Raw genomic sequence first — 57671 nt, 5'->3', positions numbered from 1 at the left:
TGCTACTTTTTCTACTGCAGGAGCAACGTTAGAGAATGTTACATCTTTAACGATTTCTTCACCTGTAGCATTGATTGTGATTGTTACTTTTGCAGTTGCAGTTTTTGCATCTTTATCAAAATCAACATTTGCTGCATCATTTGTAGTAACATCGCCATCTGCTACGTTTGAAAGAACTGTAGATTTAACAGTGTAATCAGAACCTGCTTTAAGCGTAACTTCTCCACCATTACCTGTTACTGCTTTCACAACAATATCTTTGCCGTAACCAGCTGGAATTGTATAGCCAGTAGTATTATCACCAGTTACATAGATAGGTTTGATATCTTCTACTTTATAAGAAGCAAATGAGCTATCTTTGACAACTGAAAATTGTTTTGAATAAGAGCTTGCTTCTACAGCAGTGTTGTCAGCTGTTTTTACAAGTTTGAATGTAACATTAGCAGCTGTTTTTGTTGCACCAGCTTTGTAAGTTACAGTGATTTTGTTTGTAGCAGCATCTTTGATTTCACCAGATACAGTGAATGGTGCATCAGCATCTGTGAATGGTTGGATTGTGTAACCAGCTGTACCAAGTTTCGCAAGAAGTTCATCAGTAGAGATTACTTGACCGAATTGGTCTTCAACTACGATGTCTTTTGCAGTAATGTCAACTTTAGCATCAGTTAATTCACGGATAGATGTGCTAACTTTGCTATCTAAACCAGTGATTACTTTTGGTGCAGTTGCAGCTTTAGGGATAACTGTTTGAGTAGCAACTTTACCAGTTGAAGAAGTAACAACAACTGTTACTGGTGAGTTTTCTACTACGCTACCAGCAGCTACTTTCGCAAAAAGTTCGCCGTCTTTTTCGAATAATGTACCACCTGTAATCGTAATACCTTTAGACCCGTTTAACGCAACAGTTTCTTTAATAGCATTACCTTGTTTATCTAATACAGATAATGGGAATAAAATATCCGCTCCAGCAGTAACAACTTTTGTTGGTGCTCCTAATGTAACTGAATCAGCACGTACACCTTCAGCAACTTTTACTGCAGCTTGTGCATTTTTACCTGTTGCTTTAGCGATCACAATTACGTTTGTATCACCTGAAGCTACAATGCTAGCAACAGGAAGAACGATTACTTCTTTACCGTCGATTGTTTGTTTTTCAAACGCACCAAATGTTGCAACAGCTTGGTTTGTGTTAGTCACAAGAACTTCAGCGTTAGCACCATTTAAACGATTTAAATCAGTAATTTCTTTACCATATTGGTCTTTCACAGTAACTGGAAGATAGAATTTATCTTTTGCTAAATTAGTATCTTCAGTTAACGTTTTGCCATCTTTGTTGTAAAGAGTACCAATCGTTGCTTCAGAAACAACAGTTTTAGCTGAAACTGTTACTGTTTTTGTAGTAGTAGTTGCAGTTGAACCGTGAATAACTGTAAGGACAACTTTGTCGCCTTCTTTAAGTCCAGCAGCTTTTGTCATTGTGATTGAACCGTCTGCATTTGCTACTGCTGAATCAGCACCTGCTGCAGAAAGAGTTAACGAGGAAGAATTTAATTTAGTGATATCTTCACCGTATTGGTTTGTAACATGGTAACCAATTGTTGCAGTTGAAGTACCAGTTGATGGCGCTACTTCACCAAGAATTTCAATACCAGCTACTTTTTCGTCTTCTGTTTTCACAGAACCAGTTACTGCTTGTTCTGAAAGACCAGTTACGCTAACTGTAAATTCACCTTTAGTGATTTTGCTTGTTAATTCAATTGTTGCAACTGTTTTATCTTCGTTCCAAGTAATAGCAGAGAAGTTAGATTTAAAGCCATCTTTTTTAAGTTCAAATTTAGCTTTTTCAGTGTCAACAGCTTTATTGAATGTTACTGCTAAAGTTTTTGCATTAACTGCATCAACAGATTTTACATTTAACTCGGCTACTTCATATGTAACCACAGCTGAGTAAGATTTACCATCGATAACGAAGTCTACTTTTGTCTCTTCATTTTCTGGAAGAGCAGTTTCTAATGTTACCGTATGTTTTGAATCATCAGATAAAGTTACTTCTAAAGTTTTTGCATCTACAACTTTTACTGCTTTCACAGATAAAGTTTCTTCAGCAAGATTTGTAATTGTACGGTTTAAGAATGATGCAAATTGACCGCGTGTTAAAGAATTTTTAGGATTGAACGCTTTCACGTTTGTAAGTCCTGCATACTCTAACGCGATGATTGCTTCACGATTTTCTTCAGCTGTAGCATTCTCTAAGTCTGTGATTGTAGATTTGAAATCTGATTCTTTGTAATCTGCCACTAAATCTACGTTGTAAACAGTTTTAATGGCACGTACTAAAACAACTGCCATTTGTTCACGAGACATGTTATTTGTATGCATTAATTTGTTGTTAGAGCCTTTGAAAACGCCTGCATCTTTCACAAGTGCTGCATATTGTAATAATTCTTTGTCTGGTGCTGTTGTTGGTAAGTCAGTGAAACGAGCTTCTGTTGCGTAATCTGTAGGAATTTCGTAGTTTTCAGAAACTAACCATTTCCCTAAGAATTTCGTTACATTGCCACGAGTAACAACTGCGTTAGGTTTGAACGTACCGTCTGGGTAACCCCCTACGATTTTAGCGTCTGCTAATGCTAAAATGGCATCCTTATGGTCATTGTCTTCAATATCAGAAAAGCTTGCTGCGCTTGCTACTGGTACGATTGCTGATGCTACTAGGGCCGCTGATGCTGCGCCGACAACCCATTTACTATATTTTTGTTTCATGTGCAAATACCTCCTAGATAAATTAGCCACTTCTGTGACTACGACTCTATTATAAGTCCAGTAGAATACACATTTCAAAGTGCAATATATGGAATGAAAGATGTGGTAAAACTAGATTTTTAAAGGGTTTATACCCTCATTTTGGATTTAAAATATGTGCATCTGCACAATACACACTCGTTATTTTTCCAATAAACAATACCTATTTCACATAAATAACAATGAAATATCCTCCTATATGACCAATAAAGTTTTTCCATGTTCTTTGTAAAAAAAATTCACTGGACAATCATTAGTGAACAAATAGTGAATTTACGTTACAATAAGATAGGTAATTTATTCATGAATTACCTTTAGATATTAGCTTAGTATTCCTGAAATTAGCAATCTAGCTAGTAGAAATCATGTACTATTAGCCATTTTTAGAGTTCAATCAGTGATTTTGATGATGCAATTGGTAATTATCGAGATTCTATCAGCGATTGTTGGGGTGCTATCAGCGATTTTGTCGGGCTATCAGCGATTGTCGGGATTCTATCAGCGATTACGACGGCTCTCAGCATACTTAACTATCAACAATAACAACAACTTGTTTTTTAATTTAATAGGAATGGGGATTTGAAGGAATGGTTTTTAGTAGCCTTATTTTTTTATATGTCTTTTTGCCATTAGTGCTCATTGTGTACTTCATCTCTCCGAAGATGCTACGTAACACGATTTTACTGTTGGCCAGCTTGTTCTTTTATGCATGGGGCGAACCGAAATATGTACTGTTAATGATGCTTTCGATTTTGCTCAACTACGTACTCGGGATCGTCATAGAAAATACGGTGTCACAGTCCAAACGAAAAACACTCCTTTGGTTAGTCATCGTGAGTAATTTAGCAATCTTAGGCTATTACAAATATGCTGGCTTTTTTGTTGACATCCTTAACAATTACTTGGAGCAGCCTATTGAATGGCAAGCCGTACCGCTGCCAATCGGTATTTCATTTTACACGTTCCAAGCACTAAGCTATGTTATCGATGTCTATCGTAAGGATGTAAAAGCACAACGCAACATTTTAGACTTATCACTTTTTATTACATTGTTTCCACAGCTTGTAGCTGGACCTATCGTTCGCTATCAAACGGTAGCCGAGCAGATTAAAAAACGTCTTTCCACGGCAGAAGATTGGCTGATTGGTACTCGACGTTTCGTGCAAGGTTTAGCGAAAAAGGTGCTGATTGCCAATCCAATGGGCGAAGTAGCCGATCATGTCTTTAGTTTATCGGGCGGTGACTTAACAACCGGAACTGCATGGATAGGGATTTTAGCGTACTCCCTACAAATTTATTTCGACTTCTCGGGCTATAGTGACATGGCCATTGGTTTAGCACGTATTTTTGGCTTTAAGTTTGAAGAAAACTTCAACTATCCATACATTGCGCAATCCGTAACAGACTTTTGGCGTCGCTGGCATATTTCACTCAGCAGCTGGTTTAGAGATTACGTCTACTTCCCACTCGGGGGTAGTCGCGTTAGTCATGAATGGAAACTCTATCGAAACTTGCTTATCGTCTGGACGTTAACAGGCTTTTGGCACGGAGCAAGTTGGACCTTTATGGCTTGGGGCTTTTATTACGGCATACTAATCTGCCTGGAAAAATGGGTGCTGTTAAAATGGTTGGAACGTATTCCACGCTTATTACGCCATATTTACATACTCATTATCGTCATGATTGGCTGGGTATTCTTTAGAGCGAATGACTTTACATATGCTTTCACATTTATCAAAACGATGTTTGGGCTATCAGATGTACCGCTTTATAATTATGAAACCATTTTACTGGCAAAAGATTATGCTATTTACTTGATTGTAGCCATTATTTTTGCGGTACCAATTTATCGACTTTATCAACATTGGAGTGAGCAAAAGGCTGCTACTTCCCTTGCTTTCGACTGGGGATTACGCCTTACGCAAACAATTTACTATGGCGCGCTGTTACTATTTATCACGATGTTTTTAGTGAACGCAACCCATAATCCATTCATTTACTTTAGATTCTAGGTGGGACATCATGCGAAAAATTCAAACGTACCTTTTACCAATTACCTTTTTTTGCATCATTTTCGGTGGCTTCGTCGTGCATGTGTTAACGGTGGATCGCCCGCAATCAGAAATGGAGAACCGTCCGTTAGAATCAGCAAATATTTCTCCGAGCCCCCAGGAGATCTTTTCTGGGCAATGGTCAAAACAGGTAGAATCCTATATTTCCGATCAATTCCCCGCACGTGATACATGGATGCGCGACTACGTCTTCTTCCAACGTGCCATGGGCAAAACATATTTAAACGATAAGTATGCTGTTGATGATGAAAGTGGTTGGATTATTTCTAAGCCAGCCGCAGCAAAATCTGAAGACGAGCTTGCCTCCTTTGCTACAGATTTACAGAAACTAAGTGAAGGGCTAGCTGAAAAAAACATACCTTTCACGTTTTATTCACTACCAGCTAAAGCGACCTACTCACGCGAGCCAAGTCCGAGCTATATGCCCGATGATGCAGGTATCGCCAACAATACAAAATTACATGGGCTTGTCACAGCTGCCGGTGTAGACAATGTGCGTCTCTATGATGAAATGAAGGAAGACTTTTCTGCAGAACGAAGCTTCTTTAAAACGGATCATCACTGGACAATGCGCGGTGCCTACTCAGGTTATGAGGCACTGTTGAAAACAATAAGCGCACGACTTGGTGAAACCATTAAGCCAATTCCATTCGATGAAGCTAATACATTTTGCTTACCTAATCAGTTCGCCGGCTCATGGAATAAAATCCTATACATGACTGTGGATAACAATGAACAAATTTGCTATAACGAGCCTGCTTCATTTGCGACACAGTTCACAATTTACGACGGGACAATCGAAGAGGGCGTCACTGCTCCATATGAGGCAGTGTATGGACGTGCCAAGCAAATGAACCCTGATGCGTTAGTGAATTATGCTGACGCCTATAGCCGAGACTTTGCCGAACTCACGATTGTAAACGACACCTATGATAGTGGCAAACATCTTGTAGTCATCAAGGATTCTTACTTTAACACCATCCAATTTCATGTAGCCAGTCACTTTAAAACAGTAACCATTTTAGACTTACGTTATCTAGAGAAAAATGTAATTTCTTATTTACAAAGCATGCAACCAGACTATGTCGTGCTTGCCTACAATGATCGAAACCTAAAATTAATGCCGGAGTGATCGATACTGTGAATGAAAGTCACATTTCTATCAGCGATTGTAATGGTTTTATCAGCGATAACTGCCCTTCTAGTGGCGATTCCGACTGTTTTACCGGCGTTAACTGCCCTTCTTGCGGCGATTCCGACTGTTTTACCGGCGTTAACTGCTCTTCTTGCGGCGATTCCGACTGTTTTACCGGCGTTAACTGCTCTTCTTGCGGCGATTTTCATCTACACACAAAAAAGCAGTGATTTCTATCCACTGAGAAATCACTGCTTTTTCATTTTTATGAGACACGCTTTCTGATTTTCCCGACGATCCATTGACTGAATGGTAACAATGAAATCAACTTCGTCAGCACGATGCAAACGACTAACGTCCACAGCATTAACAATGGCACGCGGACAAGTGTGCTATCAAAATGCGCTACAAACCATCCTGTCGATAAGCGCAAAACTTCCCAATGCATGAGATAAATCATAAATGCATATTGACTGATGATGCGAGCGACTTTCGTGTGCGGCACCGACTGCCCCCAAGCAATCACAAACAGCACCACACTCATCACTAATGGCACTAAATCGAGTCGTCTCGAATGCACTTCCGTATATCCGAGTAGCAAACGCATGTACAAAAATACAGCAGCTAACAGTACCAACACAATCGTCGCAACGCGATACTTCTTTGCCATCTCTGCAATTTGCGAATAATACATCCCTATTGCATAGGCCACTGCAAAATAGCCAAGCCAACCTGTAAACAATAAACGAAGCACCATGGCATTGTCTGTAAAAATAGGATACGGCAACAAAATAACCGTATGATGAATGAGCGTAATCAGCACACATACTGGTAAAAACCATGTGAACGACCACTTAAAACGCTTCATCAGCGCAAATACTACATATAGCTGCATAATCACAACGACAAACCAGCCAACAAACTCCCCATAAACCACATTGTTCACATACTTTTCCCACAACAAGCCCTTGAGATAAATCGACTCCACAAGGGACGCATCTATAAATGCCCACACTAAAAAAGGCACAAAAATATAGTGAATTCTACTCGACCAAAAATTAGTCGGTATTTGCTCACGATAACGATTCGCCAATATTAAAATCGACAATACAATAAATGTTGGCGTAGCATAGCACAGCGCAATACGTAAAAACAAATAAATCGTCTGATCCGGCTCTACACCGACCTCCATAATAACCCATGAAGACGTGTGCAATAGTAAAATGGATAAACACGCCACCACACGTAGGTAATCCCACTCTTTAATCACGACAACATTCTCCTAGTACTTTTTTCTCTCTAGTAAGCATGTCATATAATGTCGAAGAATGCAATGGCGATACTTGTAATCTACTTTTCTATGCTATAATGAAGGAGATTTTTAATAGACAGATATGATAATAAAAATAGAGGAAATAAATTAAAAGAAATGTGAGGTGGATGAGATGGAGAAAGCATTAACGCAAATTTTAGGACAACTACAACAAATTAATCAACACATCAACAATATTGAATCACGCCTTGATTCAATTGGAAACCGACTTGAAATACTTGAATCAGAACAGCAACAAATCAAACAAGCTGTTTTAGAGACAAATGAAAAAGTGAATCGACTAGAAGCCATTCAAGAAAGCCAACATCGCATTATCGAATTACTGTCAGCTCGTTCCATTCAACATGAAGCAGAATTGAAAAGAATACAATAAGAAAACGCCCTCTTCTAAGAAGGCGTTTATTAATTTTGTAAAGTTTATATTACGATGTTAGTATTTACACAAAAACAGCTTGAAGACGCTTCAATTTCTCGCTTGCCTCTTCTTCCGACTCCCCAACAACGCCAAAATAGAACTTGCATTTTGGCTCTGTACCTGATGGGCGAATAGCAATCCAAGATCCGTCATCTAGTACAAATTTCAATACGTTTTCCTTTGGTAATACAATAGGCTTAGTAGTTCCATCAGCTAAAGTTGAAAGACCTGTTAAATAATCCTCAAAACCTCTCAAAGCTACTCCACCTATCGATTGAGGTACATCTTGTCGAAGATTATTTAAAATCTTCTTCATTTCTTCTTGACCGTTCTTTCCTTCAAACACTTGAGATACAAGTGCTTCTTTAAAAAAGCCATACTCACGATACAAATTATGCAGGCCATCTAATAAAGTCTGCTCATTCTTCGCATAGAAGGCAGCCATCTCTGCTACCTTTAACGCAACTTGTACTGCATCTTTGTCACGCACAAATGTTTCGATTAAATAACCGTAGCTTTCTTCATAACCAAATAGATATGAATAAGCCCCTGTTTTTTCATACTCTGCAATTTTTTCTGCGATATATTTAAAGCCTGTTAACGTATTCACAGTTGCTACACCAAACTGTTTGGCAATCATTGCTCCTAATTCGGAGGTTACAATTGTTTTCAACACAACTCCATTATCAGGAAGCGTACCATTCAACTGTTTTGTTGACAATAAATAATGAAGCAATAATGCACCAAGCTGATTCCCCGTTAATAGTTCATAATCTTCCCCGTTTTTCACTGCCACGCCTAAACGGTCTGCATCTGGATCTGTTGCCAGCAAAAGGTCCGCTCCTACTTCCTTCCCCAGCTCCATTGCTAACGCAAAGGCAGCGGGCTCCTCTGGGTTAGGGTAAGAAACAGTTGGAAAATCACCATCCTGTATAGCTTGTTGCTCCACAATATGTACCTGTTGAAAACCAAACGCCTGCAAGCCTTCAAGAACAGGCACTAAGCCTGCACCATGCAATGGCGTATAAACAAGCTTCATATCTAGAGCAATATTTTCATTGTCCTTTAATGTTAAAAGATGATCTAAATATGTGGTATCCATATTACTTCCAAGCCATGTCAAGAACCCTTGCTGTTCTAGTTGCTCAAGTTCAGATACCTTAATAGAAAATATATCCTCGATATTTTCCATATGTGCCACGATGTCATTCGCAAATTGAGGTGTTAGTTGTGCACCGTCCTCGCCATACACCTTAAAGCCATTATACTGTTTAGGGTTATGACTTGCCGTTATGACAACACCTGCATAGGCATGTAATTGGCGCACTGTAAATGATAACTGCGGTGTTGGTCGTGCTTCATTATAGACATATGAATAAATGCCATGTGCTCCCAGCACACGAGCCGTCTCACAAGCAAATTCATAAGAAAAGTGACGTGTATCATAAGCAATGACAACACCTCTTTTTTTAGCGGCTTCGCCATTCGATTCGATATAACGAGCAAGTCCTTCTGCAACACGACGAATGGTATAAAGGTTCATACGGTTTGTTCCAGCACCTAAAACACCACGCATTCCACCAGTGCCAAAAGATACGTATTGATAAAAGCGATCTTCTATTAAACTATTATCTTCAGCAATAGATGCAAGGTCCTCTGCTAAATAATTTGGAAGATTCGTCTCTATCCATCGATTATATAATTCACGAATATTTACCATTACTTTAACACCTTCTCTTCTTTCAACAACTCTAGCATTTTGCGTTTATACGCTTCAACTCCAGGCTGATCAAATGGATTAACCTCAAGCAAACACGCACTCATCGCACAAGCTTTCATAAAGAAATAAATCAAGTAACCTAGGTGGTACGCATCAAGCTTCGGTAATTCAAGCTGAATAACAGGCACCTTTCCCTCTGCATGCGCAAGTGCTGTTCCCTGTTTGGAGATGGCATTAATCTCATTAAATGTACGATTCGATAAATAATTCAGACCGTCTTCATTACGAGTATCAAATGGCACCGCTAAATCGCCTTCAATTTCATGAAAGTGTAGCAATGTTTCAAACATCACGCGACTACCCTCTTGAATAAACTGTCCAATGGCATGTAAATCTGTCGAGAAATTGACCGTTGAAGGATACAGCCCTTTTTGTTCTTTCCCTTCACTCTCACCAAATAGCTGCTTCCACCATTCATGGAACTTATTTAAACCTGGCTCAAAGGAAGCAAGCAACTCAATCGTAAAGCCTTTCTCATAAAGCATATGTCGCATGACCGCATATTTGTATGCATCGTTATGTGTTAAATCCGATTCCGCTAGCTCTTTAGCTGCATGTCGCGCACCATCCATTAAAGCACGAATATCAACTCCCGCTACTGCAACCGGTAATAAACCTACAGGGGTCAACACGGAATAACGTCCACCAATATTATTCGGAATCACGAATTGGCGATAGCCAGCTTTATCGGCAATCCCCTTCAATATCCCTTTTTCAGCATCAGTAGTCACAATAATGCGCTCAATGGCCTTATCACCATAACGTTCTTCCATATATAAACGCATTACACGAAACGCCAGTGCAGGCTCCATCGTGCCACCTGACTTTGAGATCACATTAACATATACTTGCTTTGTATCTAAATACTCAAGTAGTTCTTTAATATATGCACCGCTCATATTAAGGCCAACATAAACAACCTCAATGCCATCCTTGGCCAGACCAAAATACGGCATTAACGCCTCTTGAATTGCTCGTGCACCTAAAAATGATCCACCAACTCCAACAACGACAAGTACGTCCGCACAAGCGCGTACCTCACTCGCTACTCGTTCAATAGAAGTAAGCAGTGCTTCTTGCTTTTGTAACGGTGAATCCATCCACCCTGTTAATGGATATTGTGGTAAAGCGTAATGAATCCTTTTTACGCGATCTTTATACCGTAATATATCACTATCGTCTAGTGAACAATTCAGCAATGTTGTTTTAACAATTTCTGTTAGCACTATAGAATCCTCACTTCTTTAGGTAGAATTTGATATGTATATTATGCCATATTACAGAAAGAAAACCAACTCGAGCCTTGTCGAGTTGGTTATTTAATGCCATTATTTCTTATGCCAATTCCATGCGCTTTTTACAATATCCGTGATACCAAATTGAGCCTTCCATCCTAATTCACAATAGATTTTATCAGCATTGGCAACTAACTTAGCAGGATCACCTGCTCTTCGTTCTACATATTGCACAATGGCTTTTTTTCCTGTAATACGCTCACATGTTTCAATAACTTCTTTTACAGAGTAGCCGTTCCCATTTCCTAAATTATAAGTTGCCGTTTCAATAGTACCATTTAGCAAACCTTCAAGAGCCAGTAAATGGGCATTTGCTAAATCTGTAACATGGATATAATCACGAATACAAGTACCGTCAGGTGTATCATAGTCAGTACCAAATACTGAAATGGATTCTCTTTGCCCTAAAAAATGCTGAAGAATAATTGGAATTAAATGTGTTTCTGGAGAATGACTTTCACCAATTTCAGCTGTTTCATACGCACCAGCAGCGTTAAAGTATCGTAATACTACATATCTCATCTGATAGCTTTCCGCAAAATCTGCAAGCATTTGCTCCACCATTAATTTAGAGCGCCCATATGGATTAATAGGATTAGTAGGCGTTTTTTCATCAATGAAATCAACAGTTGGCATCCCATACGTTGCAGCAGTAGAAGAAAAGATAAACTTATCAATTTTGTTTTCCTTCATTACTTTTAATAAATTCAAAGTAGCAGTTACATTATTTTCATAGTACTTCATAGGATCAATCACAGACTCACCTACTAAGCTAAATGCAGCAAAATGCAATACCGCTTCAATATTGTATGTATCAAAAATCTGTTGAACGGAAGAAGAATCGCCTAAATCACCTTGTACGAAAGTAGCTCTTGCATCTACAGCCCATTGGTGACCCGTGCTTAGATTATCGAGCACTACTACCTCATGAGTCTTCACTAACTCTTTAACAAAATGACTACCAATATAACCAGCACCACCAACAACTAATATCATAAAGTTTCACCACTTAACTGTTTTGCTTTTTTTAAGATGATTTCTTTTACACCTTCACTTAAATCTTCACGTTCTAAGGCAAAATCAATCGTTGTTTCGATAAACCCTAATTGTTCACCTACATCATAGCGGCGACCCTCAAACTCATAGGCAAATACTCGTTGAATACCATTTAAAGATTCAATAGCATCCGTTAATTGTATTTCGCCACCCTTGCCTTTTTTCTTCTCGTCTAAGAAACGAAAGATTTCAGGTGTTAATACATAACGTCCAATAATTGCATAATTTGATGGTGCATCCTCTAATTTAGGCTTTTCAACAAATTGTGTAACCTGCATTAATCGAGTATTACTGTTTACTGGATCAATAACACCATAACGATGCACATCCTCATCTGGCACTTCTAGCACGCCAATGACACTTGACAATGTTTTCTCATATTGATTCATTAATTGTTTTAAACAAGGCTCTTCGCTTTTCACAATATCATCACCAAGCAATACTGCAAACGGCTCATCACCAATAAATTTACGCGCACACCAAATCGCATGCCCTAGTCCAAGTGGTTCTTTTTGACGAATATAATGGATTTCTACATTCGCAGATTCTTGCACCTTTTCGAGCATATCAAGCTTCCCTTTTTCAATTAAGTTCGTCTCAAGCTCAACAGCATTATCAAAATGGTCCTCGATTGCACGTTTTCCCTTGCCCGTCACAATAATAATATCCTCAATACCAGAGTCAATCGCTTCTTCTACAATATATTGGATAGTTGGTTTATCTACTATTGGTAGCATTTCTTTAGGCATTGCTTTTGTAGCGGGAAGAAAACGTGTACCAAGCCCTGCAGCTGGAATAATGGCTTTTCGGATTTTTTTCATGTTGTTTCACTCCCTTATAAAATGAAAGTCTACTTATTAAATTTAAGTAGACTTAGAATTATTAGATATTTGCTAAAATAAGATCGATCACACGTCTTTGCTCTTCCACGGTCATTTTAGTATCCGAAGGCAAACAAATACCTTTTTCAAATAATTGCTCACTCACAATTTCATTTTCACCGTGAGAATAGAATTGACATCCCTCAAACAATGGTTGTAAATGGAGTGGTTTCCATACAGGACGTGCTTCAATATTTGCCTCATTCAGCTTATCAATTAAATCATATGGTGAAATGGCTATTTTCTCTGGATTTAAAGTCAATGTAGATAACCAACGATTTGAAAATGTACCTTCAAGCTCTGGCATCATTGTTAAGCCGTCGAATTCTGAGAAAGCCTTTGCGTAATGTTCAAAGATTGCACGTTTTTGTGCCACACGTTCATCCAATACCTCCAGTTGTCCGCGACCAATACCAGCAACAACATTACTCATACGGTAATTGTAACCAACAACACTATGTTGGTAATGCTTTGCTGCATCACGAGCTTGAGTAGCAAGAAATCTCGCACGATTCAAAGCTTCAACATTATTTGATACTAGCATACCGCCACCAGAAGTAGTAATAATTTTATTACCGTTAAATGAGAAAATACTAAATTGACCAAATGTCCCACTTTTCTTCCCTTTATAGGATGAACCAAGTGATTCAGCAGCATCTTCCACTACAGGAACTCCATAAGAATCACAAATCGCTAAAAGTTCATCCATCTTTGCACTTTGACCATATAAATTAACAATAATGACGGCTTTAGGCAATTTTCCTTCAGCTTGTGCATCTTCAAACGCTCTTGCTAAAGCTTGCGGAGACATATTCCAAGTATCCCATTCAGAGTCGATAAAGACTGGCTTTGCTCCTCGATACAAAATTGGATTCGCACTTGCAATAAACGTTAATGTCGAACAAAAAACAGTATCATCACGTTCAACACCAACTAAGTTTAATGCCAAGTCAATTGCTGCTGTTCCCGAACTAACTGCTGCCGCTCCATTTACCTCCACATATTTAGCAAGTTCTTGTTCAAATCCATCCACATTTGCACCAAGTGGGGCAATCCAGTTAGTATCAAAAGCCTCTTGAACATATTTTTGCTCATGTCCACTCATATGAGGGGATGATAATAAAATTCGTTGTGTCATGCTACATGCCTTCTCTCAAAGATTTTCATTCATGAAATTTAATTGGTATCGCTGGTGTACCAACTGCTGTACAATTAGCTGGTAAATCTTTTACTACCACAGCGCCAGCACCAACAGTTGTCCAGCATTCAATTTTCACCAAAGGGATTACAGAACTACTTGCTCCCAAATGCACACCCTCGGCTATTTTTACACCACCAGTAATAACACTTGCTGGTGAAATATGCACAAACTTTTCTACTAGACAATCATGTTCTATCACAGCATTCGTATTAATAATACTATGCATACCTACACAAACATCTGCATTTATAATTGCACCAGGCATTACTACAGTCCCATTCTCTATTACAGCACTTGGACTTACTAAAGCAGATGGATGAAGGCATGTAATATATCTATCTTTTGAAATATTTAATCTTGAAACCACTTCTTTGCGAACCTTATTATTACCAATTGCAATAATAACTTTTACTTTCTTATCTTTCAAAAGTTCATTTAAATACATAATAGGTCCCTTGATAATTTTATTCTCTGTAAATACATCAATATATTTATCATCTAAGATACCTACAATATGGTCACCATTAGCTAAGATAATATCTTTAATTACTTTAGCATGACCGCTATCCCCAATAAGTACAATTTTCATAACGAATCACTACCCTTGAATTTTGTCATGGTTGCTTGACCTTCTTGGCTAATACCTTCTGAGACAAATACTTTTTTCACTGTCAGTAATAGTATTTTAAAATCTAACCTTATTGATTGATTTTCCACATACCATACATCATATTCAAACTTTTGCTCCCATGATATTGCGTTACGTCCATTCACCTGCGCCCAACCTGTTATTCCTGGGCGTACTTCATGCCTCTGTGCTTGTCTTTCATTATAAAGTGGCAAATATTCTACTAAAAGTGGACGTGGACCAACAAAGCTCATATCCCCCTTAAGTACATTCCATAATTGTGGTAATTCATCTAAGCTTAACTTTCGTAATAGTTTACCGAATGACGTTAAGCGGATTTCATCTGATAAAAGTTCTCCATTTCCGCCTCTTTCATCGGTCATTGTACGAAATTTATAAACATAAAAAACTGTTCCATTTAAACCTGGTCTAGGTTGTTTAAAGATCGCAGGAGAACCTAGTCTTACTCTTACACAAACCCATATAATTAAGATGACCCAGCTAAAAACAATAAGTAGAAAAAAACTAATACAAAAATCTATTAGTCGTTTCATTGAATTATATCAACCTTCTCTTTCCGCCAAAATTATTAAACTACAATAATTTAGAATATATGTTTTCCATATCCTTCAAAACATTATTAATACTATATTTTTCAATTTTTATTTTGGCATTATGTCCAAATTCATATCGCATTTCTTCATTTTCAGCTAACTCAATTATGCTTTTTATTAAATTCTCGCTATCGTCAAGATCTACTAGAAACCCAGTTTGCTCATTCGATACTAAATCTGCAGATCCTCTTATATTTGTACTAATAATCGGCTTACCTACTGCCATTCCTTCCATTAAACAGCGGGGTAACCCTTCTTGTTTCGAAACAAGAGTTATTATATCTGAAGCACTAATTATTTTAGGTACATCCGTTCTATATCCTAATAAATGTACATTTGATATGTCATGTTCATTTATAAAAGTTTTAATTTTTTCTTCATCTGGACCTTTACCAACAAACACCAAATGAACATTTTGAGCTTTTGATATAATACTTCCCCAATTTTCCAATAAAAAAAATTGGTTTTTTCTCTTGCTAAGTTCTGCTACGCAAGTAATTAATACAGCATCATTTTCTAGCTTCAGCTCAGTTTTTAAGAAGTTATCACCTTCAGGATTATTCACTTTATACTCTTTTAAATCTACACCTACACCATTCACAAAAAATAAATCTTCATTTTTCTTGAAACCTAGCCTCTCACCTGATATGAAATCTTCCTTATTCATAACAATAAGTGCATCTGTCCATTTTGCCGCTAGTTTCTCAGCAGGATAAAAAGCTAACCAATTTTTTGTACTAGATCCTTTAAAAAAATGAAATCCATGAGCAGTATAGACAATTTTTCCTTGTTGAGCTTTCTTAGCAGCATATCTAATCAAAAAAGAAGCAGTTGGCGTATGTACATGAATCAAATCGAAATAATGAGTAGAAAATAACTTTTTCAGTTGTTTATAGGCGTTAATATTTCTACGTGATAATGGTAGACGTTCAAAATCAATATCGTGACAGATAACGCCCATCTCTTCTATTTCAGCTTTCCTTCCCAAGCTATTGCTTCCAACCGCATGTACTTCATAACCTTTTTCCTGAAACCATTTCATGAAAGGTCTATGAAATGCTGTTAAATGTTGATAAACTGATGCTCCAAATAAGATTTTTTTCAATTTATATAACACTTCCTAGTGAATGAATTTTAAATTTGTTTTAAATTCATTTGTTTTCTTTTCCTGATAGCAAATAAATACTCACCATAATACTTTGAAAAAACAATAAGTAGTGGCAGCCAACCAACGATTCTTAATCTTGATGAAGTGCCTATATTATCGTTAGAAATACTTATTAACAGAAACCAAATTACACTCTGTATAATTAGATATTTTTCTATGTTCGAAAACATTTTTCTTCTTCTAAATAAAAAAATGCTAATTACCAAAAATACAGATCCTTCTGTCAACATAAGTATTAAAGTTGATCCTCCAGTAATCTGCCATGGCAAAGGTCCAATAAAATTACTTATAAAACTATACAGATAGTTAACATAAAACATTATCATATTAGATTGATCTAAAGAGATTCCCATTTGACTCCCCCCTGCATCGAGAGAAGATTGTCTGTATAATAAAGCATCACTAAGAGAAAGGTTCACTATTGGGAATTTTACATTCTTTAAAAATATATAAAATATGGTAAAACCAAATATGAAAATATAAGTATACTTTTTTAATCTAATTTTATTTTTATTGGTTAATTTTATTAGTAAGTAAACTGTTGATCCTAGTAAAAAACTAAGTAAAGCATATTTTCGATATCCCCCCAACATAAACATAGTTAATATAAATAATATGATATTTATTATTTTCGGATATTTTCCGTTTTCAATAAAAATATTAATAAATAAATACATACACCAAAGGAAATAAAAATAAATCCAAATATCACGATACAAGGAAATTGTCGTGTTCAAAATTAAACTAGGGTAAAATGTAAGTAAAATCAGTAAAATCCACGAGGAAATCCAATATATTGCTTTTCTTTTTATAATTTTTTTTAGTATTAATAATGAGACAATCACAAGACCTAGATTAGCAAAATAATTAAAAATACGTAATAAATATACGCTATCAGTATTAAAATATTTCAATATCCATCCTAATATTACAGTATGAACGGAAGTGTATATATATGATAAATCATTTGCTATATTAGTAGCTTGTTCATAATAAAATATACCATCGTCCCCTCCACCAAATAACGGAAGGTTTATACCACCAGTATTTTGTAATAAACCTAAGAAATAGATAATTGTAGTAAGGACAAAATACATAAGACTATACCCACATATTAAAACAATTGTTTGACTTGCATTTTTATTCATACTTTAAACCTTTCTAGATTTTCTAGTATAGCTCTTATAAAACCCAATTCATATAATTGTACTTAATTAGTTTTTTAACATTTAAATAACGCTAGTAATCAAATCAACATATAAAATGAAATCTTATATGCCTTCCCATTTTTCAACAAATTTTTCAGCTATCAAAATATGATTATGTTGTTCTTCCACATATCTTCTAGATTCTAAGCTTATTTCTTTAATTTTATTTTTATTTAAAATTAACAGTTCTAATTTTGTAACTATATCTTCTACATTCGGTTCAATGTTTATAACGGGGGATTCTTTTAAATTCCATTCCCGTATACACTCATCTTCACATCCACTTAATACAATTTTCCCTTGAGCTAATGAATATAGAGCATTCATAGCATATGAATAAGAGCGGCACTGATCTATTACTATGTGGGTTCTTTTTATAGCCTCTAAATATTCTTCTAAAGGTAGAAATTCTGCACTTATCACTTCTACCTCATTCGGATAACGCTTACTAATGATATTAAGAGCCTCATTAATAAACTCACTTCCTTTACCAATTGGTCTATTGGATGCATGATAAATCACTATTTTCCCATCTAAACACAATTGTTCACATATGATTTTCTTAGTATTTATAGGGAAAGGAATTGTTTCACATATTTTAAAACTCCATGAACTTTTCCTATATGCTTCAGCATATTCATAAGCATTAGGTATAATTAAATTAAATTTACTTAAAATTTTTTTTTGTAAAAACTTATGATAATGTTCTTCATAAGGAAGTTTTTTCCCTGTCTTTAATTCATCATCAAAGGGGGAATATTTTTTCATTCCCCCTTCTCTTATAAATTGACTAAAAACTGTATCATCCCCTGCAGCTAAACAAACAAATTTATTATTATTTTTAAAGAGCAATGGATAGTTTAATAATGTGGATTTTGGTTTAATATAGGGATTTATAAATTGAACTATATCAAAATCCATTAATTTCTTTATCTTCTTCCTATTATTTACTAGTGACTTAATTAAATTAAAAAAACTATCGGTCTGAAGGGAAATATCTACATCCCGAGCAATACTTTTTTTCCCATCCCCCGCTGAGACAATTGTAACCTCATATCCTAATTCTTCTAAACCTTCTTTTAAATTAGTGTGTAACCCACTAAATTCTCCAAATAGTAATATCTTTTTCATGAGTCCTCCAGTGATTGCATTTCATTAATATAGTTATCCCAAGAAGAATTCTTAATGTTTAAGAAAAACAAATCGTCTAAATAGTATTAGCATTACTATTAAGTATACAAAATAATTTAGTGCATAGGCCTGTACCACTCCTTGCAGTCCATTACACATTGTAAGAAACAGGGTAAGTAGATAAAATAATAGAGAAAAAATTACCTCAGTAATTATAAACGTCTTAGTCATACTTTTTGCAATCATTAGATAAGCTAGTGTCCAACTACACATTTTAAAGAAATCTCCGAGTAGTTGATAAAAGAATAACTCTCTCATTGGATAGAAATCTTTTGTAAAAAGAATTGCAACAATAAAATCTCTCAATAAATATATTGCAAAAGCAGTTACCAATACAAATGGAATAATTATTTTATAACCCGATAGTATTTCTTTACGTATTTCAGCTTTATCCGTTAGCTCAGATAATCTTGGTAAGTAGTACGTTGAAAGAGCTGTAGTTATAACCATTAAATACATTGTCGAAATCATCCACACTGATTGCCAATAGCCAGCTTCTTTTAATGAGAACCCCTCAGTTAAATGATTTCTTATAGCTATCTGTGTAGCGGAAACACAAATAACCGAAACAATTGACATTATAGAAAATGCTAAAAGTGTTTTATAATATTCACTTGAACTGTTTTTTTGCCATTTAAATTGAATATTTAACTTTTTCACTGCAGTCGGTAATGAAATAAATAACAATAGTGCCTGTACAACAATCATTGCTAGTAAGGCACCCCAAAGATTATATTTCACAGTTAAAATTGTTGTGAAAACAAGTGATAATATACTTCCGGTAATATTAACAGTTATAAATAACCTGATTTCTTTTAGCCCATTAATAATTGATAAAATGATTGTATTTAATCCAATAAGCCATAAAGTCCCACCTAATACCTTAAATAAAACATGATATTGTTCTGTTTGAAACATCTTTTCAGAAATAAAATGACTTCCTATAATAAGTACTAAACCTATTATTATTGAAACGAGTAAAGTAATTTTTATAGCAACACTAATATACGCATCTCTTTTTTGAGAATCTTTTTCATTATATTCAGCAACATATTTTGTAACACCTGCGTTAATAGCACCATTACCGAGTGTGGTTACGACAGTTAAAAAATTTTGAAACTGTCCTATTAAAGCAATACCAGCGGGACCTATATAAATTGCAATTACTTTATTTATAACAAGATTTGATGCTAGTTTGATAAAAGTTGAAATAGCTGATAATAAACTTGTTTTCAAAAAATTCATAATATTACCAACTATCCTTCGTAACTATTTACAATTTTAATTACTTTCCACATTTCTTCCTCTGATTGCACAGGAGAAATTGGGAGACTGATAATTTCAGAATGAATTTGCTCTGATTTTGGATAACTTAACTTATTCCATTCACTATAGGCGACCTGTTGATGTGGTGGAATTGGATAATGAATAATCGTTTGGATACCTTTATCTGATAGAAATTGTTGAAATTTCCCTCTATTTTCAACTCTAACTGTAAATACATGCCAAACACACTCTGCTTTATGTTGCGGAATACTTGGTAATTTAATGAGGGGATTTTTGATGTACTCTAAATACATTTCGGCTAAATGACGACGCATTATATTTTCTTGTTCTAAATTGGGTAATTTAACTCGTAGAAAAGCGGCCTGCATCTCATCTAATCTGTGATTAAAGCCCTTATAAATATTTTCATATTTCTTATGTGAGCCATAGTTTCGGTATGCTCTTAATGTTTCTGCTAAAGCATCATCATTTGTTGTAATCGCTCCAGCGTCCCCTAAAGCACCTAAATTCTTTCCTGGGTAAAAGCTAAAGCCGGCTGCATCACCTAAATTCCCTACGCGTTTCTCATTATACTTTGCCCCATGCGCTTGAGCTGCATCCTCAATAACTTTCAAATTGTATTTAGTGGCTAACTCTAATACATGTGACATCTCTACAACACGACCATAAAGATGAACAACTAAGATTGCTTTCGTATTTGGAGAAATTTTTTCTTCTATTAACATCGGATTAATATTACATGTTTCAAGACTCGGTTCAACTAAAATTGGTGTTGCTCCTACTTGAGAAATAGCAAGTATAGAGGCTATATATGTATTTGAAGGCACAATGACTTCATCGCCTTCACCAATTTCATATGCTTGTAATATTAATTTCAATGCATCTAAACCATTACTTACACCGATACAATGCTTTGTACCACAGTATGCAGCAAATTCTTGCTCAAAAGCCTCAACTTCTTCACCAGAAATATACCAGCCGCTATCAATAACACGAGCCGCCGCTTGCTTTAATTCTTCTTCATATTGATTATTTATCTTTTTTATATCTAGAAATGAAATCATCTTAATACCTCATGTATATAATATTCGTATTGATTATATAGAACTGTTCTTGCACCAAAACCTTCCTTTTGGAAAATCAATCCTTCATTTAATTTATAACCATTTTGCTCAACGGAAGTTCCAAAATCAAAATATTCCATATTACTAAAAATATCATCTTGTATTAAGTAATTAAACAAATAATCTAAAGCTGATGTTTGCTTTCCTATATCATTGGATGCAATATACTGTACATGCACCACTTTTCCCACAAAATACAATAATGCACCTGCTACACATTTACCATCCAAATATATAGAAAATAGTTTTATTTGATTTGGAAATCGGTTTTTTAACATTGTTATTTCATCCAAAGTATGAACTGGATGAGTATCGTATCTATTTCCTAGATTATCTTTTAAAATATCCCAAAAATCATTATAATTAAAATCGGTTAAAATTTGAAAAGAGTAACGTTGAGATTTTTTTATACTTTTTTTTCTAGAAGAACTCATCTTTATTTTTTTGTTCAATATTATAGTTGAGGAAGCACCACAAGCGATTTTTTTTGCACCTAATCTAAATAAAGCATATTCATCTTCCTGAGAAGGTATTTCACTGTAAATATACGGAATAGGCTTATAGATTATTTTTGATACATTCTTTTTATTATATAAGTATCGGTTAAGTATCTCAAAATACTCCAATACCTCTGTCAATTTAGTCTCATTTTTTATTAGTAATCCTCCGTATGTCAACCCTTGATGAGAATAAAAAACTGAATTTTCATCTATATTCCCTGGTAATAACGCTACAATTTTATCATCTTCTTTTAATATTAACGAACAGTCATTAAATCTATCCGAATGGTAATGCATATAGCCTGCATTATGTAAAAATGTAGCATTTTTTGATTTTTCAACAAAATCATTCCATTCATCCGTATACCGATAATCCAATTGCTCCACTGTAAACTTTGAAAGTTCCATTTATCTCACCCTATAATTTGTATATCATATAACATACATTATCTTTTTCAAATTGATGTACAAATCCTATTTTTTCATATAATTTTATTGCTCTTATATTATCTTTAACTACCCTTAAATATAAATAAGTTAGATTTATATTCATTGCATATCTTATTGCATAATCCAATAAATATTTCCCATAACCTTTTCCCCAGAATTTTTTTTCAGCAATATAACCCCAATATTCTCCACAGTTTTCGTTTATATTTTTTATCCCTAAAGCACCTATAGGTTCATTATCAAGATAAATACTTTTTATATAATAATTATTTATATTTTTTAATGAAACAAACCAATTCTCTTGAGATTCTTTTGTAAAATCAGGGGTCATAGTTAGGAATTTAATTTCTGGATCGTTCAGCCAACTATAAGAGCACTCCAACGTAGCCCGGTCATATTCTCTAAATTCTAAAGTTTCTCTTTCAATCAAAGATTTAAAAACTTCATATTGCCTAATATAATCTGACTCATCATAAAAATCACTCGCCAATACCATCAAAACACAATCTTCGCTAAATTCATACATTTCATGCCAGATCATTTCTTTTACTATTAAGCCTTGATTCCGTTGATTTAAAACATATTCTTTCTTATCCTGTCCATTATCTAATAACACTTTACATGAACCACTAACACATACTAAAAACTGTTGTAACTTCTTATGAGCATGAAATCCTCTTGGCTTATCATTCATACCATAAATATAGTATACTCGTTTAATATCAAATGGAATGTTACGCTTTGCTTCAAACGAAACTAAATAACCTCTTTCATCTCCTATAGCTTGAAAATCAATTAAATCATTCTTCATTTTTCAACCCACCTTTAAAATATTTTACAATATACCAATCAATCGTTTTCACAATACCTGTTGCAAATGTTTCTTGGGGTTGCCAATTTAACTCACTTTGAATTTTATTTGAATCAATCGCATATCGAAAATCATGTCCGTGTCTATCTTCCACAAATTGTATTTGCTGTCGATAGCTTTTTTCTTTGGGTACACATTGGTCTAAATAATCACAAATGATATAAGCAATATCGATATTCGTTTTTTCATTATGTCCGCCAATTAAATACGTGTCTCCCGCTTTGCCTTGATGAAACACGGCATCAATCCCTGTACAATGATCCTTAACATAAAGCCAGTCACGTACATTTTTACCATTTCCATAAATAGGTAAATTATTTCCTTGTAATGCATTACGAATCAATTTAGGAATTAGTTTTTCATCATGTTGCTTCGGTCCATAATTATTAGAACAATTAGTCGTTACTACATTTAATCCATAGGTATGATAATAGCTTCTAACTAACATATCCGATGCTGCCTTACTTGCACTGTATGGACTATTCGGGGCATATGGTGTTTGCTCCGTAAAAAATCCTGTATCCCCTAAAGTTCCGTATACCTCATCCGTTGAAACATGGTGAAATCTAGAACTTTTAAATTGTTCTTTATAATTAAATGGAGTATTCATCCAAAAATCACGAGCGCTTTCTAATAGATTTAATGTCCCAATTACATTAGTCTCTGCAAAAATGCTTGGATTTTTTATTGAATTATCTACATGTGATTCTGCTGCAAAATGAATAACATCCGTAATATTATGTTGCTTAAAAATACGCTGTACAATCTCTTTATCTCTAATATCGCCTTTAACAAACTCATAATTCTCTAAATGAATTAAATCATCAAGATTTTTTTCATCTGCTGCATACGTAATACTATCTACATTAATAATGTTATAGTCTTGGTAGCGTTCGTTCATATATTGAATAAAGTTTGAACCTATAAAACCAAGTCCACCTGTTACTAGAATGTTTTTCTTCATGCTTATAACTCCTCGTTATTAAACGTTTCTTCTGCAATATCTAACAAATATTGACCATACTCATTTTTAAGAAGTGGCTGAGCTAATGTAATAAGCTGTTCTTTTGAAATATAGCCCATCCGATAAGCAATTTCTTCTAAACATGCGACTTTAAAACCCTGTCTTTTTTCAACAGTTTCTATAAATACTGATGCCTCTAATAATGACTCATGCGTTCCAGTATCAAGCCATGCAAAGCCTCTACCTAGAAGTTCAACTTGTAGCTTCTCTCTTTGCAAGTATACTTTATTAATATCCGTAATCTCTAATTCACCACGGCTAGAGGGTTTAATAGATTTCGCAATTTCAATGACATCATTATCGTAAAAATATAAACCTGTTGCTGCAAAGTTTGATTTAGGCTTTTGAGGCTTTTCTTCAATTGAAAGAACCCTCTGTTCACTATCAAATTCTATGACACCAAACCGTTCGGGATCCTTAACTCGATAACCGAATACAGTAGCTCCCCTCTCTCTATTTGCAACTTTTTGCAAAATAGCTGGGAATCCTTGTCCAAAGAAGATGTTATCACCCAAAATTAATGCAACTGAATCGTCACCAATAAACTCTTCGCCAATAATAAAAGCCTCTGCCAAACCATTAGGATGCTGCTGTATAGCATATTGTAAAGACAATCCAATTTCTTTCCCATCTCCTAATAATTTCTGAAACATGGACAAATCCTGTGGTGTTGAAATAATCAAAATATCTTTAACCCCTGCAAACATAAGAACTGAAAGAGGATAATAAATCATCGGTTTGTCATATATTGGAAGTATTTGTTTTGAAATTGATTTTGTTAATGGGTATAATCGAGTGCCACTACCCCCTGCTAAAATTATCCCTTTCATACTTTACTCACCTGTCTTCGATTTATTTCATTATTATTGTTAGCTGCTTTTAATAAAGCATTTTTCATTTCTTCTACTGTCATCTCAAGTAAATTCTCTACTAAAAAATTTAGTTCCAATTTCAACATTGGATTAGCTCGACCAATATGAATGCCTGGAAATACATGTTCTTCTTGGATTTCTTCTGTATTCAATAGTTCCTCATACATTTTTTCGCCTGGACGCAAACCTGTAAATACAATTTTTATTTCATCCTCTGTAAAACCAGATAAATGAATTAAATTACGTGCTAAATCTACAATCTTCACAGGCTCTCCCATATCAAGTACAAAAATTTCTCCGTTCCCTCCTAATGTACCTGCTTGTAAGACAAGTCTAGAAGCTTCTGGGATTGTCATAAAATAACGTGTCATATCAGGATGTGTTACTGTCACTGGCCCACCTGCAGCTATTTGCTTTTTAAAAAGTGGTATTACAGACCCTCTTGAGCCTAAAACATTTCCAAAGCGAACTGCTGCAAAATTTGTACTACTTCCCTTTGCTAATGTCTGTACAACCATTTCAGCAATTCGTTTTGTTGCACCCATTACATTCGGTGGATTGACAGCCTTATCGGTAGAAATCATTACAAACTTTCCAACACAAAATTCATGTGCAGCCTCAGCAATGTTTTTAGTACCAAATATATTATTTTTCACTGCCTCACATGGGTTATATTCCATTAGCGGAACATGTTTATGTGCAGCAGCGTGATAAATCACATCAGGTTTATACTGTTTTACAACTTCAAAAATTCTCTCTCTGTCTTGAATATCCGCAATAATTGGCACTAATTTTGTGAATCCCGAACTTCTTTGTTGAAGCTCCATATGAATGGTATAAATCGAATTTTCGCCATGCCCTAAAAGAATAAGTTGCTTTGGACGGAAGTTCATCACCTGACGACAAATTTCAGAACCAATGGATCCTCCTGCCCCCGTAACAAGTATAACTCTATCTGTTAACTTATTCGAAATAGCAATCATATCCAATTTTACTTCATCACGACCAAGTAAATCCTCAATTTGGACCTCTTTCATCTCGTTTACAGCAACTTTACCTGTCATAACATCTTCAATACTTGGCATTACTCTTACAGGAATATTTATTACTGCACAACTCTCATATATACTTTTTATACCAACACGACCTAAAGATGGAATCGCTATGATGATCTCATCAATACCATGCTTTGCTACAAGTCCTGGGATATCCTTTGTCGTACCACATACCGTGACATTCATCACTTTAAGCTGTTGCTTGCTCAAATCATCATCTACAAATACAACAGGCATTCGATCTGGATTTGGAGCATGTACTAAATTTCTTGCAAGCATTGTGCCACCTTGACCAGCTCCCACAATTAACACTCGCTTTAAATTAGCTGTATTTCGAAATGAATCTCTATCATTTAATACACGCAGTAAGAAGCGTGATCCTCCAATCATAATAATATGGAGCATCCATGTGATTGCCATAATACGGAAATATATATCATTTTTGATTATGTATTGCATAAGACTAGCCGTTGCAATAGAAATCGTAACCGCATAGCCAATTGTTAGTAGCTCTCGGACAGAAGCAACGCTCCACATACGATCATAAAGATGAAAGAAATATGCCGCAATGTGATGACTAAATAATAGCGTTACAGCACTAACTAAAATAACCTTATCGGAATAGCCATTGATAGTTGGGTGCAATAACCAATAGCTAAAAAATATAGCTGAAAGGACTATACAAGAGTCAATTATAAAAAATAGCATATAACGCATTTTATAACTCATACCTAGTAACCCTCTCTTATTTCTATTTCTTAATTGAACTATTTTTCCAATATTGACGGAAAAATACGGTGCCTACCCCGAACATCATACCAATCACTAAGCCAATTGCTAAATTTAACAGTTTATTTGGTGAAGCTGATTTTTCAGCTAAAGTGGGCTCTGCAATCACACGAATAAATGGATCTGGTTTAAAACTATCTAATCCTGTTTTTACAGATTGATAGTTGGCTAAGGTTTTTTGATATTCCACGGATTTTGTATTAATTTGTGCTTGCAATTGTAGTAATTGATTTTGCAAATCTCCGTTTACATTAGAAAGTGTTGTCGTTTGGTCATCTGAAATATTTAGTACAATTTCAGAGTTTAATACTGTTTGTAAAATTAAAATTTCAGGTAACTTATTATCTTTAATTATCTTATTATACTGCTCGATGATATTTTCTATTTCTTTTGATAAGGATACTGACTCTGTCTTGTAAGTTGTTTCTAATTCCTTTAACGTTGCCTGAACAGATTCATTCATTTTTTGCTTTGTTACATCCATCAAGATTTGAAGTTGTTGTTGAGCATCCTGTGCCGACTTTGCTTTATATTTTAATTCGACTAAATTCTTAGCAGGATCTGCATCGACAGTAGCCACCATATTTTTTTCACTGTAGACATCTTTTATGTCTGCATCTTTTAAAGCTTGTTTCATGATCGGTTTATTCTGGATACGCTGTGCATATATACTTGGTGTGAATTCAGCAGCAATATAGTTTGATATAATACCTGTGTCCTGTATACCACTTGCTACTTGTACAACTGCCTTTGATTCATATTTTTCTTCTAAAACAAACCAACTAACTATCCCGGCTAGCAACATACAAACCACTGTACAAATAGCAATTATAGCTTTACCCTTCCAAACAATCTCTATTAACTCTCGTAGCTCAATTGTCTCTTCCATCTAACTGCTCCTTATTTTTGAATGTCATTGCTAGTAATATCCCTGCAATAGCCCACATCGATTCAGAAGTTCCTGGTAAGCTATCATTAAATATTCCCTGTATTAAATAAGAGCCCCAAGCTATCCCTAAAATCCAAACAATTGAACTATTATTTTTTATAGTTATTTTTAATGGATTAATTAATGAGAGCGCTATTAAGACTATTACACTTAAAAAGCCCATTATCCCAGTTCCATACAACCAGCCCACATACATGTTATGCGGCTTATCTGTAATAATATTTTCATAGTATAATCCCGAGCGTGCATCAATACTATATTGTGGGAAATTGTACATAAAAGTATCTAATCCATAGCCAAACAAAGGGCGTTCTTTCACTAATTCTATCGATTTCTCCCAAATATAAGCACGTCCTGAACCAGCGGCATACGCTCGCTCCGGCAACACAGGCAATTCAAACTTCTCAGCAGCATAAGCTTTTGTCATCCATTCAAACTCTATATCCTTTTTCATACTAGTTACTGGTGCAGGCTCTTCCTTCAAGTAAGGATTGGACTTTACCACAAAACCAATTGATTCAGTCCAAACACGAGCATCCTTACTAGCCAGCACATGAAACACAGGTGCACTCACGACTAAAAACACCGCAATCATTGTAAAGCTTTGCACTTTCTTTTCTGATCTAAATGCTACAAACAATACGACCATCATCATTACACAAACTGTCAAAAAACCACTTGTCGAAATAGACATAAACATAACTGCAATCGACATTATAGCAACAACTAAATGTCCGATAGCTCGACCAATAGTTCTCTCTAAAACAGCAGCTGTTAGGTACATTACTGTCATAATTGCAAACATTCCACTCATATAGTTCCATTGATTTAAAGTTCCCACTAAAATAGAACCTTCAGTAATATCTGCCCCTTCAGGTAAAAACAACTTTACAAATTTACTAACAGCACTATTTTGTAATAAATCATGCCCGTAAAAATTCATTGAAATAATAAATAAGTTAATGAGCACAAATGGATAGAGTGAATATAAGATATAGTTTAAAGCTTTTTTTGGATACTCAATATTCATTGCAATGAAGAATATAGACAAATAACATAACCAGCTAATTGCTCCCTCTGATTGGTTATACGTTCCATGTATTGCAATTGAGATGTTTGGTGATAAAATTGTTGATAATACAATAGCAACAGCGAATGCTCCTATTGCATAATTCAGTTTTGTTTTACGAATTTCACCATTCATAAACAAAACCTTAGCCATAAACAAAATACCTGCTATTAAAGTAAGTATCAACACAGCTAATGCTTTATAATGCGTAAATAGATCACCTTTTACGCCACCTGTTAGGGCATCTACATTTGTAATAAGAGGGGTTTGCACATCTATTACGCTTGCCATAACGATTAATGGTACGAAGCCAATTACAATTAGAAGTATTCTAAAAATCCATTTGTCCATAGATTTTTGAGATTTTATATCTTCTTCTACATCACGATAAGCTACTTTTTCGTAGAACTTACTCATTTTTTATGTACCTTCCTTTATTGCAAATTTTCGATTTGTGCTAATAGTGTAGCAACATGCTCTTGATAATTTGGTATTTCCTCTGGGGCCCATCCCCATTCTTGACAACGTAGAAGTACAATTTTCGCATCTTCGTATCTTTCAGCAGCTACGAATATCTCTCCTAACTGAATCATAAACAGTGGATCTTCCACCTTATGAGGATTTATATCCATCGTTTTTTGCATATATATTGTTGCCTGTTTTACTTCGCCCTTATTAGCAGCAATAACTGCAGCTAAATAATTTGCTATTTCAGAATTAGGCTCAGCTTTTAGTACTTCTGATATTACTTCCCAAGCACCTTCATAATTACCGTCTGTTTGTAACTGAACAGCCTGATTATATAAAGCCTCATTCATCGCAAAATTGTCGTCCTGTTTACTAGCCATCACATTCGCAACAATCAATCCAATTACGACAAATGCAACCAGACTAGCGAATATATATGTTCTAACCTTATCAGTAAATTCCATTTCGCCCTACCTTCCTTAACTTATGCCATTTTTTTCACATATTGATATTATACTATAAATTGCCTCTTATATGTTGTGTTACTTAGATATAACTGAGTGTACTTGCTCTACAACTTAACAAATAAATTAGCATTAAAAATAAAAATAACTTATGTATCGATTCTTAGATTTGATGGAAAGTATTATATACAACTAAAAAAATCAAAAAATGCTATGTGGAATATCCCACATAGCATTTTTGTTCTAAGAATAGTACTAAGTAAAAGTTCTTAGTTCTTTCTTAGTATTTTGTAAATTATTTTAAAGTTATTGAACCAATAGTTACATCACTATTAGTAAGTTTAGATTTTAGTACAGTTCCATTTACAGTGAATGCAGTAATTGCAGTAGTAGTTGGAATTGCGCTAGCTTGTGCAATTTTCACAACAACTTTTGAGCCAGAGACGCTAGCTACTGTACCAGCTACTGTTCCATTAACCAGAACATTGTCATTAGCTTTTACATTAACAGCTGAAGTGAAAGTAAATGTAATTTGTTGATCAACTGCATCTTTACCTACAACACCGTTAATAGTTGTTACAGGAGATAATGCGCCAATTTTATATGTGAAGTTTTCACCTTTTGCGTTACCTGTTAAATCAAGACCTGTAGATGTACCATTAACAACTGCTGTTACTCCACCATTTGTTGAATCAGCAGAGATTTTGCCAGCTAAATCAACTAAAGAATTATAGTATTTAGCATCTGCACTGCCTGCACCTGCATTATAAGTGTAAGATTGGTTGTTAATCACTACAGTTTCACCAACAGTGAATGTAATTGAAGCTGTTGCAGCTGTTGTTGTTGCTGCAGGTGAAGATGCAACAGTAATATCAGCATTTGTTAATTTTAATGCGCCAACATTTACTTTACCTTCAGAACCAGCACGTGCTACACGGAAAGCTTTCTTGCCATCTTTATCTTCAGTAAACGTTACAACAACACCATTTGCGTAAGTAGCATTATTTACTAAATCATCTTTAAATGCATCTACACCAACAAGTTCAGCACCGTAAATATTGTAGAATTTAGCATCTTTTAACGAAATTGGATCTTTACCAGCAAACACTAGCTCTTTATCGTTAACTTCTACAACATCTGCAGTAATTTGAGTGCCTACATCTGTAAGTGAAGTGAATTTAGCAGTTGCTTCTTTAGAAGTAAATGCGTAATCTTTACCATCAGTGTTTTTAGCAACACCTGTAGCAACTACTTTAACTGAAGTAGTTTTACCATTTACTGAAGTTACTGTTAAATCAGTAGTTTTTAGAGTGTCTGAGCTTACAGTATAGCTACGGTTCGGTGAAATAACCTGACCATTTACTTGCACATCATTAGAACCAGTGTTAAAGATTGTATACGTTACATTTTTGATGCTTGTATTAGGCATATCTTTACCACTTTGGTTAACTAATGAAGCTCTGAATGTAGCAGTTTCGTTACCTTTGAAATCAGTAACTGATTTATCGAACTTAGGTGCTAAGTATGCTTTAACTGCTCCACCATCAAGATATGCATCTTGGAAGTGGGAAATTTGAGCAATAGTTTTTGGTTCGCCTTCATCAAGTTGACCATCTTTAGCGTTTGAACTATTAATGTCAATCCAAGCTACTGGAGTTGCGTAATCATTTTCTTTATCTGAACCAATTACAAACGTAGCTTCACCTTTGTCATTAGTTTTTACAGAAATTTTGCTTGGTGTTGAAGAGATTGATTGTTTATCATCTTTATCAACGTCAATGAAGTAAGCTTTTGTTTCTGTACTAATTACACGGTCTAAATCTTCGTTGAATGCAACGTTTACGATTTCATTTTTAGCTAATTTACCATCTTTATCTTTAACAGTAATTTTGTACTCACGACCATTATCTACGCCACGAGCAGCTACTTCGCCACCTTCACGTGTAACATCGATAGTGTAATCTGCTTGAAGTGCTCCGAATTTTACTTTAGCAGCTGTTGTTTGTAAAGCTGAAGCTGTATATTTTTGGCTATATCCTGTAACTGTAGTAGATCCAGAAGTAACAATCGGTTCTGCTTCAAATACTACAGGAGTAACTTCTGCATTTGTACCTGAAACTGTAAATGTTGCTTCACCTTTAGAGTCAGTAGTAATTTGTGCTGCTTTAACTACTGAAGCATTGCTTAATTGTGATACAGCAACACCATTTACTGTAGCGTTAGCTAATTTATTAGAAGTTACATCAATGTTTTCTAAGAAAGAAACATTAAATGTTTTGTTTGCTTCTGGTTTACCAGTTGTAGCATTTTTGTAAACAATTTTATATGTTTTGTTAGCGCCGTTATTGATTGTAGCACCTGTTGTTACTTCTTCAATCGCTAGGATTGTGTCAACACCCCAGAATACATGACCAGTTGCGAATTTAGAACGATCACCAGTTGCATAAGCAGTTACTGCATCAGTACCAGCAGCATAACGAGTGTAAGAATATGAAGCTACACCATTCTCATCTGTATATGCTTCACCAGTAATTGTTGGATAAACTGCATCGTTTTTACCTGGAATATAGAAAGTAACTGGAATACCAGCTTTAGATTGTCCTTCAGCTACAGTAACTTGTGCTTTCACAGTAACTTGTTGACCAAGTTTACCTTGTGTTGCTGAAGAAACCATTTCAACTTTAGTTGGGTTTACAGCAGCGATACCTTTGAATGTACCGATTTTGTCTTCGCCAAGAGATACAGTGTACTCTTTGTCAGCTGTTTGAGCAGCAGTTGTTAAAACAACAACTTTTTTGTTTGTTTGTTTAACAGCAGCATTTTTAACTTCAAGATCAGAGATTAAGAAGTTAAGAGCTTGTACGTTGTCCACTTCTGTATCGAATGTTACTTCAACAGTTGTGTTGTTAATAGCTTTAACAGTTGAAACGCCTGCTTCAGGTTCCATTACATTGTTGATTGTACGGTATAAGAATGAAGCGAATTGACCGCGAGTAATGCTGTTAGCTGGGTTGAATTTAGATACGTTCGTGATACCAGCGTATTCTAAAGCAACGATTGCATTGCGTTGTTCTGCAGAGAATGCAGCTTCAAGATCAGAGATTTCTGTTACGAAACCAGCTTTTTTGTAGTCAGCTACTAAATCTACGCCAGAAATTTCTTTGATCGCACGTACTAAAACAACTGCCATTTGTTGACGTTGCATAGTTTGCGTATGGTTTAAGTTGCCGTTTGAACCAGCGAATACGCCTGCATCTTTAGCAAGTGCAGCATATTTAACTAATTCAGCTTCAGCTGTTACTGGTAGATCTGTGAAACGTTCTTTAGTTTCCCAGTCTGCTGGAATTTCTTGGCCTTGAGCTTCTAACCAACGACCTAATAATTTAACCACTTGACCGCGGTTAATAGATTGGTTTGGTTTGAATGTGCCATCAGCATATCCATTGATGATACCTGCTTCAACTAATGCGTTGATTGCTACCTCGTGGTCGTTACCTGCTACATCTGAGAATCCTGCTGCAGAAGCCACTGGTACGATAGCAGAAGCTACTAAAGTAGCTGTTGCAGCCGTAGCTACGAATTTTTTGTATTTCTTTGGTTGGTTAGCCATAGAAAAATTTCCTCCTCTAAGTTCAAAAATTATGTTTATACCACATAGATATGCAGTAAATAAACAACTACACATAAAAGTATAGTTGTATCCCTAAAAGTTGTCAATCATATTTTGGGAAAGTTTCTAATTCATTTCCGGAAAAAATAGGACGTCTAACTCTCTTTTACCATTGTCAGCTATCTAGGGTTATTTTTCAAGTAAAATCACGTAATTTTCCCAACAAAATCTTTCTTTCTATGGAAAATGTTCAATTTCACTATAATCCTGCTGAGATTAACGCATATTTGTATGTTTATAAACTTTAGTGGTTAGTGACAGTAGAATTTTATATCTATGGCTCAAAATATCTTCCGTGTGTCTATATTTTAAAATTAAAAAACGAAAAAAGCTCAAGCATATAATATGCTTGAGCTTTTTTCGCTTGGGCTACCAACCGTTGTTTCCTTGCAGGGAATTCTATATATTTCATAGAGGAAATTCCTATACACCTACAGTCTAACACTTTCAATTTAAAACGACAATACCATTTTTTAAAAATTACTGTCGTTTCTGTCTAGCCACTTCCAGTAAAAATAACGGAAGTGCCACTTGACGCTTGATACGCTTAGGTTCTTTAAGTAAACGGTAAAACCATTCAAGACCAAATTTCTGGAAAATTTCTGGTGCCCGCTTCACTGTACCCGCAAGTACATCGAATGAACCACCCACGCCTTGATAAATCGTTGGATGCAATTGATTACGATTGGCATTAATCCAATTTTCTTGCTTAGGACTGCCCATTGCTACAAAAAGTAAATCAGGCTGTGCTTCGTTAATACGGTCAATGACCTTCTGCTCGTCTTTTTCATAGCCGTCCTGTATGCCGACTATTTTAATAGAAGGAAATAATGATTCGAGCTTTGCTTTCGCCGCATCTGCTACACCTGGCTTGCCCCCATAAAGGAAAATAGGCTTACCACGTTTTGCCGCTTCTTCGCAAAGCTTCATCATCATATCGACGCCCGTCACGCGTTCACGAATTTGCCCTTTTTGTATTTTTGACGCTAAGATGACACCAATGCCATCCGGAATTTGAAATTCCGCTTCATTTAATAGTTTCTTTAGAGCAGGGTCTTCTTTTGCCTTGATAATTTTTTCTGGATTGATGGCAACAACGAGCGCTTTTTGTTTTTGTTCAATGCGCTCAAATGCCATATCCATTAATTCATCGTAGCCCTCGGTATTGACGTTTATGCCAAGTACTGTTTCTTTCATCGGTTCTTCGCATCCCCTAGTAGATGGAATTCAAAGCCCGCTTCTTGCCAATTTTCACGGTTTAAGCAGTTTTTCGTATCGAAGACAATTTTTGTTTTTGCTGTAATGTCAGCTGCATTTAGTGCTTTGAATTCATTGTGGTCTGTTAACACAACAATGATGTCAGCGTCTTTCGTTGCTTCCTCTAGGCTTTGCGTTTGTGTAGCATGTTTGTTTTCTTTAATGTGTGGATCATATGAAATTACATCTAAGCCTAAATTTTGTAGTTCATCAATCACAATTGTTGATGGACTTTCGCGCATATCATCAACATTTCCTTTGAAGGCTAGTCCAAGAACTGCTACTTTGCCACCCGCAATTTTGTGTTGATTTAAGATAGCTTGTGTTTTTTGCGCTGTATGGCTTGGCATACTGTCATTGGTATTACGAGACAGGTGAATGATTTGTGCTTGCTCGCCACCTAGCTCCACAAGGAACCAAGGGTCAACTGCTATACAGTGACCGCCAACACCAGGGCCAGGGAAATGGACATTTACGCGTGGGTGATAGTTCGCAAATTTAATCGCTTCCCAAATATTTACGTCCAGTTTCTCTGCCATTTTCGCTAACTCGTTGGCAAAGGCAATATTGACATCACGATATGTGTTTTCCATTACTTTTACTAATTCAGCAGTTGTTGCATCTGTAAGGTGGATTGTGCCATTCACAAAGGTTTGGTAAAGCTCTTTTGTCATTTGTGATGATTTCTCATCGATCCCACCAACGATACGGTCGTTGTTCACTAATTCTTCAAAAATACGACCTGGAATTACACGCTCTGGTGAATGGGCTACAAATAAATCAACACCGAATTCAAGGTTTGCTTTAATCAGCTCTGGTAACATCACATGTTCCACTGTTTTCGGTGGTACTGTTGATTCAAGAATTACAAGATTTCCTTTTTTCACAAAAGGTACTATGGAAGCAGTTGCTTGACGCACATATTCTAAATTAGCTGTATTGTCAGGATTAATCGGTGATGGAACAGCGACGATGAATACGTCCGCTTCCTGCGGTGTAGTTGATGCTGTTAAAAATCCTTCATCTACGGCTTTGTTCAGACGCTCCTGTAAACCGTTTTCTTCTATATGAAGTTTTTTCTCTTGTATACTTTTTACTGCTGCTGGGTTTACGTCCACCCCATGTACTTTTATGCCGTGGTTGGCGAACATTACAGCCGTTGGTAAACCGATATAGCCAAGTCCAACGACACAAATTGATTTAGTCATTCTCTATTCTTCCTTCCGTTTCAAAAACGAGTAGTCATTAATTTTATATATGTTGTGTAAATGCAATCGCATTTTTGTTCTGCATAATAGTATACATCTTTCAAGGGAAAGTGTGAATCAATTTGTCATTTTGGAGCGTTTTATGTGCTCTATTTACTTTGGTAGGGCTATCTGTTGGTAATATGTGAGTTTTATCAGCGGTTTTTGCGCGGCTATCAGCGGTTTCGTCACTTCTATCAGCGATTTTCGCATGGCTATCAGCGGTTTCGTTACTTCTATCAGCGATTTTCGCGCGGCTATCGGCGATTTCGTCACTTCTATCAAGCGATTTCGCGCGGCTATCAGCGATTTCGTCACTTCTATCAAGCGATTTTCGCACGGCTATCAGTGATTTCGTCACTTCTATCAAGCGATTTTCGCGCGGCTATCAGCGATTTCCATTTAGACTCGCCAAGTTGTATTTCGTATGTTTACCGAGGCCACTACGCGTTAATTTTTGCAAGATGCGTTTTGTGACATGAGGGCTTTCAATTTTCAAAAAGTCGCGACATTCTCTGTTCGTCATCGTATTGCCCACAAGCATATAAAAATCCCTAAGCGCTGACACATGTGCCTCTTTACATTGGTGTTCACACTTCTGACAAAACCATGTCGCTTTTAATTTCTGCATACCAAACTGACTACAATTTTCACAATAAACCCCCTTTTGCAAAACAGATGATTCAATATGATAGTACTGGCAAAGTGGAAACGGATTCGTATGCCGCAGTTGCGACAAAATGATGTGTACTATATCGTTTGTAGCAAAATACAGTTTCTGTGATTTTAGATTATGGATATACAGCGGCAGCTCTTTCCCCATTATGATTGGTGATCCTCCACCCTCTCGATGAATATCTACATTATTAAAAGGAAAAACAATTGCTCCGTATATTGGCATAGTAATGTCATGAGCATCCAAGAAATGCTTCGTTGCCTGCATATACTGCTCAAGCTGAATTTCAGGATGTGTAAAAGTATGAACCTCTCCTGTTTCCGTGGAACGGATAAGCTGACGAGGGTCACTTTTGAAATGTACGGTTCCTCGAATATTTTTAATTTCTAAAATAATGATTCCGCTTGGGGTAATAATCAAAATATCGATTTGCATCGGGAGGATAGCGGGAAGCATAACATTGTGGAATATGTGGCAATCGCTGAGTTGTTGTAATTTTTGAAGCTCATTCATGATGTATTGCTCGCCGAAATCACCCGCTTCCTTATTTTTCAGTTCTTTTTGTAATTTTAGATACTGTGAATGTGTTGAGGGCAATCGAGCTACAAGCGCTTGCAGTCCAAGGGTGAGCGGTGACGGCGCAAATGGTTTAACAATCAAAGACATCACTCCTTTTCTACAAACTATAACAAGAAAAAGTGTGAAAAAATATGATTTGCATCAAATTAAAAATTTGCCCCTTTTTCTAAGGGTAAGTGTGCAAATTTCGAGGGTCCGCTGGTGATATTTGCACTTTTACCGGCGATTGTTGTGGGGTTAGCGGCGTTGTTTCCTCTTTTACCGGCGATGTCGCACTTTTATCAGCGTTTGTTCAGGGTTTATCAGCGATGTCACATTTTTACCTGCGATTGCACAGTAACTACCGGCGATTTCTCCATGAAAAAAGGAACCGCCATTAGTACCGGGGATTCCTTATCTTTCCGCTATCTAACAATTTTAAGATAGATTGCGCCTGTTGCATATGAAGCGCCAATACATATTGACCTGCCTGTAATAAAATTTGTGCTTTTACCATGCTCATCATTTCTTTTGCAATATCTGCATCACGAATACGTGACTCAGCTGCTGTTAAATTTTCGGCCGTGTTCATGTTCGCATTATAGGCATGCTCAAGTCGATTTTGGTAGGCACCTAGCCGTGAACGCTCGTTGGATACTCGCTTTAAAGATTCATCCAACGTAGCAATAGCCTTGTCCGCGTCTTCTCGCGTAGCAATAGAGGTTGTCCCATCCAAACCAAGCGCTCCTGCTCCCATATCATTAATATGCAACTCAATATTTTGGCCAGCATTCGCACCTGCCTGAATTTTAATGCCGTTCGTTGTGTAGTCACCATTTAGTAATGTCTTTGTATTAAACTCGGTATCTTTAGAGAGACGTTGTATTTCCTTTTTTAATTCCTTAAATTCCAAATCAAGCTGCTGACGATCACTATCCGTCAATGTATCATTAGCGGCCTGGACTGCTAGCTCACGCATGCGCTGAACCATGGCATGGGTTTCATTCAGTGCGCCTTCTGCCGTTTGTACAAGTGAAATACCATCCTGAATATTTTTCGACGCCATATTCAATCCTCGAATTTGCGCGCGCATCTTTTCAGAAATTGCTAATCCCGCTGGATCATCAGCTGCACTATTTATGCGGTATCCTGAGGAAATACGCAACATCGATTTGCTCATTGCATTGTAATGTTGGTTCATATTGCTTAGTATCGACATTCCTGTAGCTGACCACTTGCCAAGCATTACTTTACCACCTCCATGAATTGTCTTTGTATTAATATCGGTCTAAGGTAATTTCTGTTAAGTGTGTCATCATTCTTTTAGTGTCGATTGACTTAGTTCTATAAAAGAAATATAAAAACACCCATTTCTTTTCAATGAAAGTGGGTGCTCATTTCATGTGCCAAGTATTCAAGGTTTGAAACCTCCGAGTTGATTGCTCTTTTGTTGTAGTAGTTTATAAAAGAGATCCTCATTGTGATCTAACAGTGCCATATCGATTAAATAATCAAAGTTTTTTTGCTCTATTTCGATTATTAGTTGCTCCATCTCACCCACTGTTACAGAAGAAACAAGGGGTATTTGCGGTTTCGGTGTAGCGCTTTCAAGGATAGGTGCTAGATGCTCATGTACATTAGTAATGAGTAATAATTGATAGAGTGGTAAACGAATGAATCGATTTCCTTTTTGGAAAACGAATACCTCAGATAAATTTTCGATTTGTTGTGTATGCAAGTTGATGATCATTTCTTTTCCTTCGATGGGTATGAAATGGAAAATCTCATTCTCTTTTAAAATAGAGAAATATTGATAAGCAAATACGAGACGCAATTTATCTCCAGTAATTTTTGTGTAAAATGGCTTCATGTATTGAACTTGCATCATCTTTCATCCCCTCCTAAATTATCTGATTATTCAGATTTTAACATAAATAAATCCACTTGTTAACTATTCTTTACTTCAAATTTTTTCTTTATAATCATTCAGCTTATCATGTCCCCAATTTAATCGTATAATGGGAGGACAGTCTTTTTTACCTGATAAACAGTGACAATGAAAAATCATCTAAAATAAAACTTTAACGAGCAACAGATTTAATTGAGAGGAGTGGAGTTATGGCTTTGTCTATTTCGCAACTAGCTAAGGAACATCAGCAATTTGTACTTGCAAAATTAAAAGAGGCTGAGCAGGATTTACATCCTTCCTCAACCGAAGATGAGGAGCTTGTGCGTCGCGCAGTTTTTTCAGTACGTAATAAATCTATTGCATTTGAACGTTTTAATAGCGCAAGTTCTATATTATATGCAAGTGTACAGGATGTCAGACCCGCTTCCGTAGAAATTGATTTTGTACACGAAACATTATTCTGTAATTGCCCCCAGCTAAAATGGTGTCGCCATCAGCTTGGTGCATTACTTGCACTTTATCAGTACTTTGATTCCGTGCAGAATTGGTCAAGTGCTTGGCGCGCACAAAAATCCGTACAGTTAAAAACGCTTGCCGATGAACGTAGTCCAGAAAGTTGGCAATTAATGGCCAATGAGGTAATGAAACGGATATTGCCACCTGGTCGTATACTCGATGGCTATGCTCTATCTGCTATTCGCACAGATGCACTGGAGCGTCTTCGCAAGCATATGCCCTTTGAACGTGAATGGCAGCCACTTTATAAACTTTTTATGGAGTTGACAATCTTCAATACAATATGGCGTCATTTAAATGAAACACCAGGTCATTCACTTGATTCACCCTATATGAAATATTTTATTGATCAAAGTATTCAATCTTTTGAAAGTACAATGACGGAGCTTAATGGACGCTCACGCCTTTTTGCGACGGATCCTTTTTATGATGCGCTCCAACAAATTGTACGGGACTTTTTATTAGAACGGCGCGAATTATTTGCCAGTCGACTACAAATCTACATGCTGCTATGGGCTGTGCTTTTTTATGAGAAGCCTCGACGTGAACAAGAACTAGCACTTCTCAACGAACTTGGACATACTTCGTCTGAGATATCTTTACAATCGTTGAAGCTCCTGTTTTACGTCCTTTTACAAAAAGAACAGCTATTAGAAAAAAACATTGCACATGTTAACCTAGAGAACATGAACGACTTATTTGAACTTGCTACTTTCGCAAAGCGTGCTGGAGAGCCACTTGCACAAGCAGCCATCTTACGTGCGATGCTACCCTTTGCAGAAGGTTTTTTACAGGACACTGTGCCAGTTGTACAACGAGACCAATATGTACGCCAGTTTCAATTATTATACGAAGACATCCAACTGACTGACGAAGAAGAGACTTCACTATACAGTGCCTTTGGTGTATATGGTCTTCAGCCATTTTCGTTCTTCCTTATTAAAAAAGAGCGTTATCGTGAATGGGCAGCCTTGCATCAATTAAACCTTTCTTCCCTTTCTTATTTAGAAATGTGCGGATTAAAAGATGTGCTACAGGTAGCTCCGGCGACTGTACTACCTCTATATCATGTGTATGCAATGGCAGAGATTACCCAAAAATCACGTATGAATTATAAACAGGCGGTTCGTATCTGGAAAAGTATGCGAAGTGCTGCAAAACGTGCCGGCAAAGCTGGTTATTTTGAAACCTATATGCAAACAATACGTGCAGAGTTTAAACGACTGCGTGCATTACAGGAAGAGATTGAGAAAGGAAACTTAGTATAATGACTTTAAATGCTACCTCTCCGTTTATGAAAAAAATACAGCTCCGTATTGAGACAACTCAGGATGGTTACTTTGCGTTACAGGGCTTTACTGCTGGTGGTGTAGCAATGGAAGCAAGCTCACTTGTTTCTGCATTGTTTTATAACTATGAAACAAATGTCTATGGCTTACTGGCCAATCATACAGATCTTTCCCTCGAGGTTTCTACCGCAGAGCTACTCGATATCTTTTCTACTCGCTATCAGCATCCCTTTATTGAATGGCATGGGATAAATGAAGAGAGTCACTCATTATTAGAAAAAGTGTCTGCATTGCAAGTGTACTGGCAAGAATCTACACTGTGGGAGCACGCCAGTATTGCTGATGATTTTTCTTCTCTGTCATTTCCTATAGACGGGGTTGATACGCACCTACTTGAAACAGCAGTACAGCAAAAGCTTATGCATGCAGGATTATTGTTATCAGATTTACCAAAGTTATTACCATTCTTCATGCGCGGAGGCTGGCCAATTGAGCAGGACCGTCAGACAGGCACTGTTATGGCGTCACTCCGTTTAAGTGAGCCTGAGGAAGACTCCGACGTATGGTTGTTAGAAACAGTCCTTAGCACGGCTACGACAAAAAATTATTGGACACCTGCTATTCGCAAGCAATCACTACCAATCGTAGATGCGTTACCGACAAAGTGGCAGGAATTTGCGCATGATATTGTACAGCAACAAACACAAATCGTGGAACTCCTGTCAATTGACGATATACGAAGCGATATTTTTATACATGAGACCCTTGAAGATTTAGAGGTTCGCACTTTTTTACGTGAAGATTTAGCTAGGATACAGGCACTTGGCTTTGATGTTGTACTACCTGCTTGGCTAAAGGATTTAAAACAATCAAAAATGCGTGTGCGTGTAAGTACTGGTAATGTATCCACTAAAAAGGTGGCTGGATTAGATGATATATTAACATTTAAATGGCAGTTCTCGATGAACGGTGAGTCAATTTCTCCTGAGCAATTTAAAAAACTGGTAGATGAAAAACGTGAGTTTATACGCATTGGTACAGAATGGTTTCGTGTAGATGCTAATTGGATGCAGGAAATGCGCGAATTGATGCAACAAGCTGAAGATGAGAGCTGGACTGTTCGCGAGTTACTATTCCGTGAGTTACCAGAGGATTTATCGCTCCCACTAGAAGAGGAGGATGCTGATGATGCGTTACGAGATGATCCTCTCTTTGCTTTTGAATTGCAGCAATCTCTGAAATCCTATATGGAACAGCTACAAGAGAAAAAAGGTTTGCCATCTGTTCCACTGCCAGTTTCACTGCAAGCAGAGCTACGCCCTTATCAGCAAGAAGGCTTTGAATGGCTTATTTTTATGCGTGAACAAGGTTTCGGCGCTTGTTTAGCTGACGATATGGGTCTTGGTAAAACCGTTCAGCTTATTTCATACCTGCTGCATGTTAATGAAACGATAGATTCACCTATGCCATCCATTATTATTTGTCCAACATCGGTACTCGGCAACTGGCAAAAGGAACTTGCCCGTTTCGCGCCATCCTTAATTGTGCATACGCATTATCAAGCAAATCGAGCGAAGGAAGATACTTTTGTACAACTTGTTGAGCAAGAGAAGCCGCATGTTATTTTATCTACCTATGGTACTGTGTCTCAAGATACTGAATTTTTACAGGAAATTGACTGGACAGCAGTTGTACTCGATGAGGCACAGAATATTAAAAATATGCAGACGTTACAATCTCGGTCCATTCGTAAATTACACGGTAAACACCATATTGCACTGACAGGTACACCTGTTGAAAACCGCTTATCAGAGCTGTGGGCTATATTTGATTTTATCCATAAAGGTTATTTAGGTAGCTTCGGTCGCTTTAATGAGGATTTTATTTTACCAATTGAACGCGATGAGTCTGAGCCACATAAACAAAAGCTTCGTGCGAAAATACAACCATTTTTACTACGCCGAACAAAACGTGATCCTAATTTACAGCTTAATTTACCGGATAAGCAAGAATCCCACGCTTACTGCCCATTAACAACTGAGCAAGCATCTCTTTATGAAGGCTATATTTTAGAGACGCTTGATCAGCTAGAGAAATTAACAGGCTTTCAGAAAAAAGGCCGTGTCTTAAAAATGCTCAGTAAATTGAAACAATTATGTAATCATCCTGCCCTCTATTTAAAGGAACCGTTCGAGGATGCCACTACGATGCTAACACGTTCTACTAAATTAGAACGTATCGTACAAATGGCGGCGGAAATCGTGGACAATGGCGAGCAATGCCTCATTTTCACGCAGTATATTGGTATGGGGCAATTGCTACAGCATTGCTTCAGTGAATTGCATAATGTTGATGCTCCGTTTTTAACAGGTGCTATGCCAAAGCAACAACGTGACCGATTGGTGGAGGCTTTTCAGGCAGGACAATTCCCTATCTTCATCCTTTCCTTAAAGGCAGGAGGCACAGGGCTAAATTTAACAGCTGCCAACCATGTATTGCATGCCGATCGCTGGTGGAATCCTGCGGTTGAAAATCAAGCCACAGACCGCGCTTATCGTATTGGGCAAACACAATTTGTGCAAGTGCATAAGTTTGTCACAATCGGTACTATCGAAGAAAAAATTGACAAAATGCTGGCGCAGAAATCTGCATTATCGGAAGAACTCATTCAATCTAGCCAGTGGTTAACGGAACTGGCAGATCATGAACTTCGTGATTTGATGACACTGGATTATAATATTTCAACGTAAATAATACGCGCCAAGAGCACAATGTTCTTGGCGCTCTTTTAGTTTGCAAATATCAGTGAACAATGTTTTTACTATTTTCCTACTTACTTCAATTTCATATTTAGTTGTGTGTGAAATGCTCATTGTTGTGCGGTCTTCAACAATGATACTGTTATTTAAGTACACATCCGTCCTTTCAATTAAATGATTACGGTGCAAGTGCTATAGGAGAATGGCGGATCAGATAATGTTCAAACTTGCTCCGTATGTAACGTAATTCGGTTATACTACTGGTAACTGCTCTTCTTCTTCTGGCAATACAAAATCTTTTAAGCTGCTTTGCTCATTGGATGTTTGAGGCGGAAAAATTGCCTCATCACTATCTCGTGGCTTGAGCTTATAAAATCGGACATCATCTACGACAACTTCTGTAATATAAATCTTTGAGCTTTCTTCATTTATAAATGATCTTGACTGAATACGGCCATTTGTACCAATTAATGAACCTTTTCCGCAATATTTAACGATGTGCTCTGCCAGTTTTCCCCATACTGTGCAAAGAATAAAGTCAGCCTCCACTTCCCCACGACTATTTTTATAATTGCGGCTAATGGCAAGTGAAAAGTGTGTTTGCACACGATTTCCAGATAATTGTCGTAATACAGGATCCTTTGTTAATCTTCCAACTAGTCCGACCTGATTCATTGATTCACCTCCTTTGTTTTTAATTGCTCTTATCTTACATGAGCGCTTCACCTATTGGCAAAAATCGATTTTTGTTATTTATAGTGATTTTTAAGCATAAATTGGCATTATTATATAAATTTATTCTTCTTCTTTGCTTCTGTTGTTTAGTCAAACGTAGATACCCGAAGTATGTAGCGTCAATTTCAAATAAATTAAATTTCGCATTTTTTTCGATTTTAGAAATTGGGTGTATAGAGGCCAATGACAGCCTCAATTACACCATGCTTAATCGATTATGTTATACTAAAAGGAATGACCGACTTAGGAGGATACATAATGAAGACATTTAAAATGCTTTCCTTTGATCTTGTTAGCAAAGATGGCATACAACCATTTCCTTTAGTCGATGGCATTATTATTAACCAGGAAAACAGCCATCAATCTTGGATTCTTGAACTGTTTATGGATCGACAATTCCGCTCAGTTTTTGATGAATTATTAGCGGATTCTGCCGTTTTCAACGTACGTGCAGTTATTTCGTCTCCCGATAATGAGCCTGCACCTTTCCGTGTAGCAGTACATGCCGTACAGGAGATTGGTAACCATATCTCCGTGCTTTTAAAAGGGACATTAAAGATAAAACGTTCAAAATATGCTGAGCAATTGCTTGCAGAACTTCTTGCTGAAGGAGTTTCATCAGAAGATTTACTGGACCGCTTCGCACATGGTATGAAAGAAAGGCCAAAACTTAAAAATGACTAATACACCTTTGTAACGATGCGTAGTTTTTACGTATCGTTACTTTTATGTTCTCTATTAAGTAGAACGACTGCGCCGCACTGATGCGGTATAATCGATGAAATAGGAACAAATCTTTTTATTCTTCCATAATTTCATACTTACCAATGTAGTAAATCATCGTCATCGGCTTTTCCTTCCATAAAAAAAGTGATTCCGTATAATGGGAATCACTTTTTTAGTAATTATCTGTTATTGTCACGGTCTCGAACGTCAACATTGTCGTCAATAACGTCTTTATTATTGGCGCCATTTGTACCGTTCATATTGTCATTTCTTTCAACACCGTTCGCATTTGGCACATTGTCATAGCCATTTGAACTATTTACATCTGCATTAGAACCAGGTGTTGTTGCTTCTGGAATTACATTATTATCGTTAACTGTGCCACGGTCGACACCATTAACATCGCGGTCATTATAGACATCATTTGGATGATCTGGGTCTACTGCATTCTCAACATCATTAACGCCTCTTCGAATGTCGTTCCCTACATCTTCCATGGGAGTCTCTTCAGTTGCATTGTTTCCCCAGTTACACCCTCCAAGGAATACAGTAGCAAGCATTATGGTGAAAAATGACATTTTCCACATAAAAAAACCTCCTTTCTCCGTTAGATACTATGTCAGCAAATACAACTTGTGCATTTGTGATCCTACATAGATTGCCCGGGAAAGAAGGTTACTATCCGATTTTAGTACAAACTATTTTTGTTTTTCTTTTAACAACTGTTCGATATAAGCTGCTTCTGCTTTACAGTTATATGTATAGCTCGTACCTAGCTCTTTTTGCAAAGCCTCAATTGTTTCGACCTGCTTAGCTGTTGGTTCTTCATTTAAAATTTTGGCAATTACCTCATCGATTTTTTGAGCCATTTCTTCATGGAATTCAGTACTCATCAAAACATCTGCTGGGATTTTGTCGATCCATGCCGCATTTTCCTGAAAATAAGACTGCCAGCTAGCAATGAAGTCTTCCATAGAAAAGCGCTCTTCATCCCAACCAATACTTGCCAGGTATGATTCGAAAGATGTTGAAATCGAACGCGTAATGCTAATTTTAACACCTGAAGACAATTCCTTATACATCTATATAATCCTCCTACGTTTTAAAAAACCTCTAATTACATGTATTTCAAATCACAATCGCATATTTGCCATTGTGCTCTCAGAACATAAATCATTTATAAAAAAATTATTCAACTTCATTTTATTTTATAACTTTCAGCCTATAATTGCAAATTAAGCCTGTTTTGGCTGTTCAGGTCCAATCGCAAATAAAATATCTGCCTCACATACAAGCTCACCATCTACAGTGGCAATACCGTGTCCTTTGCCCATTGCACCGCGAAGTTTGACGAATTCCACTTCCAAACGAAGTTGATCTCCTGGCACTACTTGACGTTTAAATCGGCAGTTGTCGACACCAGTTAAAAAGGCTAAACGTCCTTTAAATTGCTCTGCATTTAATAACGCGACCCCACCGACTTGCGCTAATGCTTCTACGATTAATACGCCTGGCATTACTGGGTAACCTGGAAAATGTCCATTAAAGAAGTCTTCGTTAATAGATACATTTTTTAAGCCTACTGCACGTTTACCTTCCTCTAGTTCCACAATACGATCTACAAATAAAAAAGGATAACGATGCGGTAAAATTGCTTGAATTTGTTCTGCTGTTAACATTTCTTTTCCCCCTCGAAATATGTATTTATGTATAACGCAAAGGATGGTAAAGAATATTATTATTCTTTACCATTCATTATGTCAAATATATGCTGCCATGTTTCTGGTTTAAAAACATCCATTGCTTTACCTTCACCTATTACACTGTAGCCTACCATTGCACCTAGGATAGCCGCAATTACGATTAAAACAACAACAAGTACAACACGTAACCAAATCGGAATCAGTCGTATTTGCACCCATCGAACCTCTCGTTGCTCTCCATTTGAGCGTCGTTCCTTCTCTTCTGGTGGCGTTTCGGTTTCTTTTGTCGGCACAGAACGGCGACGTGAATCGTTTGTCATAGATTGTACTCCTTCATTTCTAGCTAAGCATTTAAAATAGGTAACCTATCGAATACCATTAATTAGTCCTAGCATTTGGTCTGCTAATGTTACGGCTCTGGCATTAAATTGATACGAGCGCTGCGTTTGGATTAAATCTGTCATTTCTTTTGATAAATTTACATTCGACATTTCAAGCATACCACTTTGCATGCCGATTTGCTGACGATTTGCTCCCTGTAATTCTGTCAATACTTCGGCCTGCGTATACCCCAACTCAGCTAAGTTATTCGGTAAACCGATATATGTGCCAGAAATATGCTCCATTAATTGTGGCTTTTGGAGTTCTGTTACTGCTAAATCTGTACGAATAATATTACCATTCGCATCAGTTGCCTCCAACACGCCTCCATTGCTGATAGCAAAGCTACTCACATTATCTGGTAATGTAATCGCTTGACCTGATGCATCTGAAAGTGGATAGCCATCAGCATTTACAACCATTGCCGTGCCATTGTTTAATGGTGATAAATAAAAGTCACCCTGACGAGTATACACTGTTTTCGACCCATTTTCACCATCTGGCATCAAAATATTAAAATATTGCTTTGATTTTGTAAAAGCAAAATCAAGGTCGCGATTTGTTGTTTGTAATGAACCCTGTTTATGATTCGTTTGAATTTGGCCAAGCATAGCCCCAACACCATAGCGGATACCAACTGGCGATTGTCGCTCAGCACGATCTTCCTTATCATTATTGAATTGCTGATAGAGTAATTCATTGAAAGTAGATTCCTGCGTTTTATAGCCATGTGTATTACTGTTAGCAATATTATTACTAATTGTATCTAATTTATTTTGCAATTGACCCATTGTATTTGTTGCGGTAATCATTGTACGTAACATGTGATAATGCCTCCAGTTCGCTTGTTATACTTTTCCGATTTCATTGACAGCCTTTTCCATACTGCGATCATATGCCTGTAACACTTTTTGATTGGCTTCAAACGCGCGGTATGCTGTCATTAAATCTGTCATTGTGCGACCAGAATCAACGTTCGAACCTTCAAGGAAATTTTGACGTAGTGTAAAGGATACACCATTCACACCATAAGCAGTCGGTAAATTTTCACCATCTTGTGTACGAATTAAACCGTTATCTTGTTTTTGTAGCATGTTCGGATTTGCTGCAAAAGATACACCAACACGTGCTACTTGTTGATTGTCTACATAAATGGCCCCGTCTTGGTCTAAGCGGAAATCGTCATTTTGTAGTTGGATGCGCTGACCTGCATCAGATAGCACATATAGTCCTTGGGAATTTACTAAATAACCTTGACCATCTAAAGTGAAATTTCCGTTACGTGTATATGCTTCTCCGCCTTCTGGATGAGCTAAACGAAAGAAAATAGATCCACTAACACCATCTTCATTTTGTGGTAAGTATTCATCGATTAAGGCCATATCTGTCGGTAAATCTGTGCTATAAATTTGGCCTTGTATGTAATTTGGCAATGTTTCCTGCATATATATTCCTGTATTCAATGCGCCAACTTGACTCATATATTGCGAACCAGCTTGCTGATTAGCAGGTGCATTCGTTTTGCCCACACTTGACATAAGCATGTCCGGAAATGAACGAATTGTCGATTGGTCAGCTTTAAATCCAGGAGTATTAGCATTGGATAAGTTATTCGTTAATAATTCTGTTCTTCTTTGTTGTGTAATCATCCCTGTTGCTACTGTATAAAACCCTTTAAACAAAGGAATCACCTCATTCTATTATTATAAGGAAGCAGGTACTCGGTCAATATTTTCAAGCATAATGCCTGTACCAATTGCAACACAATCCATTGGATGTTCTGCAATGAAAACAGGAACCTTTAACTCTTCTATTAATAGCTGGTCCATGCCGTGTAGCAAAGCACCACCACCAGTAATTATAACACCACGGTCAATAATGTCCGCCGATAACTCGGGTGGTGTTTTTTCTAATACATTTTTTGCCGATTGTACAATCATCGCTACCGATTCATGTAATGCACGTTCAATTTCCTCTGAATGAATAGTAATAGTGCGAGGCAAGCCTGTCACCATGTCACGACCACGAATATCCATAGAGTCACTGCGACCACCTTTAAATACTGTACCAATCGTCATTTTAATAGCCTCTGCTGTTCGTTCACCAATCAGCAGTTTATATTCTTTTTTAATGTACTGCAAAATATCGTTATCAAAAACATCACCAGCAACCTTGATAGATTCACTCGTTACAATATCCCCCATTGATAGGACTGCGATATCTGTTGTCCCACCACCAATATCAACGACCATATTACCACTTGGTTGGAAAATATCCATGCCTGCACCTATAGCTGCAACTTTTGGTTCTTCTTCTAAATATACTTTTTTACCGCCTGATTTTTCAGCAGCTTCACGAATAGCCTTTTGTTCAACACTCGTAATATTTGTTGGACAGCAGATTAGTATACGTGGCTTTGTTAAAAAACCCTTTAAATTTAATTTATTGATGAAGTGTCTTAGCATTGCTTCTGTAACATCAAAATCTGCAATTACGCCATCTCGTAATGGACGAATTGCAGTTATATTTCCTGGCGTGCGCCCTACCATTTGGCGAGCTTCTTCCCCTACCGCTAATACCTTATTTGTCTTTTTATCAATCGCCACCACAGATGGTTCGTTCAGGACGATTCCCTTCCCTTTTACGTGGATCAATACGTTCGCAGTTCCTAAGTCAATGCCAATATCTTTCGAAAACATTTTATAATTTCTCCTTCCCGCCAGTTCCAACTACATAACGTTCATTTTTATCTGTTTATCTAGAATATTTTATCATAACCTACTGGTAATTTCACCTAAATTTAGTCAATATGTATGTTTTACTTCAATTAAATAGATTGACGTAAAATAGTACAAAAAAAGAACGAATCACTCTTGACTCGCTCTTTCTTTCCACTTGTTTTTCGTTGCCTCTCCTCCACGAATGTGACGTACGGCCTTATGGTAGGCGAGAATTTCCTTCACTTGCTCAGCTAATCCTTCATGAATTGTAGGTAATCGCTCTGTTAAATCTTTGTGCACCGTACTTTTTGAATAACCTGTCATTTTCGCGAGGACACGCACAGTTTCACGCGTCTCAATCAATAATTCACCGAGGCGAATGCAGCGCTTCCGAATGTGCTCGTGCACGTTCTTCGTCCTTTCCACACAATTTCACAAAATGGCTTTGGCATCAGATGCACGTCTGCGCATTTCTTCACCTTATGTAAGGACAAAGCTATTCAGAACACGATTTACACTTTCTGTTAATATGCAAACTTTTTTATTAAAATCTGATTGTTCGCGCTAATATTTAAGGATTGATGCCACCACGATGCTATGCATGAAGTAATTGTCGCATGATTGACATAGCTCACTGTCTTGCACCAATAAACAAATTCCTCTAGAAATTACGTGCTCACGCCGAAAAAGCCACAGTTCGTGGCTTTTTTTAGGTCAGCGCTTTTTGCGTGCAGATATTTTGTCAATGCGAAAGCGCTATGACAGCAACGAACGGGCGCGAATGTAGTTTTTTAAAACGCTAGTAATTTCTTTGGATTAATATATTTTCCGTTTTCTAGCACTTCAAAATGCATATGAACGCCAGCTGCTTGATTCCACTCATTGTCAGTTGCTTTTCCTAGTGCCTGACCTTGTGTCACCTCGTCGCCTTCCTTCACTGCAATGTCCTTCACAGAACTATAGTGCGTTTGCATACCATTCGCATGCTCTAGTACAATTTTATTGCCTGTGAATGCATCTAGTTTTACCTCTAGTACTTTACCACTCATAGCAGCAACTACTTCAAATTCTTCTCCATTCATAGAAAGGGAAATTCCCGAAGAAGTTGTGAACGTTTGATTAAATACCATTAAAGCATTCTCACGTGACTCTTCATTGGCCTCTAGCTCATAAAATTCCTGTGAAACTTGTACTTTACTAAGATTCGTTTCCTTGAATGGATACTTCATGTTTTCAGTACGTGCATTGGTTTCAACTACTGGACCTGGATCCACTTGTGCTAAATCTGGTAACGGAGCCTCTTCTACTTTTGATACGAGACTATTGTAACCAAATAACATACCTGCTAGCATTAGAGCGCCGCCCGCATACACTGCTGGCCAAAACCATGGTTTCTTTTGTAACTGTTCTTTTTGAGAAGTTTTACTATTTTTATCCTCTCTCATTTTCATCACCTCTAGTTGCAGTGTGAACAACTAGAAGTTATTTTAAACATGCATCTATTGTTTTTATCTCAATTTGTTGATAATAATAGTGTAAAATTTCTGCAGCGCTTTTTCCTTCGCTCGCCATCGCCTCTGCACCATATTGGCTCATCCCTACGCCATGGCCATATCCTTGGGTTGTTACACCTACTTTGCCTGTATCCTTATTAAATGAAATAGTAAAGTCAGTAGATGGCAAATTTAATAGCGTTCGCACCTCGCGCCCTGTCCATACATTATTACCTAATTGCAATCGTTCAACACGCCCTGAGTCATTGAAAAACAGCTGAAAGCGACTAAAATCAGCTGCTTGCCATTTAATTGGCCATAAAGCATTCCACTCAGCTAATGTCCATTCTTCCATTGCCGTAAATTTTGGGGATGATTGATCGGAATTACTTGCAACACTTTGCAAATACGGAATGTCATTGCCGCTATAACCATAGGCACTCTCCGTTTTACCATTACTTGTAGAATGAAACATTGCCGTGATTAATTCATTATTATAAAGAAGAACTTGTCCTTTCGTTTCTGTAATCGCTTCGACAATTTTCTTTTCATTTCCCAGGAAATTGCTAGTCCAATTGGCTTTTCTTTGATCCTCATCATAGAAAACTTGTCTAGCAACAGTTGGCGCGATTGTTTCTTTGCCGTAATTTGTCGTTTTTAACGCATATGTCCTTGCCGCAATTGCCTGTGCTTTTAATGCCTCTTTTTTAAACGAAACAGGCATTTCTGCTGCTACAACTCCTGTGATATATGTTTCTAAAGGGATTTTTTCCTTCTGTCCCTCCACTTCTATATAGATTTCACAAGCTTGCTCCGTCTTTAGCTGAGGACTATTGTCCACTTTTCTCTCACTTAATGCCACTGGCAACATATATAATGCACCAATTAAACAAATAACTGCTATACTCATTATCCATTTTTTCATAAGGAATAATATGCTAGATTTTATCTCTTTATGTGAGCAAGGAAATGGAAATGCTATCATGCCCTCAATCATTAATGAGCTTACAGCCTGTCCCTGCACGTTTTCATACAAATTTTGAACATTTTAGTTTACAACATTAAAAAACCTTTTGCTCCCCATGTTAGCAAAAGGTTCTTCATTGTATTTAATTGGCTGGAATATGAATTGTTGATTTTTCATTTGCAACAACTTCCATTGTTGCGACACGCTCAATATCTGCACCAAGTGACGCTAGCTTGCCATGGAAATCTACGTAGCCTCGGTCTAAGTGATGAAGCTTTGTAACACGCGTAACTCCCTCAGATACAAGGCCCGCTAAAATTAGTGCAGCCGCTGCTCGTAAATCTGTAGCCATCACTTCAGCCCCCTGAAGGTTTACAGGCCCTTCGATAAACACAGAACGTCCTTCAATTTTAGCACCAGCATTCATGCGACGAAACTCTTCAACATGCATGAAGCGATTTTCAAACACTGTTTCTGTAATAATACTCGTACCTTCTGCTGTTAACATTAACGCCATCATTTGTGATTGCATGTCTGTCGGGAAGCCCGGATGTGGCATAGTTTTAATATCTACCGCTTTTAAAGCATTCGGTACACGTACGCGTATCCCTTCATCTAGCTCTATAATTTCTACACCCATTTCACGCATTTTTGCAATTAATGCCGTCATATGCTCGGGTTCAGCGTTTTCAATCGTCACATCACCCTTAGTAATTGCAGCTGCAACCATAAATGTACCTGCCTCAATACGGTCAGGAATAATATGATGTTCTGTTCCATATAATGTATCGACACCTTCAATACGAATTGTATTCGTACCTGCACCGATGACACGACCACCCATACTATTTATGAAGTTCGCAAGATCTACAATTTCAGGCTCTTTTGCAGCATTTTCAATCACTGTCGTACCAACTGCTAAAGAAGCTGCAGTCATAATGTTTTCTGTCGCTCCAACACTAGGGAAGTCCAAATATACATTTGCTCCCTTTAAACGCCCCTCAGTCTTCGCTTCTACATAACCGTGCCCAAAAGAAATCTTTGCGCCCATTGCTTCAAAACCTTTTAAATGTAATTCAATTGGACGAGAACCGATTGCACAACCTCCCGGTAAAGCAACTCGTGCAAAACCATTTCGAGCAAGTAAAGAACCCATGACTAAAATTGAAGCACGCATTTTACTTACATATTCAAACTGAGCTTCACTAGATAGTTCTTTCGTTGTATCAATATATACAGTATTTTCTTCAGGTATATATGTAACATCAGCATTTAGGCTTTTTAATACTTCGTTAATTGTATAGACATCTGCTAAGTTAGGGACTTCTTTAATTACATTTTCTCCTTTAGAAGCAAGTAAAGCTGCTGCTAGGATTGGTAACACTGCATTTTTTGCGCCCTCTACACGAACTTTTCCCTGTAGCTTTTGGCCGCCAGTCACTATAATTTTTTCCACCCTACGTCCCTCCGAATTCAATCTCTTAACCTATCGAATATTTATTTAAAAAAAAGATGTATAATGTCATATTCAGTAAACAAACAACTCTATAGTACAACTTTTCACACGCTCGTTCAAGCATCAAAATCACTATTTTAAGGCATTTGTTGATATTTTGCTATTTATTTATTGTACGCATTATTTTTTTTTTTGTGAATGACCAATAACCCGAAACAACTGCTTCAATTTCTAATACATACCCATAGTTTTATAAACAAAAAACCAAAATTCAAGAAATTTATTACAGCATACTTGTACATATTTCAAAGGACCTCATATTTCATTTTATGGAGCCCTTTGAAATATGTACGTATATAATTACACCATTAAAAATAGTTGAGCATTTATACATAATAGAATTTAAAATAGGTATGGCAGTTTTCCAGACCAGCTTGAAATTTGTAAAAAGAAATTTGATACGGCCGTACCAATTGCAATACTCAACAATATATAAATTAACTGTATTTGAAATACTTTATTTTTCTTAAACAGCTTTTCTAACATGAAGGCCTGCAAAGCGTAAAATGTAATAGCAATAAAAAATAGATGCGATACAATACCCATTAAAGCTTCTTGCCCTACTGCTTCATATAGTTCCATGTTGGTTCCTCCATTTAAAAAACGGGCAGAAATTGAATCTGCCCGTTAAAAATTGAATTAGATATTACCCTCATGAACGTTGATACGATTCAACGCACGTTTTAATGCTAGGTCAGCACGTTTGAAATCAATGTTATCTTGTTTACCTTGAAGACGTCCTTCAGCACGTTTAACGGCTTCTTTAGCACGTTGCACATCGATACTTTCAGCTACTTCAGCAGAAGGAGCTAAAATTGAAATCTTTTCTGGACGAACTTCAATGAAACCACCGCTTACAGCTACAAGCTCAGTTGAGCCATTTTCTTTTTTAAGCTTCACTGCACCGATTGCAAGTGGAGCTACCATTGGAATATGGCCTGCAAGTACACCAATTTCACCTGAAGTTGTTTTCGCGATTACCATTGTTACTTCAGAATCGTATACTGGGCCGTCGGGAGTGACAATATTGACTGTAACTGTCTTCATATTTTTTCCTCCTCGTCCCTAGTATTAAACCTCTACGCCCATGCTCTTCGCTTTTTCAACTACTTCTTCAATTGAACCTACTAAACGGAAAGCATCTTCTGGTAAGTGATCGTATTTACCTTCAAGGATTTCCTTGAATGAACGAACTGTTTCTTTAACAGGCACATAAGAACCTACTTGACCAGTGAATTGTTCCGCAACGTGGAAGTTTTGAGATAAGAAGAATTGAATACGACGAGCACGTTCTACTGTTTGTTTATCTTCATCAGATAATTCATCCATACCTAAGATAGCAATGATATCTTGTAATTCACGGTAACGTTGGATTGTACGTTGTACACCAGTAGCCACAGCATAGTGCTCAGCGCCTACGATTTCAGGTGATAATGCACGAGAAGTCGAAGCTAATGGGTCAACCGCAGGGTAGATACCCATTTCTGATAATTTACGCTCAAGGTTAGTAGTTGCATCTAAGTGGGCGAAAGTTGTAGCAGGAGCCGGGTCAGTATAGTCATCGGCTGGTACATAGATCGCTTGAATAGAAGTTACAGATCCTTTGTTAGTAGATGTGATACGTTCTTGTAATTTACCCATTTCAGTTGCAAGTGTTGGTTGGTAACCTACCGCTGAAGGCATACGACCTAATAGGGCAGAAACCTCAGAACCTGCTTGCGTGAAACGGAAGATATTGTCGATGAATAAAAGTACGTCAGCACCTTGCTCATCACGGAAGTATTCTGCCATTGTAAGACCAGTTAATGCTACACGCATACGTGCACCAGGTGGTTCATTCATTTGACCGAAAACCATCGCAGTTTGCTTGATAACGCCTGAATCGCTCATCTCGAAGAATAAGTCGTTCCCTTCACGAGTACGCTCACCTACACCAGCGAATACAGAGATACCTGAGTGCTCTTGTGCGATGTTATTGATTAATTCTTGGATTAATACTGTTTTACCTACACCGGCACCACCGAATAGACCGATTTTACCACCTTTGATATATGGTGCTAATAAGTCTACAACTTTGATACCTGTTTCAAGAATTTCAACAGTAGTTGAAAGCTCATCGAAAGATGGTGCTTCGCGGTGAATTGAATCACGACGAACATCAGCTGGAATCTCTTCACCTAAGTCGATTACTTCTCCTAGTACGTTGAATACACGACCAAGAGTAACTTCACCAACTGGTACTGAGATAGCTTTTCCTGAGTCTGTTACTTCTGCTCCACGTTGTAAGCCATCAGTAGATGACATTGCAATTGTACGAACAGAGTCATCACCTAAATGAAGTGCAACTTCTAATGCAAGAATTGTTGGTTCTTCATTAGGACGTTCAATCTTAACTGTTAATGAGTTATAGATTGCTGGTAATTGGCCGTTTTCGAATTTTACGTCAACAACTGGACCCATTACTTGAATAACATGTCCTTTATTCATTACTGTGTACCCTCCTATCGTATTCTTATACGACATTGGTGAGCTGAGCCTATTCTAAGGCTGCAGCTCCACCAACGATTTCTGTAATTTCTTGTGTAATTGCTGCTTGACGTGCACGGTTATATTGCAACGACAGATCTGCGATAAGATCAGATGCATTATCAGTTGCATTTTTCATAGCAGTCATACGAGAAGCATGTTCACTTGCTTTTCCATCTAATAGTGCGCCATAAACTAAGCTTTCCGCGTATTGTGGAAGTAATACTTCAAGAATTGCTTCACCAGATGGTTCAAATTCATAAGAAGCCTTGCTGTTTACAGGTGCAAAATTTGTTAATGGAAGAAGTTTTTTCTCTGTCACTTCGTTAGCAATTGCGCTGACAAAGTGATTATAGTACATATAAAGTTCATCATACGTACCGTCAATGAACATACCAACAGCATTACGAGCGATTTCTTTAATATCAGCGAATGTTGGTTGGTCAGGAAGAGCAACAACACTGCTGATGACATTATGATCACGTTTCACAAAGTAATCACGAACAACACGACCTACTGCTAAAACCACGTATTCGTCTTTAGATTTATGACGCTCGTTGATTGTACGTTGCACTTGACGTAGGATACTTGAGTTGTAAGCACCTGCAAGACCACGGTCAGAACCAATGACTAAGTAAGCTGTTTTCTTTACAGGACGAGCAGTTAACATTGGATGTCCACTGTCTTTTGTACCTGCTGCAATCGCGCCTACTACGTCCTGGATTTTTTCCATGTAAGGAACGTACGCTTTAGCATTTTGCTCCGCACGACGTAACTTTGAAGAAGAAACCATCTGCATCGCTTTCGTAATTTGTTTCGTACTCTTTGTAGAATTAATACGACCTTTTATTTCGCGTAAGTTTACCACTGGTATTTCACCACCTTTTGTTTTTTAGTCAAGTGACTATCTCGAGCTTATTCAGATTTAGCGAAAGTTTTTTTGAATGCAGTTAATGCTGCTTCATACTCAGCGTCTGATGCAAGTTCTTTTGTAGTACGAACATGATCTAAAACGTTAGTGTGGTTTGAATCTAACCAGCTTAAGAATTCGTTTTCGAAACGAACGATATCTTGTACTGGAATATCATCTAAATGACCTTTAGTTAATGCATAAAGGATCGCAACTTGTTTTTCCACTTTAAGTGGTTTGTTTAGGTCTTGTTTAAGCACTTCAACCGTACGTTTACCACGCTCAAGTTTAGCAAGTGTGATTTTATCTAAATCTGAACCGAATTGAGCAAATGATTCAAGCTCACGGAATGCAGCTAAGTCAAGACGTAGTGTACCCGCAACTTTTTTCATTGCTTTAATTTGAGCTGATC

Annotated in this window: 52 protein-coding genes (2 of these 52 cut by a window edge); 7 read left to right on the top strand and 45 right to left on the bottom strand. The window is 36.9% G+C overall.

Annotated elements, in window-relative coordinates; translation table 11 throughout:
• Nucleotides 1-2763, bottom strand: partial view of an S-layer homology domain-containing protein gene (locus C9J31_RS03350; RefSeq protein ID WP_107947466.1) — the 5' portion only. The gene continues 390 nt to the left of window position 1, outside the view; 2763 of the gene's 3153 nt are visible here — the first part of the coding sequence; the start codon lies at nt 2761-2763; its stop codon lies beyond the left edge, outside the window.
• A gap of 626 nt (nt 2764-3389) precedes the next feature.
• On the opposite strand from C9J31_RS03350, the gene C9J31_RS03345 reads away from it, so the two are divergent.
• Genes C9J31_RS03345 through C9J31_RS03335 form a run of 3 tightly spaced genes read left to right on the top strand, consistent with a single transcriptional unit; the run spans nt 3390 to nt 6294 of the window.
• Nucleotides 3390-4814 (top strand): MBOAT family O-acyltransferase, encoded by a 1425-nt coding sequence (locus tag C9J31_RS03345; RefSeq protein ID WP_107923620.1) that lies wholly within the window; start codon nt 3390-3392, stop codon nt 4812-4814.
• 10 nt (nt 4815-4824) lie between these two features.
• A complete protein-coding gene (locus C9J31_RS03340; RefSeq protein WP_107947468.1) occupies nt 4825-6006 on the top strand; it encodes an alginate O-acetyltransferase AlgX-related protein in 1182 nt (393 codons plus the stop codon).
• A gap of 12 nt (nt 6007-6018) precedes the next feature.
• Complete coding sequence (locus C9J31_RS03335; protein WP_107947470.1) at nt 6019-6294, top strand: hypothetical protein; 276 nt, start codon at nt 6019-6021, stop codon at nt 6292-6294.
• On the opposite strand, the gene C9J31_RS03330 is transcribed toward C9J31_RS03335, so the two are convergent.
• On the bottom strand, nt 6275-7279 hold the full coding sequence (locus tag C9J31_RS03330; RefSeq protein ID WP_107947471.1) for an acyltransferase family protein: 1005 nt from the start codon (nt 7277-7279) through the stop codon (nt 6275-6277). The two genes, C9J31_RS03335 and C9J31_RS03330, sit on opposite strands and share 20 nt — an antisense overlap.
• 175 nt (nt 7280-7454) lie before the next feature.
• Here C9J31_RS03330 and C9J31_RS03325 point away from each other — a divergent pair, with 175 nt between their 5' ends.
• Entirely contained in the window at nt 7455-7715 is a 261-nt protein-coding gene (locus C9J31_RS03325; protein WP_054767403.1) for a flagellin family protein, read from the top strand.
• A gap of 64 nt (nt 7716-7779) precedes the next feature.
• Here the strand turns inward: C9J31_RS03325 and C9J31_RS03320 are convergent, their stop codons facing one another.
• From C9J31_RS03320 to C9J31_RS03195, 26 genes are all read right to left on the bottom strand, one after another.
• Complete coding sequence (locus C9J31_RS03320; protein WP_107947474.1) at nt 7780-9477, bottom strand: phospho-sugar mutase; 1698 nt, start codon at nt 9475-9477, stop codon at nt 7780-7782.
• Nucleotides 9477-10763 (bottom strand): glucose-6-phosphate isomerase, encoded by a 1287-nt coding sequence (locus C9J31_RS03315; RefSeq protein WP_107923624.1) that lies wholly within the window; start codon nt 10761-10763, stop codon nt 9477-9479. Before C9J31_RS03315 ends, C9J31_RS03320 begins: the two co-directional genes overlap by 1 nt.
• Before the next feature lie 102 nt (nt 10764-10865).
• Nucleotides 10866-11828, bottom strand: coding sequence for a UDP-glucose 4-epimerase GalE (galE, locus tag C9J31_RS03310; protein WP_107923625.1), 963 nt, complete (start codon nt 11826-11828; stop codon nt 10866-10868).
• The gene (gene galU / locus C9J31_RS03305) at nt 11825-12709 is read right to left on the bottom strand and encodes a UTP--glucose-1-phosphate uridylyltransferase GalU (protein WP_107923626.1); all 885 of its coding nucleotides are present in this window, start codon (nt 12707-12709) and stop codon (nt 11825-11827) included. Before galU ends, galE begins: the two co-directional genes overlap by 4 nt.
• 61 nt (nt 12710-12770) lie before the next feature.
• Nucleotides 12771-13907 carry an aminotransferase class I/II-fold pyridoxal phosphate-dependent enzyme gene (locus C9J31_RS03300; RefSeq protein WP_107923627.1) on the bottom strand — a complete coding sequence of 379 codons (1137 nt, stop codon included), beginning with the start codon at nt 13905-13907 and terminating at the stop codon, nt 12771-12773.
• A gap of 25 nt (nt 13908-13932) precedes the next feature.
• On the bottom strand, nt 13933-14559 hold the full coding sequence (locus tag C9J31_RS03295) for an acetyltransferase (RefSeq protein ID WP_054767400.1): 627 nt from the start codon (nt 14557-14559) through the stop codon (nt 13933-13935).
• Complete coding sequence (locus C9J31_RS03290) at nt 14556-15152, bottom strand: sugar transferase (protein WP_107947476.1); 597 nt, start codon at nt 15150-15152, stop codon at nt 14556-14558. The genes C9J31_RS03295 and C9J31_RS03290 overlap by 4 nt, the downstream gene beginning before the upstream one ends.
• A gap of 40 nt (nt 15153-15192) precedes the next feature.
• A complete protein-coding gene (locus C9J31_RS03285; protein WP_235616198.1) occupies nt 15193-16317 on the bottom strand; it encodes a glycosyltransferase family 4 protein in 1125 nt (374 codons plus the stop codon).
• A 29-nt stretch (nt 16318-16346) separates the two neighbouring features.
• On the bottom strand, nt 16347-17528 hold the full coding sequence (locus C9J31_RS03280; RefSeq protein WP_107947478.1) for a hypothetical protein: 1182 nt from the start codon (nt 17526-17528) through the stop codon (nt 16347-16349).
• A gap of 123 nt (nt 17529-17651) precedes the next feature.
• Nucleotides 17652-18719 carry a glycosyltransferase gene (locus tag C9J31_RS03275; protein WP_107923630.1) on the bottom strand — a complete coding sequence of 356 codons (1068 nt, stop codon included), beginning with the start codon at nt 18717-18719 and terminating at the stop codon, nt 17652-17654.
• A gap of 51 nt (nt 18720-18770) precedes the next feature.
• Nucleotides 18771-20024, bottom strand: a complete 1254-nt coding sequence (locus tag C9J31_RS03270; RefSeq protein WP_107923631.1) for an O-antigen translocase — start codon at nt 20022-20024, stop codon at nt 18771-18773.
• An 11-nt stretch (nt 20025-20035) separates the two neighbouring features.
• Nucleotides 20036-21130 (bottom strand): DegT/DnrJ/EryC1/StrS family aminotransferase, encoded by a 1095-nt coding sequence (locus C9J31_RS03265; protein ID WP_107923632.1) that lies wholly within the window; start codon nt 21128-21130, stop codon nt 20036-20038.
• On the bottom strand, nt 21127-22098 hold the full coding sequence (locus C9J31_RS03260) for a GNAT family N-acetyltransferase (protein ID WP_107947480.1): 972 nt from the start codon (nt 22096-22098) through the stop codon (nt 21127-21129). Before C9J31_RS03260 ends, C9J31_RS03265 begins: the two co-directional genes overlap by 4 nt.
• Before the next feature lie 10 nt (nt 22099-22108).
• Nucleotides 22109-22951, bottom strand: a complete 843-nt coding sequence (locus tag C9J31_RS23505) for a GNAT family N-acetyltransferase (RefSeq protein WP_107923634.1) — start codon at nt 22949-22951, stop codon at nt 22109-22111.
• On the bottom strand, nt 22941-23975 hold the full coding sequence (gene rfbB, locus C9J31_RS03250; protein WP_107947482.1) for a dTDP-glucose 4,6-dehydratase: 1035 nt from the start codon (nt 23973-23975) through the stop codon (nt 22941-22943). The genes C9J31_RS23505 and rfbB overlap by 11 nt, the downstream gene beginning before the upstream one ends.
• A gap of 2 nt (nt 23976-23977) precedes the next feature.
• Nucleotides 23978-24865 carry a glucose-1-phosphate thymidylyltransferase RfbA gene (gene rfbA / locus C9J31_RS03245; protein ID WP_107947484.1) on the bottom strand — a complete coding sequence of 296 codons (888 nt, stop codon included), beginning with the start codon at nt 24863-24865 and terminating at the stop codon, nt 23978-23980.
• The gene (locus C9J31_RS03240; protein ID WP_107923637.1) at nt 24862-26691 is read right to left on the bottom strand and encodes a polysaccharide biosynthesis protein; all 1830 of its coding nucleotides are present in this window, start codon (nt 26689-26691) and stop codon (nt 24862-24864) included. Before C9J31_RS03240 ends, rfbA begins: the two co-directional genes overlap by 4 nt.
• Before the next feature lie 22 nt (nt 26692-26713).
• Nucleotides 26714-27640: a Wzz/FepE/Etk N-terminal domain-containing protein gene (locus C9J31_RS03235; RefSeq protein WP_107947486.1), complete on the bottom strand. Its 927-nt coding sequence runs from the start codon at nt 27638-27640 to the stop codon at nt 26714-26716.
• Complete coding sequence (locus C9J31_RS03230) at nt 27624-29186, bottom strand: O-antigen ligase family protein (RefSeq protein ID WP_107947488.1); 1563 nt, start codon at nt 29184-29186, stop codon at nt 27624-27626. Before C9J31_RS03230 ends, C9J31_RS03235 begins: the two co-directional genes overlap by 17 nt.
• A 17-nt stretch (nt 29187-29203) precedes the next feature.
• A complete protein-coding gene (locus tag C9J31_RS03225; RefSeq protein ID WP_107947489.1) occupies nt 29204-29701 on the bottom strand; it encodes a tetratricopeptide repeat protein in 498 nt (165 codons plus the stop codon).
• Nucleotides 29702-29996: 295 nt separating this feature from the next.
• Nucleotides 29997-33311, bottom strand: a complete 3315-nt coding sequence (locus C9J31_RS03220) for an S-layer homology domain-containing protein (RefSeq protein WP_193766974.1) — start codon at nt 33309-33311, stop codon at nt 29997-29999.
• 540 nt (nt 33312-33851) lie between these two features.
• Nucleotides 33852-34568, bottom strand: a complete 717-nt coding sequence (locus C9J31_RS03215) for a WecB/TagA/CpsF family glycosyltransferase (RefSeq protein WP_107947493.1) — start codon at nt 34566-34568, stop codon at nt 33852-33854.
• Entirely contained in the window at nt 34565-35836 is a 1272-nt protein-coding gene (locus C9J31_RS03210) for a nucleotide sugar dehydrogenase (protein ID WP_107947495.1), read from the bottom strand. Before C9J31_RS03210 ends, C9J31_RS03215 begins: the two co-directional genes overlap by 4 nt.
• Before the next feature lie 427 nt (nt 35837-36263).
• Complete coding sequence (locus tag C9J31_RS03205) at nt 36264-37211, bottom strand: nuclease-related domain-containing protein (RefSeq protein ID WP_193766975.1); 948 nt, start codon at nt 37209-37211, stop codon at nt 36264-36266.
• 295 nt (nt 37212-37506) lie between these two features.
• Nucleotides 37507-38355: a flagellin N-terminal helical domain-containing protein gene (locus C9J31_RS03200; RefSeq protein ID WP_107947501.1), complete on the bottom strand. Its 849-nt coding sequence runs from the start codon at nt 38353-38355 to the stop codon at nt 37507-37509.
• Between the two features lie 168 nt (nt 38356-38523).
• Entirely contained in the window at nt 38524-38997 is a 474-nt protein-coding gene (locus C9J31_RS03195; protein WP_107947503.1) for a transcriptional regulator, read from the bottom strand.
• Nucleotides 38998-39227: 230 nt separating this feature from the next.
• Here C9J31_RS03195 and C9J31_RS03190 point away from each other — a divergent pair, with 230 nt between their 5' ends.
• Together C9J31_RS03190 and C9J31_RS03185 are read left to right on the top strand one after the other, a co-directional pair.
• Nucleotides 39228-40802: a hypothetical protein gene (locus tag C9J31_RS03190; RefSeq protein ID WP_107947504.1), complete on the top strand. Its 1575-nt coding sequence runs from the start codon at nt 39228-39230 to the stop codon at nt 40800-40802.
• A complete protein-coding gene (locus C9J31_RS03185) occupies nt 40802-43573 on the top strand; it encodes a DEAD/DEAH box helicase (protein WP_107947506.1) in 2772 nt (923 codons plus the stop codon). The genes C9J31_RS03190 and C9J31_RS03185 overlap by 1 nt, the downstream gene beginning before the upstream one ends.
• Before the next feature lie 261 nt (nt 43574-43834).
• Here C9J31_RS03185 and C9J31_RS03180 read toward each other — a convergent pair whose 3' ends face one another.
• Complete coding sequence (locus tag C9J31_RS03180; RefSeq protein ID WP_054767386.1) at nt 43835-44257, bottom strand: single-stranded DNA-binding protein; 423 nt, start codon at nt 44255-44257, stop codon at nt 43835-43837.
• A gap of 318 nt (nt 44258-44575) precedes the next feature.
• On the opposite strand from C9J31_RS03180, the gene C9J31_RS03175 reads away from it, so the two are divergent.
• Nucleotides 44576-45001 (top strand): YwpF family protein, encoded by a 426-nt coding sequence (locus C9J31_RS03175; protein WP_107947508.1) that lies wholly within the window; start codon nt 44576-44578, stop codon nt 44999-45001.
• A 221-nt stretch (nt 45002-45222) separates the two neighbouring features.
• On the opposite strand, the gene C9J31_RS03170 is transcribed toward C9J31_RS03175, so the two are convergent.
• The 16 genes from C9J31_RS03170 to atpA form a co-directional block, all read right to left on the bottom strand.
• Nucleotides 45223-45630 (bottom strand): hypothetical protein, encoded by a 408-nt coding sequence (locus C9J31_RS03170; RefSeq protein WP_107947510.1) that lies wholly within the window; start codon nt 45628-45630, stop codon nt 45223-45225.
• Nucleotides 45631-45741: 111 nt separating this feature from the next.
• Nucleotides 45742-46125 (bottom strand): hypothetical protein, encoded by a 384-nt coding sequence (locus C9J31_RS03165; protein WP_054767383.1) that lies wholly within the window; start codon nt 46123-46125, stop codon nt 45742-45744.
• A gap of 153 nt (nt 46126-46278) precedes the next feature.
• A complete protein-coding gene (fabZ, locus tag C9J31_RS03160; RefSeq protein ID WP_107923649.1) occupies nt 46279-46722 on the bottom strand; it encodes a 3-hydroxyacyl-ACP dehydratase FabZ in 444 nt (147 codons plus the stop codon).
• A gap of 59 nt (nt 46723-46781) precedes the next feature.
• Nucleotides 46782-47066, bottom strand: a complete 285-nt coding sequence (locus C9J31_RS03155) for a DNA-directed RNA polymerase subunit beta (protein WP_107947511.1) — start codon at nt 47064-47066, stop codon at nt 46782-46784.
• 45 nt (nt 47067-47111) lie between these two features.
• A complete protein-coding gene (locus tag C9J31_RS03150; RefSeq protein WP_107947513.1) occupies nt 47112-47951 on the bottom strand; it encodes a flagellar hook-basal body protein in 840 nt (279 codons plus the stop codon).
• A 24-nt stretch (nt 47952-47975) separates the two neighbouring features.
• Nucleotides 47976-48809 (bottom strand): flagellar hook-basal body protein, encoded by an 834-nt coding sequence (locus C9J31_RS03145; RefSeq protein ID WP_107923651.1) that lies wholly within the window; start codon nt 48807-48809, stop codon nt 47976-47978.
• Between the two features lie 21 nt (nt 48810-48830).
• Nucleotides 48831-49826: a rod shape-determining protein gene (gene mreB / locus C9J31_RS03140; RefSeq protein ID WP_107947515.1), complete on the bottom strand. Its 996-nt coding sequence runs from the start codon at nt 49824-49826 to the stop codon at nt 48831-48833.
• Between the two features lie 168 nt (nt 49827-49994).
• A complete protein-coding gene (locus tag C9J31_RS03135) occupies nt 49995-50255 on the bottom strand; it encodes a sporulation transcriptional regulator SpoIIID (protein WP_010858004.1) in 261 nt (86 codons plus the stop codon).
• A 383-nt stretch (nt 50256-50638) separates the two neighbouring features.
• A complete protein-coding gene (locus C9J31_RS03130) occupies nt 50639-51292 on the bottom strand; it encodes a M23 family metallopeptidase (RefSeq protein ID WP_054767381.1) in 654 nt (217 codons plus the stop codon).
• A 37-nt stretch (nt 51293-51329) separates the two neighbouring features.
• A complete protein-coding gene (spoIID, locus tag C9J31_RS03125; protein ID WP_107947613.1) occupies nt 51330-52265 on the bottom strand; it encodes a stage II sporulation protein D in 936 nt (311 codons plus the stop codon).
• A 184-nt stretch (nt 52266-52449) separates the two neighbouring features.
• On the bottom strand, nt 52450-53763 hold the full coding sequence (murA, locus tag C9J31_RS03120; RefSeq protein WP_107923654.1) for a UDP-N-acetylglucosamine 1-carboxyvinyltransferase: 1314 nt from the start codon (nt 53761-53763) through the stop codon (nt 52450-52452).
• A 402-nt stretch (nt 53764-54165) separates the two neighbouring features.
• Nucleotides 54166-54405 carry a DUF1146 family protein gene (locus C9J31_RS03115; RefSeq protein WP_107923655.1) on the bottom strand — a complete coding sequence of 80 codons (240 nt, stop codon included), beginning with the start codon at nt 54403-54405 and terminating at the stop codon, nt 54166-54168.
• 57 nt (nt 54406-54462) lie between these two features.
• Nucleotides 54463-54870, bottom strand: a complete 408-nt coding sequence (locus C9J31_RS03110) for a F0F1 ATP synthase subunit epsilon (protein WP_107923656.1) — start codon at nt 54868-54870, stop codon at nt 54463-54465.
• A gap of 24 nt (nt 54871-54894) precedes the next feature.
• Nucleotides 54895-56310 carry a F0F1 ATP synthase subunit beta gene (atpD, locus tag C9J31_RS03105; RefSeq protein WP_054767379.1) on the bottom strand — a complete coding sequence of 472 codons (1416 nt, stop codon included), beginning with the start codon at nt 56308-56310 and terminating at the stop codon, nt 54895-54897.
• Nucleotides 56311-56359: 49 nt separating this feature from the next.
• Entirely contained in the window at nt 56360-57217 is an 858-nt protein-coding gene (gene atpG / locus C9J31_RS03100; RefSeq protein WP_107947517.1) for an ATP synthase F1 subunit gamma, read from the bottom strand.
• 47 nt (nt 57218-57264) lie between these two features.
• On the bottom strand, nt 57265-57671 hold the end of the coding sequence (atpA, locus tag C9J31_RS03095; protein WP_107923658.1) for a F0F1 ATP synthase subunit alpha. The gene runs 1102 nt beyond the window's last position; only the last 407 of its 1509 coding nucleotides appear in the window; its start codon lies beyond the right edge, outside the window; its stop codon occupies nt 57265-57267.

The organism is Lysinibacillus parviboronicapiens (assembly GCF_003049605.2).
GTDB classification, from domain to species: domain Bacteria; phylum Bacillota; class Bacilli; order Bacillales_A; family Planococcaceae; genus Lysinibacillus; species Lysinibacillus parviboronicapiens.
The sequence above is the reverse complement of the archived record's forward strand: the minus strand, read 5'-3'. Positions and strand labels throughout refer to the sequence as shown.

Coding starts and splice junctions, on each gene's coding strand:
- C9J31_RS03235 (WP_107947486.1), bottom strand. CDS start 27,640: ATGGAAGAGACAATTGAGCTACGAGAGTTAATAGAGATTGTTTGGAAG.
- C9J31_RS03320 (WP_107947474.1), bottom strand. CDS start 9,477: ATGGTAAATATTCGTGAATTATATAATCGATGGATAGAGACGAATCTT.
- C9J31_RS03275 (WP_107923630.1), bottom strand. CDS start 18,719: ATGAAAAAGATATTACTATTTGGAGAATTTAGTGGGTTACACACTAAT.
- C9J31_RS03240 (WP_107923637.1), bottom strand. CDS start 26,691: ATGAGTTATAAAATGCGTTATATGCTATTTTTTATAATTGACTCTTGT.
- C9J31_RS03280 (WP_107947478.1), bottom strand. CDS start 17,528: ATGAATAAAAATGCAAGTCAAACAATTGTTTTAATATGTGGGTATAGT.
- C9J31_RS03130 (WP_054767381.1), bottom strand. CDS start 51,292: ATGAGAGAGGATAAAAATAGTAAAACTTCTCAAAAAGAACAGTTACAA.
- C9J31_RS03185 (WP_107947506.1), top strand. CDS start 40,802: ATGACTTTAAATGCTACCTCTCCGTTTATGAAAAAAATACAGCTCCGT.
- C9J31_RS03270 (WP_107923631.1), bottom strand. CDS start 20,024: ATGAATTTTTTGAAAACAAGTTTATTATCAGCTATTTCAACTTTTATC.
- galU (WP_107923626.1), bottom strand. CDS start 12,709: ATGAAAAAAATCCGAAAAGCCATTATTCCAGCTGCAGGGCTTGGTACA.
- C9J31_RS03180 (WP_054767386.1), bottom strand. CDS start 44,257: ATGAATCAGGTCGGACTAGTTGGAAGATTAACAAAGGATCCTGTATTA.
- C9J31_RS03110 (WP_107923656.1), bottom strand. CDS start 54,870: ATGAAGACAGTTACAGTCAATATTGTCACTCCCGACGGCCCAGTATAC.
- C9J31_RS03290 (WP_107947476.1), bottom strand. CDS start 15,152: ATGAAACGACTAATAGATTTTTGTATTAGTTTTTTTCTACTTATTGTT.
- C9J31_RS03335 (WP_107947470.1), top strand. CDS start 6,019: ATGAAAGTCACATTTCTATCAGCGATTGTAATGGTTTTATCAGCGATA.
- C9J31_RS03190 (WP_107947504.1), top strand. CDS start 39,228: ATGGCTTTGTCTATTTCGCAACTAGCTAAGGAACATCAGCAATTTGTA.
- fabZ (WP_107923649.1), bottom strand. CDS start 46,722: ATGTTAACAGCAGAACAAATTCAAGCAATTTTACCGCATCGTTATCCT.
- C9J31_RS03230 (WP_107947488.1), bottom strand. CDS start 29,186: ATGAGTAAGTTCTACGAAAAAGTAGCTTATCGTGATGTAGAAGAAGAT.
- galE (WP_107923625.1), bottom strand. CDS start 11,828: ATGATATTAGTTGTTGGTGGTGCTGGTTATATTGGTAGTCATTTTGTT.
- rfbA (WP_107947484.1), bottom strand. CDS start 24,865: ATGAAAGGGATAATTTTAGCAGGGGGTAGTGGCACTCGATTATACCCA.
- C9J31_RS03195 (WP_107947503.1), bottom strand. CDS start 38,997: ATGATGCAAGTTCAATACATGAAGCCATTTTACACAAAAATTACTGGA.
- C9J31_RS03150 (WP_107947513.1), bottom strand. CDS start 47,951: ATGTTACGTACAATGATTACCGCAACAAATACAATGGGTCAATTGCAA.
- spoIID (WP_107947613.1), bottom strand. CDS start 52,265: ATGAAAAAATGGATAATGAGTATAGCAGTTATTTGTTTAATTGGTGCA.
- C9J31_RS03155 (WP_107947511.1), bottom strand. CDS start 47,066: ATGACAAACGATTCACGTCGCCGTTCTGTGCCGACAAAAGAAACCGAA.
- C9J31_RS03115 (WP_107923655.1), bottom strand. CDS start 54,405: ATGGAACTATATGAAGCAGTAGGGCAAGAAGCTTTAATGGGTATTGTA.
- C9J31_RS03175 (WP_107947508.1), top strand. CDS start 44,576: ATGAAGACATTTAAAATGCTTTCCTTTGATCTTGTTAGCAAAGATGGC.
- C9J31_RS03220 (WP_193766974.1), bottom strand. CDS start 33,311: ATGGCTAACCAACCAAAGAAATACAAAAAATTCGTAGCTACGGCTGCA.
- C9J31_RS03295 (WP_054767400.1), bottom strand. CDS start 14,559: ATGAAAATTGTACTTATTGGGGATAGCGGTCATGCTAAAGTAATTAAA.
- C9J31_RS03325 (WP_054767403.1), top strand. CDS start 7,455: ATGGAGAAAGCATTAACGCAAATTTTAGGACAACTACAACAAATTAAT.
- C9J31_RS23505 (WP_107923634.1), bottom strand. CDS start 22,951: ATGAAGAATGATTTAATTGATTTTCAAGCTATAGGAGATGAAAGAGGT.
- atpD (WP_054767379.1), bottom strand. CDS start 56,310: ATGAATAAAGGACATGTTATTCAAGTAATGGGTCCAGTTGTTGACGTA.
- C9J31_RS03345 (WP_107923620.1), top strand. CDS start 3,390: ATGGTTTTTAGTAGCCTTATTTTTTTATATGTCTTTTTGCCATTAGTG.
- C9J31_RS03300 (WP_107923627.1), bottom strand. CDS start 13,907: ATGACACAACGAATTTTATTATCATCCCCTCATATGAGTGGACATGAG.
- C9J31_RS03170 (WP_107947510.1), bottom strand. CDS start 45,630: ATGTGGAAAATGTCATTTTTCACCATAATGCTTGCTACTGTATTCCTT.
- C9J31_RS03215 (WP_107947493.1), bottom strand. CDS start 34,568: ATGAAAGAAACAGTACTTGGCATAAACGTCAATACCGAGGGCTACGAT.
- C9J31_RS03210 (WP_107947495.1), bottom strand. CDS start 35,836: ATGACTAAATCAATTTGTGTCGTTGGACTTGGCTATATCGGTTTACCA.
- C9J31_RS03265 (WP_107923632.1), bottom strand. CDS start 21,130: ATGATTTCATTTCTAGATATAAAAAAGATAAATAATCAATATGAAGAA.
- rfbB (WP_107947482.1), bottom strand. CDS start 23,975: ATGAAGAAAAACATTCTAGTAACAGGTGGACTTGGTTTTATAGGTTCA.
- C9J31_RS03200 (WP_107947501.1), bottom strand. CDS start 38,355: ATGCTTGGCAAGTGGTCAGCTACAGGAATGTCGATACTAAGCAATATG.
- C9J31_RS03165 (WP_054767383.1), bottom strand. CDS start 46,125: ATGTATAAGGAATTGTCTTCAGGTGTTAAAATTAGCATTACGCGTTCG.
- C9J31_RS03340 (WP_107947468.1), top strand. CDS start 4,825: ATGCGAAAAATTCAAACGTACCTTTTACCAATTACCTTTTTTTGCATC.
- C9J31_RS03260 (WP_107947480.1), bottom strand. CDS start 22,098: ATGGAACTTTCAAAGTTTACAGTGGAGCAATTGGATTATCGGTATACG.
- C9J31_RS03225 (WP_107947489.1), bottom strand. CDS start 29,701: ATGGAATTTACTGATAAGGTTAGAACATATATATTCGCTAGTCTGGTT.
- mreB (WP_107947515.1), bottom strand. CDS start 49,826: ATGTTTTCGAAAGATATTGGCATTGACTTAGGAACTGCGAACGTATTG.